63 protein-coding genes, 2 pseudogenes and 3 riboswitches (1 of these 68 cut by a window edge) are annotated in these 56218 nt (G+C 40.0%); of the genes and pseudogenes, 54 read left to right on the top strand and 11 right to left on the bottom strand.

What is annotated here, in order from left to right; translation table 11 throughout:
• From lctO to thiE (HT725_RS07290), 11 genes are all read left to right on the top strand, one after another.
• On the top strand, positions 1-253 hold the end of the coding sequence (gene lctO / locus HT725_RS07340; protein WP_088791092.1) for an L-lactate oxidase. 884 nt of this gene lie to the left of the window's left edge; the window shows 253 of its 1137 coding nt (coding positions 885-1137); its start codon lies off the left edge, out of view; the stop codon is at positions 251-253.
• A 148-nt stretch (positions 254-401) separates the two neighbouring features.
• A riboswitch (TPP riboswitch) is annotated at positions 402-490 on the top strand.
• A gap of 215 nt (positions 491-705) precedes the next feature.
• The gene (locus HT725_RS07335) at positions 706-1374 is read left to right on the top strand and encodes a TenA family protein (RefSeq protein WP_173217691.1); all 669 of its coding nucleotides are present in this window, start codon (positions 706-708) and stop codon (positions 1372-1374) included.
• Between the two features lie 128 nt (positions 1375-1502).
• The gene (gene thiM / locus HT725_RS07330) at positions 1503-2285 is read left to right on the top strand and encodes a hydroxyethylthiazole kinase (protein WP_050262178.1); all 783 of its coding nucleotides are present in this window, start codon (positions 1503-1505) and stop codon (positions 2283-2285) included.
• A 1-nt stretch (position 2286) separates the two neighbouring features.
• Positions 2287-2916 (top strand): thiamine phosphate synthase, encoded by a 630-nt coding sequence (thiE, locus tag HT725_RS07325; protein ID WP_173217690.1) that lies wholly within the window; start codon positions 2287-2289, stop codon positions 2914-2916.
• Between the two features lie 208 nt (positions 2917-3124).
• Positions 3125-3213, top strand: a riboswitch (TPP riboswitch).
• A 157-nt stretch (positions 3214-3370) separates the two neighbouring features.
• Positions 3371-3931, top strand: a complete 561-nt coding sequence (locus HT725_RS07320) for an ECF transporter S component (protein ID WP_173217688.1) — start codon at positions 3371-3373, stop codon at positions 3929-3931.
• On the top strand, positions 3932-5317 hold the full coding sequence (locus tag HT725_RS07315; protein ID WP_173217686.1) for an ABC transporter ATP-binding protein: 1386 nt from the start codon (positions 3932-3934) through the stop codon (positions 5315-5317).
• 1 nt (position 5318) lies between these two features.
• Complete coding sequence (locus tag HT725_RS07310; RefSeq protein ID WP_173217684.1) at positions 5319-5969, top strand: energy-coupling factor transporter transmembrane component T; 651 nt, start codon at positions 5319-5321, stop codon at positions 5967-5969.
• Positions 5970-5979: 10 nt separating this feature from the next.
• Positions 5980-6672, top strand: coding sequence for a thiaminase II (gene tenA / locus HT725_RS07305; protein ID WP_023933983.1), 693 nt, complete (start codon positions 5980-5982; stop codon positions 6670-6672).
• 4 nt (positions 6673-6676) lie between these two features.
• Positions 6677-7201 (top strand): energy coupling factor transporter S component ThiW, encoded by a 525-nt coding sequence (gene thiW / locus HT725_RS07300; protein WP_023933981.1) that lies wholly within the window; start codon positions 6677-6679, stop codon positions 7199-7201.
• A complete protein-coding gene (locus HT725_RS07295; protein ID WP_173217682.1) occupies positions 7201-8004 on the top strand; it encodes a hydroxyethylthiazole kinase in 804 nt (267 codons plus the stop codon). Before thiW ends, HT725_RS07295 begins: the two co-directional genes overlap by 1 nt.
• A complete protein-coding gene (gene thiE, locus HT725_RS07290; RefSeq protein ID WP_172923372.1) occupies positions 7997-8629 on the top strand; it encodes a thiamine phosphate synthase in 633 nt (210 codons plus the stop codon). The genes HT725_RS07295 and thiE (HT725_RS07290) overlap by 8 nt, the downstream gene beginning before the upstream one ends.
• Positions 8630-8792: 163 nt before the next feature.
• On the opposite strand, the gene thiD is transcribed toward thiE (HT725_RS07290), so the two are convergent.
• On the bottom strand, positions 8793-9584 hold the full coding sequence (gene thiD, locus HT725_RS07285) for a bifunctional hydroxymethylpyrimidine kinase/phosphomethylpyrimidine kinase (protein WP_173217680.1): 792 nt from the start codon (positions 9582-9584) through the stop codon (positions 8793-8795).
• Between the two features lie 83 nt (positions 9585-9667).
• Positions 9668-9765, bottom strand: a riboswitch (TPP riboswitch).
• A 184-nt stretch (positions 9766-9949) separates the two neighbouring features.
• On the opposite strand from thiD, the gene HT725_RS07280 reads away from it, so the two are divergent.
• From HT725_RS07280 to manA, 8 genes are all read left to right on the top strand, one after another.
• Positions 9950-10345: a CopY/TcrY family copper transport repressor gene (locus tag HT725_RS07280; RefSeq protein WP_173217778.1), complete on the top strand. Its 396-nt coding sequence runs from the start codon at positions 9950-9952 to the stop codon at positions 10343-10345.
• A 10-nt stretch (positions 10346-10355) separates the two neighbouring features.
• Positions 10356-10727 (top strand): cupredoxin domain-containing protein, encoded by a 372-nt coding sequence (locus HT725_RS07275; RefSeq protein WP_173217678.1) that lies wholly within the window; start codon positions 10356-10358, stop codon positions 10725-10727.
• A gap of 9 nt (positions 10728-10736) precedes the next feature.
• Complete coding sequence (locus HT725_RS07270; protein ID WP_173253331.1) at positions 10737-12980, top strand: heavy metal translocating P-type ATPase; 2244 nt, start codon at positions 10737-10739, stop codon at positions 12978-12980.
• Between the two features lie 206 nt (positions 12981-13186).
• Positions 13187-14962 carry a pyruvate oxidase gene (gene spxB, locus HT725_RS07265; protein ID WP_173217675.1) on the top strand — a complete coding sequence of 592 codons (1776 nt, stop codon included), beginning with the start codon at positions 13187-13189 and terminating at the stop codon, positions 14960-14962.
• A gap of 253 nt (positions 14963-15215) precedes the next feature.
• Entirely contained in the window at positions 15216-15563 is a 348-nt protein-coding gene (locus tag HT725_RS07260) for a VOC family protein (RefSeq protein ID WP_173217673.1), read from the top strand.
• Between the two features lie 282 nt (positions 15564-15845).
• Positions 15846-16013: a hypothetical protein gene (locus tag HT725_RS07255; protein WP_173217671.1), complete on the top strand. Its 168-nt coding sequence runs from the start codon at positions 15846-15848 to the stop codon at positions 16011-16013.
• A gap of 178 nt (positions 16014-16191) precedes the next feature.
• Positions 16192-16452 carry a SemiSWEET family transporter gene (locus HT725_RS07250; RefSeq protein ID WP_004261618.1) on the top strand — a complete coding sequence of 87 codons (261 nt, stop codon included), beginning with the start codon at positions 16192-16194 and terminating at the stop codon, positions 16450-16452.
• A gap of 258 nt (positions 16453-16710) precedes the next feature.
• Positions 16711-17655 (top strand): mannose-6-phosphate isomerase, class I, encoded by a 945-nt coding sequence (manA, locus tag HT725_RS07245; RefSeq protein WP_173217669.1) that lies wholly within the window; start codon positions 16711-16713, stop codon positions 17653-17655.
• 41 nt (positions 17656-17696) lie between these two features.
• On the opposite strand, the gene HT725_RS07240 is transcribed toward manA, so the two are convergent.
• Positions 17697-19037, bottom strand: coding sequence for a sodium-dependent transporter (locus HT725_RS07240; protein WP_173253330.1), 1341 nt, complete (start codon positions 19035-19037; stop codon positions 17697-17699).
• Positions 19038-19386: 349 nt separating this feature from the next.
• Here HT725_RS07240 and HT725_RS07235 point away from each other — a divergent pair, with 349 nt between their 5' ends.
• Entirely contained in the window at positions 19387-20127 is a 741-nt protein-coding gene (locus HT725_RS07235) for a MerR family transcriptional regulator (RefSeq protein ID WP_173253329.1), read from the top strand.
• A 41-nt stretch (positions 20128-20168) separates the two neighbouring features.
• Here the strand turns inward: HT725_RS07235 and HT725_RS07230 are convergent, their stop codons facing one another.
• Genes HT725_RS07230 through HT725_RS07220 form a run of 3 tightly spaced genes read right to left on the bottom strand, consistent with a single transcriptional unit; the run spans position 20169 to position 22815 of the window.
• Positions 20169-20690: a DUF1697 domain-containing protein gene (locus tag HT725_RS07230; protein ID WP_173253328.1), complete on the bottom strand. Its 522-nt coding sequence runs from the start codon at positions 20688-20690 to the stop codon at positions 20169-20171.
• Positions 20691-20738: 48 nt separating this feature from the next.
• The gene (locus HT725_RS07225; protein ID WP_173253327.1) at positions 20739-21911 is read right to left on the bottom strand and encodes an NAD(P)/FAD-dependent oxidoreductase; all 1173 of its coding nucleotides are present in this window, start codon (positions 21909-21911) and stop codon (positions 20739-20741) included.
• A gap of 58 nt (positions 21912-21969) precedes the next feature.
• The gene (locus HT725_RS07220) at positions 21970-22815 is read right to left on the bottom strand and encodes a DegV family protein (protein ID WP_173217664.1); all 846 of its coding nucleotides are present in this window, start codon (positions 22813-22815) and stop codon (positions 21970-21972) included.
• Between the two features lie 124 nt (positions 22816-22939).
• Between HT725_RS07220 and HT725_RS07215 the strand changes: the two genes are divergently transcribed.
• The 25 genes from HT725_RS07215 (at position 22940) to HT725_RS07095 (ending at position 48286) form a co-directional block, all read left to right on the top strand.
• Positions 22940-23497 carry a TetR/AcrR family transcriptional regulator gene (locus HT725_RS07215; RefSeq protein ID WP_173217662.1) on the top strand — a complete coding sequence of 186 codons (558 nt, stop codon included), beginning with the start codon at positions 22940-22942 and terminating at the stop codon, positions 23495-23497.
• An 18-nt stretch (positions 23498-23515) separates the two neighbouring features.
• Positions 23516-23983 (top strand): cytidine/deoxycytidylate deaminase family protein, encoded by a 468-nt coding sequence (locus HT725_RS07210; RefSeq protein WP_000136976.1) that lies wholly within the window; start codon positions 23516-23518, stop codon positions 23981-23983.
• 88 nt (positions 23984-24071) lie between these two features.
• Positions 24072-24701: a uracil phosphoribosyltransferase gene (upp, locus tag HT725_RS07205; RefSeq protein WP_000515974.1), complete on the top strand. Its 630-nt coding sequence runs from the start codon at positions 24072-24074 to the stop codon at positions 24699-24701.
• A gap of 173 nt (positions 24702-24874) precedes the next feature.
• Complete coding sequence (gene clpP, locus HT725_RS07200; protein ID WP_050242379.1) at positions 24875-25465, top strand: ATP-dependent Clp protease proteolytic subunit ClpP; 591 nt, start codon at positions 24875-24877, stop codon at positions 25463-25465.
• Positions 25466-25543: 78 nt separating this feature from the next.
• Complete coding sequence (locus HT725_RS07195; protein ID WP_050223575.1) at positions 25544-25810, top strand: YlbG family protein; 267 nt, start codon at positions 25544-25546, stop codon at positions 25808-25810.
• 84 nt (positions 25811-25894) lie between these two features.
• The gene (locus HT725_RS07190) at positions 25895-27055 is read left to right on the top strand and encodes an ABC transporter substrate-binding protein (protein WP_138700164.1); all 1161 of its coding nucleotides are present in this window, start codon (positions 25895-25897) and stop codon (positions 27053-27055) included.
• A 116-nt stretch (positions 27056-27171) separates the two neighbouring features.
• A complete protein-coding gene (locus tag HT725_RS07185) occupies positions 27172-28041 on the top strand; it encodes a branched-chain amino acid ABC transporter permease (RefSeq protein WP_023933553.1) in 870 nt (289 codons plus the stop codon).
• A gap of 3 nt (positions 28042-28044) precedes the next feature.
• Entirely contained in the window at positions 28045-29001 is a 957-nt protein-coding gene (locus HT725_RS07180; protein WP_173253326.1) for a branched-chain amino acid ABC transporter permease, read from the top strand.
• Positions 29001-29765 carry an ABC transporter ATP-binding protein gene (locus HT725_RS07175; RefSeq protein ID WP_001185997.1) on the top strand — a complete coding sequence of 255 codons (765 nt, stop codon included), beginning with the start codon at positions 29001-29003 and terminating at the stop codon, positions 29763-29765. The genes HT725_RS07180 and HT725_RS07175 overlap by 1 nt, the downstream gene beginning before the upstream one ends.
• The gene (locus HT725_RS07170; RefSeq protein ID WP_173233721.1) at positions 29765-30475 is read left to right on the top strand and encodes an ABC transporter ATP-binding protein; all 711 of its coding nucleotides are present in this window, start codon (positions 29765-29767) and stop codon (positions 30473-30475) included. Before HT725_RS07175 ends, HT725_RS07170 begins: the two co-directional genes overlap by 1 nt.
• Positions 30476-30778: 303 nt before the next feature.
• Positions 30779-31435 carry a CBS domain-containing protein gene (locus HT725_RS07165; protein ID WP_000268665.1) on the top strand — a complete coding sequence of 219 codons (657 nt, stop codon included), beginning with the start codon at positions 30779-30781 and terminating at the stop codon, positions 31433-31435.
• A 122-nt stretch (positions 31436-31557) separates the two neighbouring features.
• A protein-coding gene (prfB, locus tag HT725_RS07160) for a peptide chain release factor 2 (protein ID WP_100127798.1) occupies positions 31558-32653 on the top strand; the annotation gives its coding sequence in 2 pieces (ribosomal slippage) (positions 31558-31629 and positions 31631-32653; 1095 coding nt in all).
• A gap of 17 nt (positions 32654-32670) precedes the next feature.
• A complete protein-coding gene (ftsE, locus tag HT725_RS07155) occupies positions 32671-33363 on the top strand; it encodes a cell division ATP-binding protein FtsE (RefSeq protein ID WP_000022265.1) in 693 nt (230 codons plus the stop codon).
• Complete coding sequence (ftsX, locus tag HT725_RS07150; RefSeq protein WP_172931928.1) at positions 33356-34282, top strand: permease-like cell division protein FtsX; 927 nt, start codon at positions 33356-33358, stop codon at positions 34280-34282. The genes ftsE and ftsX overlap by 8 nt, the downstream gene beginning before the upstream one ends.
• A gap of 407 nt (positions 34283-34689) precedes the next feature.
• A complete protein-coding gene (locus HT725_RS07145; RefSeq protein ID WP_173253325.1) occupies positions 34690-36870 on the top strand; it encodes a PTS transporter subunit IIBC in 2181 nt (726 codons plus the stop codon).
• 51 nt (positions 36871-36921) lie between these two features.
• Positions 36922-37737, top strand: coding sequence for an endonuclease/exonuclease/phosphatase family protein (locus HT725_RS07140; protein WP_173253324.1), 816 nt, complete (start codon positions 36922-36924; stop codon positions 37735-37737).
• A 245-nt stretch (positions 37738-37982) separates the two neighbouring features.
• Positions 37983-39326 (top strand): DEAD/DEAH box helicase, encoded by a 1344-nt coding sequence (locus tag HT725_RS07135; protein WP_173253323.1) that lies wholly within the window; start codon positions 37983-37985, stop codon positions 39324-39326.
• Between the two features lie 369 nt (positions 39327-39695).
• Positions 39696-40886: a methionine adenosyltransferase gene (metK, locus tag HT725_RS07130; protein WP_173253322.1), complete on the top strand. Its 1191-nt coding sequence runs from the start codon at positions 39696-39698 to the stop codon at positions 40884-40886.
• Positions 40887-41333: 447 nt separating this feature from the next.
• Positions 41334-42269, top strand: a complete 936-nt coding sequence (locus HT725_RS07125; protein ID WP_173253321.1) for a dihydroorotate oxidase — start codon at positions 41334-41336, stop codon at positions 42267-42269.
• A 33-nt stretch (positions 42270-42302) separates the two neighbouring features.
• Positions 42303-43340, top strand: coding sequence for a DNA polymerase III subunit delta (gene holA / locus HT725_RS07120; RefSeq protein ID WP_173253320.1), 1038 nt, complete (start codon positions 42303-42305; stop codon positions 43338-43340).
• A 370-nt stretch (positions 43341-43710) separates the two neighbouring features.
• On the top strand, positions 43711-44316 hold the full coding sequence (gene sodA / locus HT725_RS07115; protein WP_000974733.1) for a superoxide dismutase SodA: 606 nt from the start codon (positions 43711-43713) through the stop codon (positions 44314-44316).
• A gap of 156 nt (positions 44317-44472) precedes the next feature.
• Positions 44473-45003: a YutD family protein gene (locus tag HT725_RS07110; protein ID WP_173253319.1), complete on the top strand. Its 531-nt coding sequence runs from the start codon at positions 44473-44475 to the stop codon at positions 45001-45003.
• A 20-nt stretch (positions 45004-45023) separates the two neighbouring features.
• A complete protein-coding gene (gene rlmN / locus HT725_RS07105; protein WP_000804760.1) occupies positions 45024-46109 on the top strand; it encodes a 23S rRNA (adenine(2503)-C(2))-methyltransferase RlmN in 1086 nt (361 codons plus the stop codon).
• On the top strand, positions 46109-46582 hold the full coding sequence (locus HT725_RS07100; RefSeq protein ID WP_173253318.1) for a VanZ family protein: 474 nt from the start codon (positions 46109-46111) through the stop codon (positions 46580-46582). The genes rlmN and HT725_RS07100 overlap by 1 nt, the downstream gene beginning before the upstream one ends.
• A 162-nt stretch (positions 46583-46744) precedes the next feature.
• The gene (locus HT725_RS07095) at positions 46745-48286 is read left to right on the top strand and encodes an ABC-F family ATP-binding cassette domain-containing protein (RefSeq protein WP_173253317.1); all 1542 of its coding nucleotides are present in this window, start codon (positions 46745-46747) and stop codon (positions 48284-48286) included.
• Between the two features lie 55 nt (positions 48287-48341).
• Here HT725_RS07095 and HT725_RS07090 read toward each other — a convergent pair whose 3' ends face one another.
• The 4 genes from HT725_RS07090 to HT725_RS10410 form a co-directional block, all read right to left on the bottom strand.
• Positions 48342-49145 (bottom strand): peptidylprolyl isomerase, encoded by an 804-nt coding sequence (locus HT725_RS07090; protein WP_000731911.1) that lies wholly within the window; start codon positions 49143-49145, stop codon positions 48342-48344.
• Between the two features lie 306 nt (positions 49146-49451).
• Entirely contained in the window at positions 49452-49676 is a 225-nt protein-coding gene (locus HT725_RS07085; RefSeq protein ID WP_173253316.1) for a helix-turn-helix transcriptional regulator, read from the bottom strand.
• 2 nt (positions 49677-49678) lie between these two features.
• Complete coding sequence (locus HT725_RS07080; protein ID WP_173253315.1) at positions 49679-50257, bottom strand: DUF3796 domain-containing protein; 579 nt, start codon at positions 50255-50257, stop codon at positions 49679-49681.
• 380 nt (positions 50258-50637) lie between these two features.
• A complete protein-coding gene (locus HT725_RS10410; protein WP_267240441.1) occupies positions 50638-50769 on the bottom strand; it encodes a hypothetical protein in 132 nt (43 codons plus the stop codon).
• A gap of 177 nt (positions 50770-50946) precedes the next feature.
• Here HT725_RS10410 and rpsP point away from each other — a divergent pair, with 177 nt between their 5' ends.
• The 6 genes and pseudogenes from rpsP (at position 50947) to HT725_RS07050 (ending at position 53509) form a co-directional block, all read left to right on the top strand.
• Positions 50947-51219 (top strand): 30S ribosomal protein S16, encoded by a 273-nt coding sequence (gene rpsP, locus HT725_RS07075; protein ID WP_000268760.1) that lies wholly within the window; start codon positions 50947-50949, stop codon positions 51217-51219.
• 19 nt (positions 51220-51238) lie between these two features.
• Positions 51239-51478, top strand: coding sequence for an RNA-binding protein KphA (kphA, locus tag HT725_RS07070; RefSeq protein WP_173253314.1), 240 nt, complete (start codon positions 51239-51241; stop codon positions 51476-51478).
• Between the two features lie 44 nt (positions 51479-51522).
• Positions 51523-51849 (top strand): annotated as a pseudogene (locus HT725_RS07065) (nucleotide pyrophosphohydrolase).
• Positions 51850-51931: 82 nt separating this feature from the next.
• Entirely contained in the window at positions 51932-52450 is a 519-nt protein-coding gene (rimM, locus tag HT725_RS07060) for a ribosome maturation factor RimM (protein WP_173253313.1), read from the top strand.
• The gene (gene trmD, locus HT725_RS07055; protein WP_173253312.1) at positions 52440-53159 is read left to right on the top strand and encodes a tRNA (guanosine(37)-N1)-methyltransferase TrmD; all 720 of its coding nucleotides are present in this window, start codon (positions 52440-52442) and stop codon (positions 53157-53159) included. The genes rimM and trmD overlap by 11 nt, the downstream gene beginning before the upstream one ends.
• A gap of 11 nt (positions 53160-53170) precedes the next feature.
• A complete protein-coding gene (locus tag HT725_RS07050; RefSeq protein WP_001196041.1) occupies positions 53171-53509 on the top strand; it encodes an ATP cone domain-containing protein in 339 nt (112 codons plus the stop codon).
• 30 nt (positions 53510-53539) lie between these two features.
• Here the strand turns inward: HT725_RS07050 and HT725_RS07045 are convergent, their stop codons facing one another.
• Positions 53540-53860, bottom strand: a complete 321-nt coding sequence (locus tag HT725_RS07045) for a hypothetical protein (protein ID WP_173253311.1) — start codon at positions 53858-53860, stop codon at positions 53540-53542.
• A 97-nt stretch (positions 53861-53957) separates the two neighbouring features.
• Between HT725_RS07045 and HT725_RS07040 the strand changes: the two genes are divergently transcribed.
• On the top strand, positions 53958-54173 hold the full coding sequence (locus HT725_RS07040; protein WP_049542960.1) for a YdbC family protein: 216 nt from the start codon (positions 53958-53960) through the stop codon (positions 54171-54173).
• Between the two features lie 53 nt (positions 54174-54226).
• Here the strand turns inward: HT725_RS07040 and HT725_RS07035 are convergent, their stop codons facing one another.
• Positions 54227-54763, bottom strand: coding sequence for a biotin transporter BioY (locus tag HT725_RS07035; RefSeq protein WP_173253310.1), 537 nt, complete (start codon positions 54761-54763; stop codon positions 54227-54229).
• A 293-nt stretch (positions 54764-55056) separates the two neighbouring features.
• On the opposite strand from HT725_RS07035, the gene HT725_RS10120 reads away from it, so the two are divergent.
• A complete protein-coding gene (locus HT725_RS10120; protein ID WP_240149617.1) occupies positions 55057-55380 on the top strand; it encodes a hypothetical protein in 324 nt (107 codons plus the stop codon).
• Positions 55381-55486: 106 nt separating this feature from the next.
• A pseudogene (locus tag HT725_RS07030) lies at positions 55487-56200 on the top strand (ABC transporter permease); the annotation flags it as partial.
• Positions 56201-56218 lie beyond the last annotated feature (18 nt).

Raw genomic sequence — 56218 nt, 5'->3', positions numbered from 1 at the left:
TGGTCAACATGTCTTTAAAGCCTTGGCTTCAGGAGCAGACTTGGTAGCTATTGGTCGCCCTGTTATCTATGGCTTGGCTCTCGGCGGTAGTGTTGGTGTGCGTCAAGTCTTTGAACACTTGAATGCGGAATTGAAGACAGTTATGCAGTTGTCTGGAACTCAGACCATTGAAGATGTCAAACATTTCAAACTCCGTCACAACCCATACAACCCAACCTTCCCAGTTGACCCACGTGACTTAAAATTGTATTGATAAAAGAGATTGCCTCCACTGAATGTGGAGGTTTTTCTTCGTGTATTGGAAGAATAAATCACCATTAAAAACAATATAAATATATTTTCTAATCAAATATCTTGCTAGGGCTTTCATTTTTTGCTATACTGGTGCAGTAATTAAATAATAAAGACATTTGGGGTGCTTTAGGCTGAGATGATACCCATTGAACCTGATACAGTTAAGACTGTCGAAGGGAAATGTGAAACGTTTTTTCGTATGTCGAAATGAACGGTCTAATCTTGTAAGCTAAACTCTAATTCTTGATTGTAATTGGAGTTTTTTTGTTTATATAAGCTGGATGAAGGTGATACAAAGCATTTAGGTAGCTCTTCTTGAACGCCCTTGATTTTCTTTAAAAAGGTCAAGTAAAACTAGGATTTTCTTGGTGTTTTGTTGATTACGAACGAGTAAAAGGAGGAAAAATAAATATGGAAACACAGGTTTATGCATTTCAGCCAGGTTTGATTGTTGGAGAATTATTAAAAAATAGTCAGAAGGATTGGCAGGCTGCAATCAATCATCGTTTTGTCAAGGAACTTTTTACGGGGACAATTGAGAATAAGGTCTTAAAGGATTACTTGATTCAAGATTATCACTTCTTTGATGCCTTCTTATCCATGCTAGGTGCTTGCGTAGCCCACGCAGACCAGCTTGAATCCAAGCTCCGTTTTGCCAAGCAACTAGGCTTTCTTGAAGCAGATGAAGATGGTTATTTCCAAAAGGCTTTCAAAGACTTAAAAGTATCTGAGAATGACTATCTGGAAGTGACCTTGCACCCTGTAACAAAAGCCTTTCAGGATCTGATGTATTCGGCAGTGGCTTCATCAGACTATGCCCATCTTTTGGTCATGCTGGTCATTGCAGAAGGACTCTATTTAGACTGGGGTTCTAAAGATTTGGCTCTACCTGAAGCCTACATTCATTCGGAATGGATCAATCTCCACAGAGGTCCTTTCTTTGCAGAGTGGGTTCAATTTCTGGTTGACGAACTCAATCGTGTCGGAAAAGGTCGAGAAGATTTGACAGAACTTCAGCAACGCTGGAATCAAGCGGTCGCTTTAGAATTAGCCTTTTTTGATATTGGTTATGATGCCTAGAGAAAGTTCAGGATACTGACAAATTTGACGAGGTAAATCATTCAATGTAACTGAAAAAAATTCTCAACTAAAGATAGAGATAAATCGAAATCAATAGATCGTATAAAGTGAAAAGAAAGGAATTCAATATGACAAGTTTAAAATTATTAAAAGAAAAAGCACCTTTGGTCATTTGCATAACCAATGATGTAGTAAAAAATTTCACAGCAAATGGATTAGTAGCACTGGGTGCCTCACCAGCTATGAGCGAGTACCCAGCAGACTTAGAAGATTTATTAAAATATGCTGGAGGATTATTGATTAACATTGGGACTTTAACGGATGATAATTGGAAATTATACCAAGCTGCTCTGAAAATTGCAGAGAAATATAATGTCCCAGCAGTTTTAGATCCTGTAGCCTGTGGAGCAGGAGAATATAGAAAAAAAGTAGCAGATGATTTAATCAACAATTACAAACTAGCTGCGATTAGGGGGAATGCTGGAGAGATTGCTTCTTTAGTAGGTATAAATGTGGCATCTAAAGGAGTAGATAGTGCTGGTGTGGATAATATTGATGAGATTGCTCTAGCAGCCAACGCTAAGTTTCATATTCCAATAGTAGTGACTGGAGAAGTTGATGCGATTGCTGTTAATGGAGAAGTGGTAACGATTCATAATGGTAGTGCCATGATGCCAAAAGTCATTGGGACAGGATGTTTATTAGGGGCAGTGGTAGCAAGCTTTATCGGACTAGAAAAAGGTCAAGAATTGAAATCATTAGAAACAGCAATGTTGGTTTACAATATCGCTGGAGAAATGGCAGAAAAACGTCCAAATGGACATCTTCCTGGAACATTTAAAGTTGAATTTATGAATGCCTTATACGAGATTTCAGATGAAGATGTAAAGGAATTCAAAAGAGTGAAGTAAAATGTTTCATAAAGAATTACTAAAACTATATTTTATTTGTGGAACGACTACTTGCCAAGGAAAAGATCTATATAGAGTCGTTGAGGAAGCCTTAAAAGGTGGTATAACCTTATTTCAATTTCGTGAAAAAGGGGAGGGAGCCTTAGAAGGTAAAGAAAAAGTCGAATTAGCAATTAAACTACAGGATCTTTGTAAAAAATACAATGTTCCATTTATTGTTAATGATGATATTGAGTTAGCATTGGAAATAGATGCTGATGGCGTACATGTAGGACAAGATGACCTTGGAGTTGATGAAATTAGAAAATTGATGCCAGATAAAATAATTGGTCTTTCTATAAAAAATGAGGAAGAATTTCAACAATCAAAAGTTGAATATGTAGATTATGTCGGTGTTGGTCCTGTATTTGATACCCAGTCAAAGGATGATGCTGGTGGTGCTATAGGTTATGAAGGTCTTAAATTGATAAGAAAACTATTGCCACAAATGCCCTTAGTTGCAATTGGTGGGATACAGACGCAACATATTAAAGACATTATACAGACCAATATAGATGGTGTTTCAATCATTTCAGCAATATCGTATGCAAAAAATATAGAAAAAACTGTTCGAGAAATGAGTGAACAATAGGTATCAATCTATCCTTGGATTCTGAGTAGGATTTTCCTTTTTTAAAAAGCTATGTTCAGATTCAGCTTGAATGGCTAATTCATCAAACAGGTCATTTGTTTTTTGCAAAAGAAAGATCTGCTGTATTTATGAGTGCAAGGCTGTATTTCCAGTTCAATTTCTTGAACTAGTATAAAATGTGTGTTATAATAATCACATAATTAAATAATAAAGACATTTGGGGTGCTTTAGGCTGAGATGATACCCATTGAACCTGATACAGTTAATACTGGCGAAGGGAAATGTGAAATGTTTTTTTCGTATGTCGAAAAGAACGGTCTAATCTTGTAAGCTGAACTCTAATTCGTATCTGTAATTAGAGTTTTTTCTTTTACGAAACTGGATGAAGGTGATATAAATCCTTTTGGTAGCTCACCTTGAGTGCCCCAATTTTCTTTAAAAAAAGGAGTTTTTTATGTTGAAAAAATGGCAGTTAAAAGATGTTATTTTGCTTGCTTTCTTGTCTATCTTTTTTGGTGGCGTTTTCGTTGGTTCAGGATATGTGTATAATATTCTCAGCCTACTCTTAACACCTCTTGGTTTACAGGCTTTTGCCAATGAAATCCTCTTTGGACTCTGGTGTATGGCTGCGCCCATTGCTGCCATCTTTGTTCCGAGAGTCGGAAGTGCAACGATTGGAGAAGTGCTAGCTGCGCTTGCTGAAGTCCTTTATGGTAGCCAATTCGGTCTAGGTGCCCTTTTGTCTGGCTTGGTTCAAGGTTTGGGAAGTGAACTTGGTTTTATCGTAACCAAGAATCGCTATGAAAGTTGGCTCTCTCTAACTGCTAGTAGTATTGGGATTACGCTTGTTAGCTTTGTCTATGAATACATTAAGTTAGGTTACTACGCCTTCTCTCTTCCTTTTGTCCTTTCCTTGCTTGTGGTGCGTTTTATTTCTGTTTATTTCTTCTGTACCATTTTGGTTCGTGCCATTGTCAAACTCTATCATCAGTTTGCAACTGGAGGAAAGGCATAGATGGGGCTGGAATTACGGGAGATTCAGGCCCCAATTTTTTCGGAACCGCTTGATTTTACTTTTCATGAGCAAGCTTTTACCTTGTTAGTTGGGAGTAGTGGGTCTGGAAAATCGAGCCTCTTTCAAGTTATTGCCCAAGTTAGTTCTCTTCCCTATAGCGGTCAAGTCCTGATAGATGAGAGCGAGGTCAGTCAGCTTTCTATCATCGAACGTGTCCAAACGGTTGGTATTCTCTTTCAAAATCCCAATCATCAATTTACCATGGAGAACTTGTTTGAGGAGCTGATTTTTACCTTGGAGAATATCGGCTATCCCGTTCAGGAAATTGATTCTAAAATAGCAGAGGTTGTCCAGCAATGTCGTTGCAAGGACATCTTGCACCGTCCCATCCATCACTTATCAGGTGGAGAAAAGCAAAAGGCTGCTTTGGCTGTTCTCTTTGCTATGAATCCTAGGGTCTATCTATTAGATGAGCCCTTTGCTTCCATTGATCGCAAGAGTAGGATAGAGATATTGGAGATTCTAAAAGAGTTGGTCTCTAATGGGAAGACAGTTATTTTGTGCGACCATGATTTATCTGATTATGAAGCCTATATCGACCATATGGTGGGGCTAAGAGTTGGACAACTAAGGGAAGTGTTTCAAATCCCTGCCTCTGAAATGACACAGGCTGTTTCAAAGGAGGTTGCTTCTAGCCCAGAACTATTCCATATGGATCGAACGACTTGTGAGCTTGGTAACCGCCCCCTCTTTTCGATTGCTGATTTCACATTTTACCAAGGAATTTCCTGTATTTTGGGTGACAATGGTGTCGGGAAATCAACCCTCTTTCGGTCTATTCTTCAATTTCAAAAGTATAAGGGGCGCATTACCTGGAGGGGGACAGTCCTGAAAAAGAAAAAGAGTTTGTATCGTGACCTGACGGGTGTTGTTCAGGAAGCTGAGAAACAGTTTATCCGAGTCAGTCTGCGAGAAGAGCTTCAATTAGATGGACCTGATTCTGAAAGAAATCAACGAATTTTCCAAGCTTTACGATATTTTGATCTGGAGCAGGCTCTTGATAAGAGTCCCTATCAATTAAGTGGTGGTCAGCAAAAAATTCTTCAGCTCTTGACCATCTTGACCAGTAAGGCTTCAGTGATCTTGCTAGATGAACCTTTTGCAGGTTTGGATGATAGAGCTTGCCATTATTTTTGCAAGTGGATTGTGGAGGAGAGAAATCAAGGAAGAAGTTTTCTGATCATTAGCCATCGTTTAGATCCCTTGATCTCTGTGGTTGATTATTGGATTGAGATGACTAGTCAGGGTCTTCGTCATGTGAAATCAGTGACAATTACCAAACCACTTACGTCTCAGAGTAGCAATATCCAAGGGGAGGTGAGATAGTATGGTCAAAGTAGCAACCCAGACACCGATTATCAGTCTCTTCTTGCTGATTTTATCCTTGGAAACATCTTTCATTCCTTCGATTGCTCTGAATCTTTCGGTAGTCGCATTCTGTATTCTCTTTATGCTCTATTACCGTCGATTTAAAGTATTGGCTTGGATGATTCTGCTCGCCATTTTGCCATCCTTTGCCAACTACTGGGCAGTTCAGTTACATGGAGATGCTTCGCAGGCAGTCATGCTTGGAACGAGGGCCTTTGTGACCGTTTGTATTGGTCTTGTTTTTGTTTCCTCTATTTCCCTAAAAGAGCTTCTCTTGTACTTGGCCCAAAAGGGGTTATCACGCTCTTGGGCCTATGCCTTGATTGTGGTATTTAATTCCTTCCCCCTCATTCAGCAAGAAATCAAGTCCCTAAAAGAAGCTTGCCTATTACGTGGTCAAGAACTGCATTTTTGGTCGCCCTTGATTTACAGCAAGGTTCTGATGACAGTCTTTAGGTGGCGCCATCTTTACCTGAGAGCCCTGTCGGCGCATGGATATGACGAACATGCACAGTTGAAGAATAGCTATCGGACTTTTTATATTCCTAAAAAAACAAAATTAATCTACCTGCTTTTCTTTTTATTGCTTCAAACCAGTCTATTTTTATAAAGGAGTTATTATGGAATTTACAGATATTGCGATGGAATTATCCAAGGAAGCTTGGCAGGCTTCCTTTCATCATCCCTTTATTTTACAATTACAAGAGGGGGATTTAGAACCTGCCGTTTTCCGCTATTACCTGATTCAGGATGCCTACTATCTGAAGGCCTTCTCAGAAATCTATCACCTTTTGGCTGATAAGACTTCAAACCAAGAGATGAAAAGACTCTTGAAACAAAATGCTCAGAGTCTAGTGGAGGGTGAGTTATTTATCCGCCAACAATTTTTCAAGGAATTGGAAATCAGCGATCAGGAAATGGAGCAACATCCAATCGCTCCAACCTGCTATCATTACATTTCTCACATTTATCGGCAATTTGCAGAGCCAAACTTGGGCATTGCCTTTGCAAGTTTGCTGCCTTGTCCTTGGTTATACCATGATATAGGCAAATCACTTAATCTTAAACCATCACCAAATCCTCTCTACCAACAATGGATTGAAACTTATATTACGGATGAGTTAGAGCAACAGATCAGAGAGGAGGGAGAGCTAGTCAATCAACTCTATCGCGAAAGTAATGAGACAGACAAGAAAAAAATGCTAGATGCCTTCCACATCAGTGTTCACATGGAAGCTAAGTTTTGGCAAATGGCCTACCAACACCAGACATGGAAGAGTGATTTACACTCTTTAGAAAAAGGAGAAGAATAGAAATATGAGAAAGCACCAATTGCAAGTTCACAAATTAACCATTTTATCCATGATGATTGCCCTTGATGTAGTCCTTACGCCTATCTTTCGGATTGAGGGAATGGCACCGATGTCCAGTGTAGTCAATATTCTAGCAGGAATCATGATGGGACCTGTTTATGCCTTGGCTATGGCTACAGTCACAGCCTTTATCCGTATGACGACTCAAGGGATTCCGCCTTTAGCTCTCACAGGAGCGACTTTTGGAGCCCTCCTTGCAGGTCTCTTTTATAAGTATGGTCGAAAATTTCATTATTCCGCTCTAGGAGAGATTTTGGGAACAGGTATTATTGGTTCTATTGTTTCCTATCCTGTTATGGTACTCTTTACAGGATCGGCCGCTAAGCTTAGTTGGTTTATCTATACTCCTCGATTTTTTGGAGCAACCTTGATTGGTACAGCGATTTCCTTTATTGCCTTTCGATTTTTAATCAAGCAGGAATTCTTTAAAAAAGTGCAAGGATATTTCTTTGGTGAAAGGATAGACTGATGCAGGCATTGACAAATCCTTTTCCTCTGGAAATGACTTCCCTAATTCACTGTATTACCAATGAGATTTCTTGTGAGATGCTAGCAAATGGGATTTTGGCTTTGGGATGTAAACCAGTTATGGCAGATGATTCCCGTGAGGTTCTTGATTTTACTAAGCAAAGCCAGGCACTCTTCATCAATTTGGGGCATTTGTCAGCTGAGAAGGAAAAAGCAATCCGTATGGCAGCTTCTTATGCAGCTCAAGTTTGTCTCCCAATGGTAGTAGATGCGGTTGGCGTAACAGCTTCAGTCATTCGTAAGAGCTTAGTTAAAGACCTTTTAGACAATAGCCCTACGGTCCTTAAAGGAAATATGTCAGAAATCCGAAGTCTTGTTGGCTTAAAACACCACGGCGTTGGGGTCGATGCCAGTGCTAAAGATCAAGAAACGGAGGATTTGCTTCAAGTCTTGAAAGACTGGTGTCAGACCTATCCTGGTATGTCATTCTTAGTTACTGGTCCTAAGGACCTCATCGTTTCGAAGAATCAGGTCGCTGTACTGGGAAATGGCTGTACAGAATTAGACTGGATAACAGGGACAGGAGACTTGGTTGGAGCCTTGACAGCCGTTTTTCTCAGCCAAGGAAAGACTGGATTTGAAGCTTCGTGTTTAGCAGTCTCTTATCTTAATATCTCCGCTGAGAGAATAGTTGTTCAAGGAATGGGATTGGAAGAATTTCGTTACCAAGTACTCAATCAGTTTTCGCTTCTAAGGAGAGATAAAAACTGGTTAGATGCCATCAAAGGAGAGGTTTATGAATAGAGAAGCACTTAGACTATATCTGGTAACCAATCGCTACCAAGATTCCGTGGAAAGATTTCTTGAAAAGGTTGAGACGGCTTGCCGTTCAGGGGTTACCATAGTCCAATTACGAGAAAAAAATCTCACAACCAATCAATATTATCAACTAGCAAAACAAGTCAAGGAAATAACAGATGTTTATCAGGTACCCTTGATAATCGATGATCGTTTGGATGTTTGTCTTGCAGTCGATGCTGCAGGTCTGCATATCGGAGACGATGAATTACCAGTTTCGGTTGCCCGACAAGTCTTGGGACCTGAAAAAATCCTCGGTGTCACCGCTAAAACAATAAAAAGAGCTCTGGAAGCAGAAACATCAGGTGCAGATTACTTGGGGACAGGAGCCATTTTCCCAACCACCACCAAGGAAAATGCGCCCATTACTCTGATATCGACCTTGAAAACAATTTGCCAAACGGTTGACATTCCAGTAGTTGCTATTGGCGGCTTGACTTCAGAGAACATTGACCAGCTTATGGGCACTGGCATAGCTGGAGTAGCTGTAGTGCGTGATTTGATGCAGGCAGAAGATATTGAGGCAAAAACCCAAGCCTTTTTATCAAAGCTGGATGACATTATTTCCTAACTAATACTCAATGAAAATCAAAGAGCAAATTAGGAAGCTAGCTGCAGGTTACTCAAAGCACAGCTTTGAGGTTGCAGATGGAAGCTGACGTAGTTTGAAGAGATTTTCGAAGAGTATAAAAACTCTCTAATTCCCTTAAAGTAGGAACTAGAGAGTTTTTTTCTTAATCTTTAAAAGTTGTATGGTTGACTGGGCCAGAGCCATGACCGAGTTGAGGAGCGTCTTGGATGGCTTTTGTGATAAAGGCCTTGGCCTTATCGACTGCCTGATAGAGAGTCTTGCCCTTGGCTAGTTCAGCCGTAATCACTGCAGCAAAGGTACACCCAGTACCATGGGTGTGACAGGTTTGAATTCGTGGGCTTTCCCAGACAAATTGGTCATCCTTGGTAAAGAGGAAATCCTTGGCACCGCCTTCGAGATGCCCACCTTTGATTACCACAGACTGAGGACCAAATTCTTTTAAAATCAGGCGACCGGCACGCTGCATGTCTTCAGGATCATGGATTGAAAAACCAACAATCTCTTCTGCCTCAGGAAGATTGGGCGTGATAATGGTTGCAAGGGGAAGTAGGTTTGTTTTTAGGTAAGTTCTGGCACTGGTACCAATCAGGGTGTCACCGCTTGTTGCGACCATAACAGGGTCAAGGACGTAGGGACAGTCCAACTTTTTAAGATAGGGTTGGATGATTTCCATGATTTCGGTAGTTGCCAACATCCCAGTTTTTACAGCCTGAGGTGGAATATCAGAAAAGACACTGTCCAATTGGGCTTTCAACATTTGAGGAGAAACGTGCTCGATTAATTGAACACCTCTGGTATTTTGAGCGACAAGACTGGTTACAACAGCCATTCCATAGACATCTCTAGCTTGGAACGACTTTAAATCAGCCATAATGCCAGCACCACCACTGGGGTCAGTACCTGCAATGGTCAAAGCAACGGGTAAATAAGTCATCTAAAACCTCCCAACCAACTGAAGTTTGTATTCTCAAGAACAAGCAAGTCTGTTTTAGGAAGGTAATAGAAGACTGCTAGTCCCCATTATCATTTCCACTTCCATCAGCTAGCATTACCTAGATTGAGTCAAAGGGTCTAACAGTTGTTAATCTCAGCTTTACGCACCCCTAGTGGTTGTTTTCTTTTTTTCTTTAGTATAGCATATTTTTATTGTTTATATAGTAATATTTGACTGCAAATCGTTTTTTAAATGATTAAAATTCTATTTTTTAAAGAAAAGATTGATTTTATAATTGACAAATGTAGATTTTAAGAGTATACTATTTAACATAATTGACAAATGTAGATTTTGGAGGTGTGATGATGCAGATTTCAGATGCAGAATGGCAGGTAATGAAGATTATTTGGATGCAAGGAGAGCAGACTAGTACGGATTTGATTAGGGTTCTGGCGGAGCGGTTCGACTGGTCCAAGTCGACCATTCAGACTCTTTTGGCTCGTTTGGTTGAGAAAGAGTGTCTGACAAGGAAAAAAGAAGGCAAGTTCTTTGTCTATTCAGCCCTTTTAACTTTGGAACAAAGTCGGGATTTACTTGTCCAAGATATCAAGGACAAGGTTTGTTCTCGTAGGATTAAGAACTTGTTGGCTGATTTGATTACTGAATGTGATTTTACTCAGGCTGACTTGGAAGACTTGGAAGCTGTGATTTCTGAGAAGAAATCAAGCGCTGTAACAAAAGTAAAATGTAATTGTATGTAAAGGAGACGTCATGTTAAATAGTATTGTAACCATTATTTGTATTGCCCTTATCGCGTTTATCTTGTTCTGGTTTTTCAAAAAGCCTGAAAAATCTGGACAAAAGGCCCAGCAAAAAAAGGGCTACCAAGAGATTCGAGTGGAGGTCATGGGGGGCTATACGCCTGAGTTGATTATCCTCAAGAAATCAGTGCCAGCCCGCATTATCTTTGACCGCAAGGATCCTTCACCCTGTCTGGATCAAATTGTTTTTCCAGATTTTGGTGTCCATGCGGACCTACCTATGGGGGAAGAGTATGTAGTGGAAATCACGCCTGAGCAGGCTGGAGAGTATGGTTTCTCTTGTGGCATGAATATGATGCACGGTAAGATGATAGTAGAGTAGGAGGAGACTATGACTGAAATTGTAAAAGCAAGTCTTGAAAATGGTGTTCAAAAAATCCGTATCACGGCAGACAAAGGCTATCATCCAGCCCACATTCAACTGCAAAAAGGAGTTCCTGCTGAGATCACCTTTCACCGTGTGACACCTTCAAACTGTTATAAGGAGATTCTTTTTGAAGAAGAAGGCATCTTGGAACCAATCGGCGTAGACGAAGAGAAAACAATTCGTTTTACACCTCAAGAATTAGGCCAACATGAATTTTCTTGTGGTATGAAGATGCAAAAGGGAAGCTATACAGTCGTTGAGAAGACTCGAAAATCTCTGTCACTTTTACAGCGTTTTTGGATTACTAGTATCTTTACTGTGCCTCTTGTGATCCTCATGATTGGGATGTCGACAGGAGGAATTAGTCACCAAGTCATGCGTTGGGGCACCTTTTTAGCCACAACACCGATTATGCTAGTAGCAGGTGGTCCTTATATTCAAAGTGCTTGGGCTAGTTTTAAAAAGCACAATGCCAACATGGATACCTTGGTTGCTCTGGGAACCCTAGTAGCCTATTTCTATAGCTTAGTTGCCCTCTTCGCTGGCCTCCCCGTTTACTTTGAAAGTGCTGCATTTATCTTCTTCTTCGTTCTTATGGGAGCCGTTTTTGAGGAGAAAATGCGGAAAAATACTTCCCAAGCTGTGGAGAAATTACTTGACTTGCAGGCTAAAACTGCAGAAGTCTTGCGTGAGGATAACTATGTTCAAGTCCCTTTGGAGCAAGTCAAGGTAGGTGACCTGATTCGAGTGCGTCCCGGTGAAAAGATTGCGGTTGATGGTGTCGTAGTAGAAGGTATCTCTAGTATTGATGAGTCTATGGTGACAGGTGAGAGTCTACCTGTGGACAAGACAGTTGGAGATACTGTTATTGGCTCAACCATCAATAATAGTGGAACACTTGTTTTTAGAGCAGAAAAAGTTGGTTCAGAGACTGTTTTGGCTCAGATTGTGGATTTTGTGAAGAAAGCTCAGACAAGTCGTGCGCCGATTCAGGACTTGACGGATAAAATTTCAGGCATTTTTGTTCCAGCAGTTGTCATTTTAGGGATTGTGACCTTTTGGGTTTGGTTCGTCTTGCTCAGGGATAGTGTAGTTGTGCTTGGAGCGAGTTTTGTCTCTTCGCTTCTCTATGGAGTAGCAGTTCTGATTATTGCCTGCCCTTGTGCCTTGGGACTTGCAACACCGACAGCCCTTATGGTGGGGACAGGTCGCAGTGCCAAGATGGGAGTTCTCCTCAAAAATGGAACGGTTCTACAGGAAATCCAGAAAGTCCAAACTATTGTTTTTGATAAGACAGGAACTTTGACGGAAGGGAAACCTGTGGTCACAGATATCATCGGCGACGAAGTAGAAGTGCTTGGATTGGCAGCTTCCTTGGAAGAAGCTTCTCAACACCCACTGGCTGAGGCTATTGTTAAGCGAGCGACTGAAACTGGACTTGAGCTTCACACTGTGGAAAATTTCCAAGCCTTGCACGGAAAAGGTGTCTCAGGGCAAATCAATGGAAAACAAGTTCTGCTTGGAAATGCTAAAATGCTGGATGGCATGGATATTTCTAGCACTCATCAAGATAAACTAGAAGAACTGGAAAAAGAAGCTAAGACAGTTGTGTTCTTGGCTGTGGACAATGAAATCAAAGGCTTGCTAGCCTTGCAAGATATCCCCAAGGAAAATGCCAAGCTAGCCATCAGTCAGCTGAAAAAACGAGGTCTTAAAACAGTCATGCTGACAGGAGACAATGCAGGTGTGGCGCGTGCTATTGCCGATCAAATCGGAATCGAAGAGGTCATTGCAGGTGTCTTGCCAGAAGAAAAAGCCCATGAAATCCATAAACTACAAGCGACTGGAAAAGTAGCCTTTGTTGGGGACGGTATCAATGACGCTCCTGCCCTTAGTGTAGCAGATGTGGGGATTGCTATGGGAGCTGGAACAGATATTGCCATCGAGTCAGCAGATTTGGTGTTGACAACTAATAACCTCCTAGGAGTGGTTCGTGCCTTTGACATGAGTAAGAAAACCTTTAATCGAATTCTGCTCAATCTTTTCTGGGCCTTTATCTACAATGTCGCCGGAATTCCGATTGCAGCAGGAGTCTTTTCAGGTGTTGGACTGGCCCTCAATCCAGAACTGGCAGGTCTAGCTATGGCCATTAGTTCTGTATCTGTTCTGACTAGTTCACTCTTACTAAACTTTAGTAAAATAGACTAAAAGTAATGACTGGATTTCTTTGTTATAAAACAGGAGTGACAGCACTTTCAAAACTGTATTAGAATAGAGAATAGAGAGTTTTGAGCAGATTTTTAGAAAAGTCAACATAAATATGATACAGTGGAATAGTAAAAGTTTGGAGAACGTTTCCAATTCTATGTAATCGTATTCTCCAAGTCTAAAAAAATTGAAGGAGAGTTATCACTATGACTCAAGGGAAAATTACTGCATCTGCAGCAATGCTTAACGTATTGAAAACATGGGGCGTAGACACAATCTACGGTATCCCATCAGGAACACTCAGCTCATTGATGGACGCTTTGGCTGAAGAAAAAGATATCCGCTTCTTGCAAGTTCGCCACGAAGAAACAGGTGCTCTTGCAGCGGTTATGCAAGCTAAATTCGGTGGCTCAATCGGGGTTGCAGTTGGTTCAGGTGGTCCAGGTGCGACTCACTTGATTAACGGTGTTTACGATGCAGCTATGGATAACACTCCATTCCTAGCGATCCTTGGATCACGTCCAGTTAACGAACTCAACATGGATGCTTTCCAAGAATTGAACCAAAACCCAATGTACAACGGTATCGCTGTATACAACAAACGTGTAGCTTACGCTGAGCAATTGCCAAAAGTAATCGACGAAGCTTGCCGTGCTGCAGTTTCTAAAAAAGGTCCAGCTGTTGTTGAAATCCCAGTAAACTTCGGTTTCCAAGAAATCGACGAAAACTCATACTACGGTTCAGGTTCATACGAACGTTCATTCATCGCTCCTGCTTTGAACGAAGTTGAAATCGACAAAGCTGTTGAAATCTTGAACAATGCTGAACGTCCAGTTATTTACGCTGGTTACGGTGGTGTGAAAGCTGGTGAAGTGATTACTGAATTGTCACGTAAAATCAAAGCACCAATCATCACAACTGGTAAAAACTTTGAAGCTTTCGAATGGAACTATGAAGGTTTGACAGGTTCTGCTTACCGTGTTGGTTGGAAGCCAGCCAACGAAGTGGTCTTTGAAGCAGACACAGTTCTTTTCCTTGGTTCAAACTTCCCATTTGCTGAAGTTTACGAAGCATTCAAGAACACTGAAAAATTCATCCAAGTCGATATCGACCCTTACAAACTTGGTAAACGTCACGCCCTTGACGCTTCAATCCTTGGTGACGCAGGTCAAGCAGCTAAAGCTATCCTTGACAAAGTAAACCCAGTTGAATCAACTCCATGGTGGCGTGCAAACGTTAAGAACAACCAAAACTGGCGTGATTACATGAACAAAATCGAAGGTAAAACTGAGGGTGAATTGCAATTGTATCAAGTTTACAATGCAATCAACAAACATGCTGATCAAGACGCTATCTATTCAATCGACGTAGGTGACACTACTCAAACATCTACTCGTCACCTTCACATGACACCTAAGAACATGTGGCGTACATCTCCACTCTTTGCGACAATGGGTATTGCCCTTCCTGGTGGTATCGCTGCTAAGAAAGACAATCCAGATCGCCAAGTATGGAACATCATGGGAGACGGTGCATTCAACATGTGCTACCCAGACGTTATCACAAACGTTCAATACGACCTTCCAGTTATCAACGTTGTCTTCTCAAATGGTAAATATGCCTTCATCAAGGACAAATACGAAGACACAAACAAACACTTGTTTGGTTGTGACTTCTCTAATGCTGACTATGCGAAAATCGCTGAAGCTCAAGGAGCTGTTGGATTTACAGTTGACCGTATCGAAGACATCGATGCAGTTGTTGCAGAAGCTGTTAAACTCAACAAAGAAGGTAAAACTGTTGTGATCGATGCTCGCATCACTCCACACCGTCCACTTCCAGTAGAAGTACTTGAGTTGGATCCAAAACAACATTCAGAAGAAGCAATCAAAGCCTTCAAGGAAAAATACGAAGCAGAAGAACTCGTACCATTCCGTCTCTTCTTGGAAGAAGAAGGGTTGCAATCACGCGCAATTAAATAATTCCTCTCGTCGAAATCAAAGATAAATTTATAGACTTCTTTATTAGCTTACTGCCGACGATTCCATCATTGAAACTATAAATTTCAATGATGTAATCTAGTGTGGAGCCTAGAAAAAGTCCCAAAGGATTTTTCGTAGTTTGATGAGCAAATATTTGCCATCAAACTTGGTGTCACCTTGTTTATTCTTTGATTTTCATAGAGCAGAACTTGAAAAGATCGGAGCAATCCGGTCTTTTTATGGAGGATAGTAAATGGATTTAAATCAATTAGATATTATTGTTTCAGATGTTCCCCAAGTCTGTGCTGACTTGGAGCATATCTTGGATAAAAAGGCAGATTATGCTGATGATGGTTTTGCTCAGTTTACGATTGGCAGTCACTGTCTGATGTTGTCCCAAAATCATTTGATTCCTTTGGAAGATTTTCAGTCAGGCATCATTCTTCACCTTGAGGTTGAGAATGTAGACCAGAATTACCAACGTTTAAAAGAGATCGGTGTCGAGATTTTAAACGGTATTTGTGAAACGGATTGGGGAACAGAGTCCTTATTAGTTAAAGGTCCAGCTGGTCTAGTGATTGATTTTTATCGTATGAAATAGGACGCTTAGTCATTTGACGTTAACCTTAACCATTCTTAAAACAGAAATTGAGAATATGAACTATTGAAAGATCGGAGCAATCCGGTCTTTTTATATAAAGAAATTGCATATAAATAGTTGACGGCGCTTTCTTAAAATCTTATAATAAAAATATAACAGCAGAAAATAAGATTGATATGGAAAGGAGAAATATTTTTTAAACAGCAGTTGTAAGTGGATTTTATTATTTCACTGGAACTTGGGATTGAAATATCTCCATGAATAGATAGTAGGAGGAAAGAGATGCAAAAAAAGGATATTTATCTAATCTGTGTGACCATGATTATCTGTTCAATTATTATAGGTTTGATTGTAGGAAATTTTATTTTGCACGGTCTTGAAGATATTGCTGACATCATTAACTACGGCTTGCTGATAATCAATCAAACTATCAATCAATCTATCTATTGATTGACAAGAGCTATTCATTTTTACATTTTATAGATCAAACAGATCGGAGCAATCCGGTCTTTTTCTTATCACAAGACTGTGATAGTTTACATTTTTATAACAAAAATCTTAAACTCTTGCTTGTTTTTGTATTAAATTATAAAATAGAAAGTATAAAAGAATAAAAGAGGTTTTGAAAATGTCTGAAAAACAAATGAAAGTGTTGGGCTGGGCAGCGACATTTATGTCTGTTATGATGTATGTGTCATATTTCCCACAAATCATGAATAATCTTGCCGGTCAAAAAGGCAACTTCATTCAACCCCTAGTCGCAGCTATCAACTGTAGTCTCTGGGTTTACTATGGTCTTTTCAAGAAGGAAAGAGATATTCCACTTGCAGCTGCTAATGCACCAGGTATCGTTTTTGGTTTAGTAACGGCTATCACAGCTTTGATTTAAAAAGAAGACTGCTTTCAGTCTTTTTCTTTTATGAAAATAGATGCTTCATTAAAGTAATTTTTGAATGAGAGTTGAGGGAACAAGTCCAGTTACAGCTAGCTTTACGAGAGTCTTTTATGTTCGTCTCTATCAAAGAAAAAAGTATATCGTTACTATTTTTATAAAATCTTCTCCCTACTTTATAAGATGTTAAAAAGAGTTCAAATGGAACTCTTTTTTTGCTATAATGAAGGAAGAAAAATCAGACAGGAGATCAAGATGTCAGAACCGTTATTTTTACAATCAGTTATGCAAGAAAAGATCTGGGGTGGAACCAAGCTACGTGATGAGTTTGGCTACGATATCCCAAGTGAAAAAATCGGAGAATACTGGGCTATCTCAGCCCATCCAAATGGTGTCTCTAAAGTTGCCAATGGTCGTTTCGAGGGAACAGACCTGGCTACTTTATATGCAGAGCACCGTGAATTGTTTGGCAACCGTCCAGAGCCTGTATTTCCACTTTTGACCAAAATTCTCGATGCCAATGACTGGCTCAGTGTTCAAGTTCATCCAGATAATGCTTATGGACTTGAGCATGAAGGCGAGCTTGGAAAAACAGAGTGCTGGTACATCATCGCTGCGGATGAAGGTTCAGAGATTATCTACGGGCATAATGCCAAGTCAAAAGAAGAACTCCGCCAGCAAATCGAAGATAAAAACTGGGATGCCTTGCTGACAAAAGTACCAGTTAAGGCTGGAGATTTCTTCTATGTGCCAAGTGGAACTATGCACGCTATCGGTGCAGGCATCTTGATTCTTGAAACCCAACAGTCTAGTGATACTACCTATCGCGTTTATGACTTTGACCGCAAGGATGATAATGGTAACTTGCGTGAACTTCACCTTGAAAAATCTATTGATGTATTAAACATTGGTGAGCCAGCAAATAGTCGTCCTGTAACTGTCAAAGCAGATGATTTGCGTTCCACTCTCCTTGTATCCAATGATTTCTTTGCAGTTTACAAGTGGGAAATTACTGGAAAAGTTGACTTCGAAAAGACAGCTGACTACAGCTTATTCAGTGTCTTGGCTGGTCAAGGTCAACTGACTGTTGACGGGAAAAATTATTCAATCCAAAAAGGCAGCCACTTTATCTTACCAAGTGATGTTGAAGCTTGGACTCTGGAAGGGCAAGGTTTGGAATTGATTGTTAGCCATCCATAAAAAAAGAAAGGGCCTGAGTTCACTACTCAAGTCCTTTTTGATTACATAAACTGGGCGATAAAGACCACGATGATGATGATAGGAATGATAAAACGAAGAAGGAAGAGCCAGACTTGGAAAAGTCCTTGTTTCCAGGCTGTTTCATCAAGATGCAGTTCCTCCATTGCAAGAGCCTTTTTAAAGATATAGCCTGTAAAAAGTGAAAGGCAGAGAGCTCCAAATGGCATGAGGAGATTGGAAACCAAGAAGTCCATAGCGTCAAAGAAGGTCTTCCCAAAGATGTGAACATCCGCCATGACACCGTAAGATAGGGCTGAAGGAATTCCAAAGACGAAGGTCAAGATTCCTAAAATGGCACTCCATTTGGCACGTTTGCTGTTGTCCTGATTGGTGATATTGCCCACATTGATTTCCAGCATAACAACGGAAGAAGTGACCGTCGCAAAGAGGAAGAGCAAGAGGAAGAGGATGTAGAAAATGGTTCCAAAAGGCATCTTGTCAAAGAGTTGAGGCAAGACGATAAAGAGCAAGCTCGGTCCCCCTTCAGACTGGATATTGAAGGCTGACATGGCTGGGAAAATGGCGAGACCTGCCATGATGGATACCGAGATATTCATGGCTACAATGGAAATCCCTGACTGGACTAGATTGGTTTTCTTATCCAAATAAGAAGCATAGGTCAGCATGGCTGTAACCCCTAGTGAGAGGGCAAAGAAAGATTGTCCCAGAGCATAGAGGAGACCAGCACTGGTTAGTTTTGAAAAGTCTGGTTTGAGGAAGTAGAGAACGCCTTCCATGGCATTTGGCAAACTGAGGGAACGACCGATGATGACGACAAAGATGATAAAGAGCAGAGGCATCATGACTTTCGAAGCTCTTTCAATCCCTTTTTGAACCCCACGTGATACAATAAAGATATTCAATAAGATAAAGGCAGCTTGAGCTCCTAAGGCAATGGCTGGATTGGAAATAATATCGGTAAAGAGCTGAGCATAGTCATTGGTAATGCCTAGGTGGAGAGCTTTACCGATAGCGATACCTAAATAAATGAAGACCCATCCTCCAATAACACTGTAGAAAGATAAGAGGATAAAGAGGGCAAAGGCACCAATCCAACCGATAAAGTTGTACTTGCTATTCTTGCCTAGTTTTCCAAAGGTTTTGATTGCTGAGACACCAGCGCTTCGGCCAAGGGCAAATTCAGCTAGTAAAAGAGGGAAACCGATTAGAATAGTGGAGATGAGAAAGACTAGTAAAAAGCCTCCTCCACCGTTAGCAGCAGTCATGTAGGGGAATTTCCAAACGGCTCCAAGTCCGATGGCTGAACCAGCAGATGCTAGGATAAAGCCCAGTTTAGAACCCCATTGCGATTTTTCAGACATAGTTAAACTCCTAAAATTAGTATTACAAAAGAAAAAGCTACTGCCCTTGGCAACTAGCCTCATCAGTACTCAAAATGAGCCTTTCTTTTGATTGATAGACTTGACTATCCTATCATGTTTTCTAAGGTCTGTCAAGAAAACCATTTTCATGTTATGATAAAGTAAAAAATTTCGCAAAAATGCTTGACTCTGACCTAGGGGGAGGGGTTATACTATCAATGTAATACTCTTCGAAAATCTCTTCAAACCACGTCAGCGTTCATCTGCAACCTCAAAACGGTGTTTTGAGCAACCTACGGCTAGCTTCCTAGTTTGCTCTTTGATTTTCATTGAGTATAAGGAGGAAATCATGTACCATATAAAAGAAGCTGCCCAGCTTTCGGGTGTCTCTGTCAAGACCCTGCACCACTACGATAAGATAGGACTTTTGGTTCCTTTAAAGTCGGAAAACGGCTATCGAACCTACAGTCAGGAGGATTTGGAACGCCTTCAGGTCATTCTTTACTATAAATATCTAGGTTTTTCTTTAGAAAAAATAGCAGAGCTATTAAAGGAAAAAAGGACAGATTTATTGCCTCATTTGACTAGGCAGTTGGACTATTTGACTCGAGAAAGGCAACATCTGGATAGCTTGATTTCCACCTTGCAAAAAACCATTCAAGAACAAAAAGGAGAAAGAGAAATGAGCATTCAAGAGAAATTTGCTGGATTTAACTACCAAGACCATCAAAAATACCACCAAGAGGCGGTAGAGAAATATGGACAAGAAGTCATGGATCAAGCGCTGGAGCGCCAGAAAGGTCACGAAGACGAGGCTACTACTGCCTTCAACCAAGTTTTTCAAGCCTTGGCACAAAATCTTCAAGCTGGTCTACCGATAACAGCGTCTGAAAACCAAGAAGAAGCAGGCAAACTCTTGCAAGCCATCCGTACTTATGGATTTGACTGCTCTATCGAGGTCTTTGGTTATATTGGAAAAGGCTATGTCTATAATCCAGAGTTTAAGGAAAACATTGACAAATTTGGCCCAGGAACAGCCCAGTACACATCAGATGTCATTGCTCACTATGTCCAAACTCAGACAAAATAAAATCGGAGGAGTGATCTTCCGATTTTTACTAAATTCAAGCACTACTTGCTTAATAATTTTTCTACTACATTTAGTTTTCGCATGGTCAAATCTACATTAAAAAGCTTTTCAAGATAGTTGGTATGGAGTTTCTTTTGTTTTGCAGTTCTAGGGAGATAGAGGTAAAGACAATGGTTACCGACACAAATTTCTTCTTCGCCGTAATCCATTTTTAATTTTTCTAAGGGGAGACTTTGAATAGCTTCTTGATAAAAAATCACGTGTATACGGTCATAAAGATAGTGTTCTCCAAAAGGGTTTTCTTGGACAATTTTTGTAAAATTACTTTTGTTCTTGATAACCATTTTTAAGTCGGCCCCAATTTTTTCTTTTATCAGAGTATGAACACGTTCTCGTATTTTTTCTAAATCTAAGTCACTTTCAAGAATGATATTCCCACTTTGAATATAGGTTCGAACTTGTTGAAAACCAGCTTCTGTCAAGATATCTACTAGATAAGACATTTTAGGGATAGCATTTTTTCCATTAGGAGTAACTCCCCTTAACAAGATAATATGTTCCAAAGGGCTTCCTTTCTTTTGGGGTAGATTGTTCCATTGAGTAATGTATATTTAGATTAGATTTGATCCCGCAACCCAGCCAGTACAGAGGGCAGAAGTGATGTTAAAGCCACCTGTGTGGGCGTTGATATCCATGACCTCGCCAGCAAAGTGGAGGCCAGGTACCAGCTTACTTTCCAGAGTTTTAGGGTTGATTTCCTTAAGACTGACGCCACCCTTGGTAACAAAGGACTTGGCGAGGGACATTTTACCAGTCACAGGGATTTTGAGGGACTTGATAGACTGGAGCAGTTTTTCACGTTCCTTTTCAGTCAGTTGTTTGACTTTGTCAGGATAGCCTTGTACAAAAAATTCTGCCAAGCGTTCTGGTAACAAGGTTTTTAAAGCATTTTTCAAGGATTTTTCCCGATTTTCTTCGAGAAATGCAGCCAAGTCCTTCTCAGAAAGTTGAGGCAAAACGTCCAGTGAGAGAACCTCCCCACCCTTGACAAAACTAGACAAACGTAGGGCAGCAGGGCCAGACAAACCAAAGTGGGTAAAGAGGAGGTCATGAGTGATGACATGTTTGCCATAGCTTAGGGTCACATCATCCAATGAAATTCCCTGCAAGGCCTTGTGTGGAAAATCTGTTAATAAAGGACTTTCAGCGGCTTCAAGTTCGGTAATGGTATGCTTAAAATGACGGGCAATCTCGTGACCAAAACCAGTAGAACCAGTCGAAGGATAAGATTTACCACCAGTTGTGACAATGAGTTTCTCACAAGTGAAGGTTTGGTCAGCTGATTTAAGGACAAACTGGTCATCTATCTTTTTAACCGAAACAATTTCTGTTTGAGTAGCAACTTGACCACCGAGCTCAGTGATTTTCTTTTCCAAGGCTTCGATAATGGTACGAGACTTGTCACTAGTAGGAAAGACGCGGCCGTGGTCTTCGACCTTAAGTTTAACCCCATTTTCTGTAAAAAAGTTAATGATGTCATGATTATCAAACTGGGAGAAGACACTGTATAAAAAGCGTCCATTTCCAGGAATTCCAGCTAGCAGGTCGTCCAAACTACCATTGTTGGTTACATTGCAACGACCACCACCAGTACCAGCTAATTTTTTTCCGAGTTTCCGATTTTTTTCGATGAGGAGGGTTTTCTGTCCATAAAAGCTACTGGAAATCGTAGCCATCATACCAGCAGGTCCTCCACCGATGACAATAGTATCAAAATGTTTCATAGCTCTATTGTACCACAAAAAAACAAGAGATGATGGTCACCTCTTGTCAAGAATGCAATTAATCAATTTCATATCCCATCAGCAAACCACCATCTTCTGCATAGAAACTGCAGAGACCAGATGTCGGGAGAATTTTAATATCCGCCTGTGGGAAGGTTTCGCGAATTCGCTCTGAGAGCTGTTGACAACATTTCTCGTTATTACGTTGGGCCATGACGATACGGCCACCAGTATATCCTGCTTTTACTAACTCTTCATAGGCTGCCTGAATCGCTTTCTTTGCTCCTCTTGCTTTTTGTAGCAATTCAAGGGTTCCAGTTTCACTAGCTTCCCCGACCATACGGATATTGAGAAGGCCAACGACTGTACCGATAAGCTTGCTCAAACGGCCGTTCTTCACCAAGTTGTCGACTTTAGCTAGGACAAAGAGCAACTTGGTTTTTTCTTGATAGGCAGTGATAGCTTCAACCACTTCTTCAAAATATAAGCCCTGGTCAATCAAGTCATTTAACTTTTCTACGAGCAAGTCAACTTCCCCGCCAGCAGACAAACTATCAATTACATGAATCTTAGTGTCAGGATGGTCTTCCAGATAAATATTCTTGGCTAGTTGAGCACTATTGTGACTGCCAGAAAGAGTACCAGTGATGGTTACTAGGAAAATGTTTTTGGCTCCTTCAAATGCTCGCAAATAATCATCTGGGCTTGGACAAGCTGATTTTGAAGCTTCTGCAGTTGCATACATGGTTTCCATCATTTGGTCAATATCAAGACTGGCATCATCAACAAAGACCTGATCAGCTACTTGAATGGTTAAGGGAACACTTACAAAGGTCGTGTCAATAGCTGGTGTCTCCAGCTGACGATAATCACAACCAGAGTCAGCAATAATCTTCCAAGTCATAGAAATTCTCCATCTTTGTCAGTTATACATTGACAAAGGTTCTGTCTTTTTTTACAATTATATCATGAAAGCCCTTGAAACAAAAGCCTCATCCGTCTGTTGTGACAAGTAGAAAGAAAATGTTATGTCTGAACGTAGAATCTCTGAAAAGTCTCTTGAAAATCTCAGAAAATCAAACCAAGAATCCAATTTATTAACTAGAGAAGCCATCGAAACAGCCCTTTTGCAACTCTTGGAAAAAAAGGACTTGACCAAGATTAGTATTTCTGAATTGGTCAAACGTGCAGGCGTTTCGCGTGCAGCCTTTTATCGCAATTATGATTCCAAAGAGGAGATTTTAGAAAGCGTCTTTAAACGAACTGTCCACAATATTATGAAACAGCTGCATCATTACGATTTAAAGACAGACCTTTATCTGGTCTGGATTCACCTTTTCCGTGAGGCAAGAAAGGAAGCCAGAGTGATTCAACTTGCCTTAGATTACCATCTGGAAAAAATCTTTGTCCAAGCCATGCAGGAATTTTTAGAAAAATACCATGGAAAATCAAAAGGTGTCAGCTCTTATCTTCATTCCTTTTGGAGCTCGGCCATCGTCTCTGTCCTTCTAAAATGGATTAAAGATGGCATGAAAGTACCTGCTGAAAAGATTGCGGATTTACGGTTACCATTTTTTAAAAAATAGAGAAAAAGGAGAAAAGAGATGACTGAAAAAAGACTAGCCTGGGATGAGTATTTTGCAGCCCAAGCCCTACTAATTGCCAATCGTTCCACTTGTAAACGCGCTAAAGTGGGTGCAATTTTGGTTAAGGATAATAAAGTTATTTCCACTGGTTACAATGGTTCGGTGTCAGGGACTGAGCATTGTATTGATCACGAATGTTTGGTCATTGAAGGCCACTGTGTTCGCACCCTTCACGCTGAGGTTAATGCCATTCTCCAAGGGGCTGAGCGTGGTGTTCCTAAAGGTTTTACAGCCTATGTAACCCATTTTCCTTGTCTAAACTGTACAAAACAATTGCTGCAGGTCGGTTGCAAGCGCGTGGTTTATATTAACCAGTACCGAATGGACGACTATGCCCAATACCTCTATCAAGAAAAGGGAACAGAATTGACTCATTTACCACTTGAGACCGTACAGACAGCTCTTAAAGAGGCAGATCTAATGTAAAAATTATCAAAAATAAATGGTTTAGAAAGATTTTTAAACCGTTTTTTGGTATAATAAGAAGAATAAATTGAAAGAAGGAATTCCAAAAATGGGAAAAATTGAAGTTATTAATCATCCACTGATTCAACACAAATTGTCAATCTTGCGTCGTACAGATACTTCTACAAAAGCTTTTCGTGAGCTAGTAGATGAGATTGCAATGTTGATGGGGTATGAAGTACTTCGTGATCTTCCACTAGAAGATGTGGAAATCGAAACACCAATTACAAAAACAGTTCAAAAACAATTGGCAGGTAAGAAATTGGCTATCGTTCCAATCTTGCGTGCAGGTATCGGGATGGTTGATGGACTCTTGAGCTTGGTTCCAGCTGCTAAGGTTGGTCACATCGGTATGTACCGTGATGAGGAAACGCTTCAACCAGTTGAGTATTTGGTGAAATTGCCTGAAGATATTGACCAACGTCAAATTTTTGTAGTAGACCCAATGTTGGCAACAGGTGGATCAGCAATCTTGGCTGTTGACTCCCTTAAAAAACGTGGGGCATCAAATATCAAATTTGTCTGCCTTGTATCTGCTCCAGAAGGTGTAAAAGCCCTTCAAGAAGCTCATCCGGATGTAGAAATCTTTACAGCAGCCTTGGATGAACGCTTGAACGAACACGGTTATATCGTTCCAGGTCTTGGAGATGCTGGAGACCGCTTGTTCGGTACGAAATAAGATCAAAAAGAAAATTGACTTGGAAAAGAAGTTCCAGTCACGAAAGGGGGTTGGATTTTTGTTTCTGTCTAATGAAAACAGAGCAAAAATTTGACCTTTTTTGACCAAGATATTATAATAGTCTTATCTTCAGTCATTTGACCAACAAAAATAAAACTCAAAAGGAGAAATAAATGATTCCTGTAGTTATTGAACAAACAAGCCGTGGAGAACGTTCCTACGATATTTACTCACGTCTTTTAAAAGACCGCATCATTATGCTGACAGGTCCAGTTGAAGACAATATGGCTAACTCAGTTATTGCCCAATTGCTTTTCTTGGATGCTCAAGATAGTACAAAAGATATTTACCTTTATGTCAACACACCTGGTGGTTCTGTTTCAGCTGGCTTGGCAATCGTTGATACCATGAACTTTATCAAGGCAGATGTCCAAACCATCGTTATGGGAATGGCTGCATCTATGGGGACGGTCATTGCATCAAGTGGAGCAAAAGGCAAGCGTTTCATGCTTCCAAATGCAGAGTATATGATTCACCAACCAATGGGCGGTACAGGTGGAGGTACTCAACAAACTGATATGGCGATCGCTGCAGAACACTTGCTTAAAACTCGTCATACCTTGGAAAAAATCTTGGCTGAAAATTCAGGTCAGTCAATCGAAAAAGTTCATGCAGATGCAGAACGTGATAACTGGATGAGTGCCCAAGAAACACTTGAATATGGCTTTATTGATGAAATTATGGCCAACAATTCATTGAACTAATGTTGATAGAAGGCAAACTCGACTGGGTTTGCTTTTTTTGGTATAATAGGGAGAGATTTCTTAGAAAGAGGATTTATCATGTTTGAAAAAGTTAATCGATCTGGCTTGATTATCTATCTTTACTATAATCGTGATGCCAAAAAACTGCAGGATTATGGAGATATTACCTATCATTCCAAGAAACATCGTTACTTACAACTTTATGTTCCAACTCAAGAAGTGGAGCAATTGGTCGGGCGCTTGAGCAAGGAAAAATTTATAAAAAAAGTCAGAGTTTGTCATATCCAAGAGCTGGAAACACCCTTTGTGGGCAATCTTTACCGAGAAGAAAACGTTATCAGATAAAAAATTAAAGAAAAGTGTTGACAATTTTCTGATAATTCGGTATATTCTTAACAGACTATTTAAGAAATAAGGAGACAAAAAAAGATGAAGAAAAAATTTGCCCTATCGTTTGTGGCGCTTGCAAGTGTAGCACTTCTTGCAGCCTGTGGAGAAGTGAAGTCTGGAGCAGTCAACACTGCTGGTAACTCAGTAGAGGAAAAGACAATCAAAATCGGATTTAACTTCGAAGAAACTGGTGCCGTAGCAGCCTACGGAACATCTGAACAAAAAGGTGCCCAACTTGCTGTTGATGAAATCAATGCCGCAGGTGGTATCGATGGAAAACAAATCGAAGTAGTCGATAAAGATAACAAGTCTGAAACAGCTGAGGCGGCTTCAGTAACAACTAACCTTGTAACTCAATCTAAAGTATCAGCAATCGTAGGACCTGCGACATCTGGTGCGACTGCAGCTGCGGTAGCGAACGCTACAAAAGCAGGTGTTCCATTGATCTCACCAAGTGCGACGCAAGATGGATTGACTAAAGGTCAAGATTACCTCTTTATCGGAACTTTCCAAGATAGCTTCCAAGGAAAAATTATCTCAAACTATGTTTCTGAAAAATTAAATGCTAAGAAAGTTGTTCTTTACACTGACAATGCCAGTGACTATGCTAAAGGTATTGCTAAATCTTTCCGCGAGTCATACAAGGGTGAAATCGTTGCAGATGAAACTTTCGTAGCAGGTGACACAGACTTCCAAGCAGCCCTTACAAAAATGAAAGGGAAAGACTTTGATGCTATCATCGTCCCAGGTTACTACACTGAAGCTGGTAAAATTGTAAACCAAGCGCGTGGTATGGGAATTGACAAACCAATCGTTGGTGGTGATGGATTCAACGGTGAGGAGTTTGTACAACAAGCAACTGCTGAAAAAGCATCAAACATCTACTTTATCTCAGGCTTCTCAACTACTGTAGAAGTTTCAGCTAAAGCAAAAGCCTTCCTTGACGCATACCGTGCTAAGTACAACGAAGAGCCTTCAACATTTGCAGCCTTGGCTTATGACTCAGTTCACCTTGTAGCAAACGCAGCAAAAGGTGCTAAAAACTCTGGTGAAATCAAGGATAATCTTGCTAAAACAAAAGATTTTGAAGGTGTAACTGGTCAAACAAGCTTCGATGCAGATCACAACACAGTCAAAACTGCTTACATGATGACCATGAACAATGGTAAGGTTGAAGCAGCAGAAGTTGTAAAACCATAATAGAAAAATGTTGAAATAGGGATTGAGCCTCGGACTCACTCCCTGTTTCGATGTTTAAGAACCTATCAAAAAGTGAGGGGCAACCCTCAAAATTATAAATAGAAAGAGTGAATCTTATGCTCCAACAACTAGTAAATGGTTTGATTCTAGGTAGTGTTTATGCGCTGTTAGCCCTAGGATATACCATGGTTTACGGAATTATCAAGCTCATCAACTTCGCCCACGGTGATATTTATATGATGGGAGCCTTTATCGGTTATTTCTTGATTAATTCTTTCCAAATGAATTTCTTTGTAGCGCTTATTGTAGCTATGCTAGCGACAGCTATCCTTGGTGTCGTGATTGAGTTTCTCGCTTACCGACCTTTGCGTCACTCTACTCGTATTGCTGTTTTGATTACAGCTATTGGGGTTTCTTTCCTATTGGAATATGGGATGGTCTATCTGGTTGGTGCCAATACTCGTGCCTTCCCCCAAGCGATTCAAACAGTTCGCTATGATTTGGGAGCAGTTAGCCTAACAAACGTGCAGTTAATGATCTTGGCCATTTCCTTGATTTTGATGATTTTGTTACAGGTCATTGTCCAAAAGACTAAGATGGGGAAAGCCATGCGTGCTGTATCTGTAGATAGCGATGCGGCGCAATTGATGGGGATCAATGTAAACCGTACGATCAGCTTTACCTTCGCTTTGGGTTCAGCTCTTGCGGGTGCGGCTGGTGTTCTGATTGCCCTTTATTATAACTCTCTTGAGCCTTTGATGGGGGTTACTCCAGGTCTTAAGTCTTTCGTTGCCGCAGTACTTGGTGGTATCGGAATCATTCCTGGTGCGGCGCTTGGTGGTTTTGTGATTGGTCTATTGGAAACCTTTGCGACAGCCTTTGGGATGTCAGACTTCCGTGATGCCATTGTTTATGGAATCTTGTTGTTGATCTTGATTGTCCGCCCAGCTGGTATCCTTGGTAAAAATGTGAAAGAGAAGGTGTAAACGATGAAAGAAAATTTAAAAGTTAATATTCTATGGTTACTCCTTTTGTTAGCTGGCTATGGCTTGATTAGTGTACTGGTTTCAGTCGGAGTACTCAATCTATTCTATGTACAGATTTTACAACAAATCGGAATTAATATTATTCTGGCTGTTGGTCTCAACTTAATCGTTGGTTTTTCAGGTCAATTTTCACTTGGTCATGCTGGTTTCATGGCGATTGGTGCCTATGCAGCAGCTATTATTGGTGCTAAATCACCAACCTACGGTGCCTTCTTTGGAGCTATGCTTGTAGGGGCTTTACTTTCTGGGGCAGTTGCCTTGCTTGTCGGAATTCCAACCTTACGCTTGAAGGGGGACTATCTTGCGGTAGCGACTCTTGGTGTTTCTGAAATTATCCGTATCTTTATCATCAATGGTGGAAGCCTTACAAATGGTGCAGCAGGTATCTTGGGAATTCCAAACTTTACAACTTGGCAAATGGTTTACTTCTTTGTCGTGATTACAACCATTGCAACCTTGAACTTTTTGCGTAGTCCAATTGGTCGTTCAACCCTCTCTGTTCGTGAGGATGAAATCGCTGCTGAGTCAGTTGGGGTTAATACGACTAAAATTAAAATCATCGCCTTTGTCTTTGGTGCTATTACTGCAAGTATTGCAGGGTCACTTCAGGCAGGATTTATTGGATCTGTTGTACCGAAAGATTACACTTTCATCAACTCAATCAACGTTTTGATCATTGTTGTCTTTGGTGGACTTGGTTCCATTACAGGTGCCATTGTTTCAGCTATTGTTCTGGGAATTTTGAATATGCTTCTCCAAGATGTTGCTAGCGTGCGTATGATTATCTACGCTTTGGCCTTGGTATTGGTAATGATTTTCAGACCAGGTGGACTTCTTGGAACATGGGAATTGAGCCTATCACGTTTCTTTAAAAAATCTAAAAAGGAGGAACAAAACTAATGGCATTACTTGAAGTAAAACAGTTAACCAAACATTTTGGCGGTTTAACAGCTGTTGGAGATGTGACTCTTGAATTGAACGAAGGGGAACTGGTTGGACTAATCGGTCCAAATGGAGCTGGGAAAACCACCCTTTTCAACCTCTTGACGGGTGTTTATGAACCAAGCGAGGGAACAGTAACCCTAGATGGTCACCTTTTGAATGGGAAATCACCTTATAAGATTGCCTCTTTGGGACTTGGACGTACTTTCCAAAATATCCGTCTCTTTAAAGATTTAACAGTTTTAGATAATGTTTTGATTGCCTTTGGCAACCATCACAAACAACATGTTTTTGCTAGTTTCTTACGCTTACCAGCTTTTTACAAGAGTGAAAAAGAATTAAAGGCTAAAGCCTTGGAATTGCTTAAAATCTTTGATTTAGATGGTGATGCAGAAACTCTCGCTAAAAACCTTGCCTACGGACAACAACGTCGTTTGGAAATTGTTCGTGCCCTCGCTACGGAACCTAAAATTCTCTTCTTAGATGAACCAGCAGCAGGTATGAATCCACAGGAAACAGCGGAATTGACTGAGTTAATTCGTCGCATCAAAGATGAATTTAAGATTACAATCATGCTGATTGAACACGATATGAATCTGGTCATGGAAGTAACAGAACGTATCTACGTACTTGAATATGGCCGTTTGATTGCACAAGGAACTCCTGACGAAATTAAGACCAATAAACGCGTTATCGAAGCTTATCTAGGAGGTGAAGCCTAATGTCTATGTTAAAAGTTGATAATCTTTCTGTGCATTACGGCATGATCCAAGCAGTCCGTGATGTAAGCTTTGAAGTGAATGAAGGAGAGGTTGTTTCCCTTATCGGTGCCAATGGTGCTGGTAAAACAACCATTCTCCGTACCTTGTCTGGTTTGGTTCGACCAAGTTCAGGAAGGATTGAATTTTTAGGTCAAGAAATCCAAAAAATGCCAGCTCAAAAAATCGTGGCAGGTGGTCTTTCACAAGTACCAGAAGGACGCCACGTCTTTCCTGGCTTGACTGTTATGGAAAATCTTGAAATGGGAGCTTTCTTAAAGAAAAACCGTGAAGAAAATCAAGCTAACTTGAAGAAGGTTTTCTCACGTTTCCCACGTCTTGAAGAACGCAAGAACCAGGACGCAGCCACTCTTTCAGGAGGAGAACAACAAATGCTTGCCATGGGACGCGCTCTTATGTCAACGCCAAAACTTCTTCTTTTAGATGAACCATCAATGGGACTTGCCCCAATCTTTATCCAAGAGATTTTTGATATCATTCAAGATATCCAGAAACAAGGAACAACTGTCCTCTTGATTGAACAAAATGCCAATAAAGCACTCGCAATCTCTGACCGAGGATATGTATTGGAAACAGGAAAAATTGTCCTATCAGGAACAGGAAAAGAACTCGCCTCATCAGAAGAAGTCAGAAAAGCATATCTGGGTGGCTAAAAAGGTCTGGGGGACCTTTTTAGTCGGTGGATGAAGATTGCGAAGCAATTATCTTATCCAGTGGATTGTTTTAGTCGGCATATTTAGATTGCAAACAAATCTGCATCTACTTTGAAAGATGAATTTCTAATAATTGAAAAAATGGAATGAAACGTTTCTTACCTTCATTCACAGAGCTCGCTTTCAGAGCTCTTTTTGCTAGCTTATTCATACTTTTCTGAATTTTGAAAAAGAAATGTAAGCGTTTGATAGATTTACAAAAAGATTGTATAATAGGGATAAGAATAGAAAAGGAGAAGTCTCATGGCAGTTAAAGATTTTATGACCCGCAAGGTAGTGTATATTAGTCCAGATACAACAGTATCTCATGCAGCAGATTTGATGAGAGAGCAAGGGTTGCACCGCTTGCCTGTTATCGAAAATGATCAATTGGTTGGTTTGGTAACTGAGGGAACCATTGCGCAAGCTAGTCCATCAAAAGCAACCAGTCTTTCTATCTATGAGATGAATTATCTTCTAAATAAGACAAAAGTAAAAGATGTCATGATTCGCGATGTTGTCACTGTTTCAGGCTATGCGAGTCTAGAGGATGCAACTTATTTGATGTTGAAAAACAAGATTGGTATTCTTCCTGTCGTAGATAATCATCAAGTATACGGAGTTATTACGGACCGTGACGTTTTCCAAGCCTTTCTTGAAATTGCTGGTTATGGTGAAGAAGGAATTCGTGTGCGCTTTGTTACAGAAGATGAAGTCGGTGTCCTTGGTAAGATTGTTTCTCTAATCGTTGAAGAAAATTTGAATATCTCCCATACAGTCAATATTCCGCGTAAGGATGGTAAGGTCATTATCGAAGTGCAAATCGATGGATCAATTGATTTACCAGCCTTGAAAGAAAAATTTGAAGCAAATGGTATTCAAGTGGAAGAAATCACTCGCACTTCAGCAAAAGTCTTGTAAGAAGGGAAGCCCAAAGGCTTCTTTTTTCATAGGTTCTTTTTTCATAAAAAAGGGATTATAGCAAAAGATGGAAAGAAATGATAAAATATGCTATAATGAAATGATGTAAAAAAGGAGTATTTATGGACATTTCAGTAATCCGTCAGAAAATTGACGCAAATCGTGAAAAATTAGCTTCTTTCAGGGGGTCTCTTTGACCTAGAAGGTCTAGAGGAAGAGATTGCCATCTTGGAAAATAAGATGACAGAACCTGATTTTTGGAACGATAATATCGCGGCCCAAAAAACGTCGCAAGAATTAAATGAATTAAAAAACACCTACAACACCTTCCACAAAATGGAAGAATTGCAGGATGAAGTCGAAATTTTATTAGACTTTTTAGCAGAAGACGAGTCGGTTCAAGAAGAACTGGTAGAGCAGTTAGCCGAACTTGATAAGATGATGACCAGCTATGAGATGACGCTTCTCTTGTCGGAACCTTATGACCACAACAATGCCATCTTGGAAATCCATCCAGGTTCTGGTGGTACAGAGGCTCAGGACTGGGGTGATATGTTGCTGCGTATGTATACTCGCTATGGCAATGCCAAAGGCTTTAAAGTGGAAGTATTGGATTACCAAGCAGGGGATGAAGCTGGTATCAAGTCAGTGACCTTATCATTTGAAGGGCCTAATGCCTATGGTCTTCTCAAGTCAGAAATGGGAGTTCACCGTTTGGTGCGAATTTCGCCGTTTGACTCTGCTAAACGTCGCCATACCTCTTTCACATCTGTAGAAGTGATGCCTGAGTTGGACGATACCATTGAAGTGGAAATCAGGGAAGATGACATCAAGATGGATACCTTCCGTTCAGGTGGTGCCGGTGGACAAAACGTCAACAAGGTTTCAACAGGTGTACGTTTAACCCACATTCCAACTGGAATTGTTGTCCAATCAACAGTGGATCGGACCCAGTATGGAAATAGAGATCGAGCTATGAAGATGTTGCAGGCTAAGCTCTATCAAATGGAGCAAGAGAAGAAAGCTGCGGAGGTAGATTCCCTCAAGGGTGAGAAAAAAGAAATCACATGGGGAAGCCAAATCCGTTCTTATGTCTTCACACCTTATACTATGGTAAAAGATCACCGAACTAGCTTTGAGGTTGCTCAGGTAGATAAGGTTATGGATGGGGACCTAGATGGTTTTATCGATGCCTATCTCAAGTGGCGAATTAGCTAATATAGAAAGGAAGTCACATGTCAATCATTGAAATGAGAGATGTCGTCAAAAAATACGACAACGGAACGACTGCTCTACGCGGTGTTTCGGTCAGTGTTCAACCAGGGGAATTTGCTTACATTGTAGGACCTTCAGGAGCAGGGAAGTCAACCTTCATTCGTTCTCTATATCGTGAAGTAAAAATCGATAAAGGAAGCCTATCAGTTGCTGGTTTTAATCTGGTTAAGATTAAAAAGAAAGATGTTCCACTTCTACGTCGTAGTGTTGGGGTTGTCTTCCAGGATTATAAACTCTTGCCAAAGAAAACGGTCTATGAAAATATTGCTTACGCTATGGAAGTAATCGGGGAAAATCGCCGTAATATCAAAAAACGTGTGATGGAAGTTTTAGACTTGGTTGGCTTGAAGCACAAGGTTCGTTCTTTCCCCAATGAGCTCTCAGGTGGAGAGCAACAGCGGATTGCGATTGCACGTGCCATTGTAAATAATCCCAAAGTATTGATAGCCGATGAACCAACAGGAAACTTGGATCCTGATAATTCATGGGAAATTATGAATCTCTTGGAACGGATTAACCTACAAGGGACAACTATTTTGATGGCGACTCATAATAGCCAGATTGTAAATACCTTGCGCCACCGTGTCATTGCCATTGAAAATGGCCGTGTCGTTCGTGACGAATCAAAAGGAGAGTATGGATACGATGATTAGTAGATTTTTTCGCCATTTATTTGAAGCCTTAAAAAGTTTGAAACGAAATGGTTGGATGACAGTAGCTGCTGTCAGTTCAGTCATGATTACTTTGACCTTGGTGGCAATATTTGCTTCTGTTATTTTCAATACAGCGAAACTAGCTACAGATATTGAAAATAATGTCCGTGTAGTAGTTTATATCCGAAAGGATGTGGAAGATAACAGTCAGACAATTGAAAAAGAAGGTCAAACTGTTACAAATAATGACTACCACAAGGTATATGATTCTTTGAAGAACATGTCTACTGTTAAGAGTGTTACCTTTTCAAGTAAAGAAGAACAATATGAAAAGTTAACCGAGACAATGGGAGATAACTGGAAAATCTTTGAAGGAGATGCCAATCCTCTCTATGATGCCTATATTGTAGAGGCAAATACTCCAAATGATGTAAAAACTATAGCCGAAGGTGCTAAAAAAATTGAAGGTGTCTCTGAGGTTCAAGATGGCGGTGCCAATACAGAAAGACTCTTCAAGTTAGCCTCATTTATCCGTGTTTGGGGACTAGGGATTGCAGCTTTGTTAATTTTTGTCGCAGTTTTCTTGATTTCAAATACCATTCGTATTACCATTATTTCCCGCAGTCGCGAAATTCAAATCATGCGCTTGGTCGGAGCTAAAAACAGTTATATCCGTGGACCGTTCTTGTTAGAAGGAGCCTTTATCGGTTTATTGGGAGCTATCGCACCATCTGTTTTAGTCTTTATTGTTTATCAAATGGTTTACCAATCTGTCAATAAATCGTTGGTAGGACAAAATCTATCCATGATTAGTCCAGATTTATTTAGTCCGTTGATGATTGCCCTACTATTTGTGATTGGAATTTTTATTGGTTCACTGGGGTCAGGAATTTCCATGCGCCGATTCTTGAAGATTTAGGTAAAATAATTACTTTTATGAGGAGATTGCAAAATCTCCTTTTTTGCTACAAAAATTTTAGAAAAGGGACTTCTAATACTCAATGAAAATCAAAGAGCAAACTAGGTAGCTCGCCACAGGATGCTCAAAATACTGTTTTGAGGTTGTAGAAAGTCAGTCACATATATACGGTAAGACGACGCTGACGTGGTTTGAAGAGGTTTTCGAAGAGTATCAAGAAGTCGCTCAGAGAAGACTTCTTGATGGCTAATTTGAACTTGAAATTTGGCACTAGAAAATTTTTTGAAAAAAGTGTAATTTTTTTTGTAAAAGCCTTTACAAAAAAAATTAAAGTGGTATAATTAAATCATAAAAGGTGCAAACGTTTTCGTAAAACGTTTGCCTAAATAAAAATAAAGGAGATTTGAATGATGAAAGATACATTCAAAAATGTCTTGTCTTTCGAATTTTGGCAAAAATTCGGTAAGGCTTTGATGGTGGTTATCGCGGTTATGCCGGCTGCTGGTTTGATGATTTCAATCGGTAAGTCTATCGTGATGATTAACCCTAACTTTGCTCCACTCGTTATTACTGGTGGTGTCCTAGAGCAAATCGGTTGGGGGGTTATCGTTAACCTTCATATCTTGTTCGCCCTCGCTATTGGAGGAAGCTGGGCTAAAGAACGTGCTGGTGGTGCTTTCGCCGCTGGTCTTGCCTTCATCTTGATTAACCGTATCACTGGTACAATCTTTGGTGTATCAGGCGATATGTTGAAAAATCCAGATGCTATGGTAACAACTCTCTTTGGTGGATCAATCAAAGTTGCTGATTACTTCATTAGTGTTATGGAAGCCCCAGCATTGAACATGGGTGTATTCGTAGGGATTATTTCTGGTTTTATTGGAGCAACTGCTTACAATAAATACTATAACTTCCGTAAGCTTCCTGATGCACTTTCATTCTTTAACGGAAAACGTTTTGTACCATTTGTAGTTATTCTTCGTTCAATAATTGCTGCAATTGTACTTGCTGCTTTCTGGCCACTTGTGCAAACTGGTATCAATAGCTTTGGTATCTGGATTGCCAACTCACAAGAAACTGCTCCAATCCTTGCACCATTCTTGTATGGTACATTGGAACGTTTGCTCTTGCCATTTGGTCTTCACCACATGTTGACTATCCCAATGAACTACACAGCTCTTGGTGGTACTTATGAAGTCTTAACTGGTGCAGCAAAAGGTAGCCAAGTATTTGGTCAAGATCCACTTTGGCTTGCATGGGTAACAGACCTTGTAAACCTTAAAGGTGCTGATGCTAGTCAATACCAACACTTGTTAGATACTGTTCACCCAGCTCGTTTCAAAGTTGGACAAATGATTGGTTCATTCGGTATCTTGATGGGTGTGGTTGTGGCTATCTACCGTAATGTTGATGCTGACAAGAAACACAAATACAAAGGTATGATGATTGCGACAGCTCTTGCAACATTCTTGACAGGGGTTACTGAACCAATCGAATACATGTTCATGTTCGTCGCAACACCTATGTATCTTGTTTACTCACTTGTTCAAGGTGCTGCCTTCGCTATGGCTGACGTCGTAAACCTACGTATGCACTCATTCGGTTCAATCGAGTTCTTGACTCGTACACCTATTGCAATCAGTGCTGGTATCGGTATGGATATCGTTAACTTCGTTTGGGTAACTGTTCTCTTTGCTGTAATCATGTACTTTATCGCAAACTTCATGATTCAAAAATTCAACTACGCAACTCCAGGGCGTAACGGAAACTACGAAACTGCTGAAGGTTCAGAAGAATCTAGCAGCGAAGTGAAAGTTGCAGCAGGTTCTCAAGCTGTAAACATTATTAACCTTCTTGGTGGACGTGCAAACATCGTTGATGTTGATGCATGTATGACTCGTCTTCGTGTAACTGTTAAAGATGCAGATAAAGTAGGAAATGCAGAGCAATGGAAAGCAGAAGGAGCTATGGGTCTTGTCATGAAAGGACAAGGGGTTCAAGCTATCTACGGTCCAAAAGCTGACGTATTGAAATCTGATATCCAAGATATCCTTGATTCAGGTGAAATCATTCCTGAAACTCTTCCAAGCCAAATGACAGAAGCACAACAAAACACTGTTCACTTCAAAGGTCTTACTGAGGAAGTTTACTCAGTAGCAGACGGCCAAGTTGTTGCTTTGGAACAAGTAAAAGATCCAGTATTTGCTCAAAAAATGATGGGTGATGGATTTGCAGTAGAACCTGCAAATGGAAACATTGTATCTCCAGTTTCAGGTACTGTATCAAGCATCTTCCCAACAAAACATGCTCTTGGTATTGTGACTGAAGCAGGTCTTGAAGTATTGGTTCACATTGGTTTGGACACAGTAAGTCTTGAAGGTAAACCATTTACAGTTCATGTTGCTGAAGGACAAAAAGTTGCAGCAGGTGATCTTCTTGTCACAGCTGACTTGGATGCTATCCGTGCAGCAGGACGTGAGACTTCAACAGTAGTTGTCTTCACAAATGGTGATGCAATTAAATCAGTTAAATTAGAAAAAACAGGTTCTCTTGCAGCTAAAACAGCAGTTGCTAAAGTAGAATTGTAATATACTTGAGGTTGGAAACTGTATTCCAACCTCTTATTTTGGGAGAAAAGAATGAAATTTTTAACACTCAATACTCACAGTTGGATGGAAAAAGAAGCTGAGGAAAAATTCCAGATTTTGCTTGAGGATATTCTTGAAAAGGACTATGATTTGATTTGTTTCCAAGAAATCAATCAGGAGATTACTTCGCCAGAGGTGGACGTTAATGACCTTTATCAAGCTTTGCCAGCAGCTGAGCCTATTCACCAAGACCACTATGTTAGACTCTTGGTTGAAAAGTTGTCTGAGCAAGGGAAAAATTACTACTGGACTTGGGCTTATAATCATATCGGTTATGACCGCTACCATGAAGGTGTGGCTATCTTGTCTAAAACACCTATTGAAGCCAGAGAAATTTTGGTTTCAGATGTGGATGATCCAACAGACTATCATACTCGCCGTGTTGCCTTGGCTGAAACTGTAGTTGATGGTAAGGAGCTTGCAGTTGCCAGTGTCCACCTTTCTTGGTGGGATAAAGGTTTCCAAGAAGAATGGGCACGATTTGAGGCTGTCTTGAAAGAATTGAACAAGCCACTTTTGCTAGCTGGAGATTTCAACAACCCAGCTGGACAGGAAGGCTACCAAGCTATTTTAGCTAGTCCATTAGGCTTACAAGACGCATTTGAAGTTGCTCAAGAGAAAAGTGGTAGCTATACTGTTCCACCAGAAATTGATGGCTGGAAGGGGAATACAGAACCCCTTCGAATCGACTATGTCTTTACTACCAAAGAGTTAGAGGTCGAAAATTTACATGTCGTATTTGATGGTAACAAGAGTCCACAAGTGAGTGATCACTATGGTTTGAATGCTATTTTAAACTGGAAATAATAACTGATACTCTTCGAAAATCTCTTCAAACCACGTCAACGTCGCCTTGCCGTACTCAAGTACAGCCTGCGGCTAGTTTCCTAGTTTGCTCTTTAATTTTCATTGAGTATGAAAAGAGGTTGGAATTATAAAATTCTAGCCTTTTTCTGACTAGAAAAGCTACTGGAAATAGCCTAAATAAGTGAGACTACTGTAATAGAATAAAATATGGTATAATTGGTAAGATAGATAGAATCGAGGGTATTATGTCATTTACGAAATTTCAATTTAAAAACTATATTAGAGAAGCCTTGGAGGAGTTAAAATTTACAACTCCTACAGAGGTGCAAGATAAGTTGATTCCCATTGTCTTGGCAGGTCGAGATTTGGTTGGAGAATCAAAAACAGGTTCAGGTAAGACTCACACTTTCTTGTTACCGATTTTCCAGCAATTAGATGAAGCTAGCGATAGTGTACAAGCAGTGATTACTGCACCGAGTCGTGAGTTGGCTACTCAAATTTACCAAGCAGCCCGTCAGATTGCTGCCCACTCAGATGTCGAAGTTCGTGTGGTTAATTATGTGGGTGGTACGGATAAGGCTCGCCAGATTGAGAAATTGGCAAGCAATCAGCCTCATATTGTTATTGGAACACCTGGCCGTATTTATGACTTAGTTAAGTCTGGTGACCTAGCTATTCACAAGGCTAAGACCTTTGTGGTCGATGAGGCAGACATGACCTTGGATATGGGATTCTTAGAAACTGTTGACAAGATTGCTGGCAGCCTTCCAAAAGACCTGCAATTCATGGTCTTCTCAGCGACTATTCCACAAAAGTTGCAACCATTCTTGAAAAAATATTTGTCAAATCCTGTCATGGAGAAAATCAAGACCAAAACGGTCATTTCTGATACCATTGATAATTGGTTGATTTCTACTAAGGGACGTGACAAGAATGCTCAAATTTACCAGTTGACTCAGTTGATGCAACCCTATTTGGCAATGATTTTTGTTAACACTAAAACGCGTGCTGATGAATTACATTCATATCTGACTACTCAAGGCTTGAAGGTGGCAAAAATCCATGGAGATATTGCCCCTCGTGAACGTAAGCGAATCATGAATCAGGTGAAAAATCTGGATTTTGAGTACATTGTCGCAACAGACTTGGCAGCGCGTGGAATTGATATTGAAGGTGTCAGTCATGTCATCAATGATGCCATTCCGCAAGATTTATCCTTCTTCGTGCACCGTGTTGGTCGTACTGGACGAAACGGCCTGCCAGGTACTGCTATTACCCTTTACCAGCCAAGTAATGACTCGGATATCCGTGAGTTGGAGAAATTAGGAATTAAGTTTACTCCTAAGATGGTCAAAGACGGGGAATTTCAAGGTACTTATGACCGTGATCGTCGTGCCAACCGTGAGAAAAAACAAGATAAACTTGATATCGAAATGATTGGTTTGGTTAAAAAGAAAAAGAAAAAAGTCAAACCGGGTTATAAGAAGAAAATTCAATGGGCGGTTGATGAAAAGCGCCGCAAAACCAAGCGTGCTGAAAATCGCGCTCGCGGTCGTGCAGAGCGTAAAGCTAAACGCCAAACATTTTAATAGAAATTGTTGGAGTACTGAACTCCAACTTTTTGCTTTATGAGAACGAACTATCTAAACCGAAACACTACATTAAAGACTGCAAATTGTGTTGAAAAATGGTATAATGATAAAGTTATATAGTCCCGATAAGATGGTAGGTATTTCTATTTTTTCTTGCGAGTCGCAACTCGCAAAGAATGACGGCTCCAAAGTAGTCGCTCGTCATTCTACGGTTGCCGCTATAATGCGGTCACCCTATGCGCCTTACTAGTTTCAGAAATAAAAAAGTATTGTTTTTATTTCTTTCGCGTCGCAACTCGTAGATGATAGGGATTTCTATCAGTACTTTGTAACTCTATAACACTATTTTTAAGGGGGGACATTTTTATGTCAGAACGTAAATTATTCACGTCTGAGTCTGTATCTGAGGGGCATCCAGATAAGATTGCAGACCAAATTTCAGATGCGATTTTGGATGCTATTTTAGAACAGGATCCAGAGGCGCACGTTGCTGCTGAGACAGCTGTATACACTGGATCTGTCCACGTTTTTGGTGAAATTTCTACAAATGCCTATGTAGATATTAACCGTGTGGTTCGTGATACCATTGCAGAGATTGGCTATACCAATACCGAGTATGGTTTTTCTGCTGAGACTGTAGGAGTACACCCATCTTTGGTGGAACAATCTCCTGACATTGCCCAAGGTGTTAACGAAGCCTTGGAGGTCCGTGGAAATGTTAATCAAGACCCACTTGACTTAATTGGTGCTGGAGACCAAGGGCTCATGTTTGGATTTGCAGTGGATGAAACAGAAGAGCTCATGCCGTTGCCAATTTCACTCAGTCATAAATTGGTTCGTCGTCTGGCAGAACTTCGCAAGTCTGGGGAAATCAGCTATCTTCGCCCAGATGCTAAATCACAAGTTACAGTTGAGTATGATGAAAATGACCGTCCAGTACGTGTGGACACAGTCGTTATTTCAACTCAGCACGATCCAGAAGTCAGCAACGAACAAATTCACAATGATGTCATTAGCAAGGTTATCAAAGAGGTTATTCCAGCCTCTTACTTGGATGAGCAAACAAAATTCTTCATCAATCCTACTGGTCGTTTTGTAATCGGTGGACCTCAAGGAGACTCAGGCTTGACTGGTCGTAAGATTATCGTGGATACCTATGGTGGCTACTCTCGTCACGGTGGTGGTGCCTTCTCTGGTAAGGATGCGACTAAGGTGGACCGTTCTGCGTCATATGCAGCTCGTTATATTGCAAAGAATATCGTTGCAGCAGGTCTTGCTAAGAAAGCAGAAGTGCAATTGGCTTACGCTATCGGTGTTGCCCAGCCTGTTTCTGTCCGTATCGATACCTTTGGTACAGGAACAGTAGCTGAAAGCAAACTTGAAAAAGCGGCTCGTCAAATCTTTGATCTTCGCCCTGCAGGAATTATCCAAATGCTGGATCTCAAGCGCCCAATTTACCGTCAAACAGCGGCTTATGGACACATGGGACGTACAGATATTGATCTTCCGTGGGAACGTTTGGACAAGGTAGAGGTTTTGAAAGAAGCAGTCAAATAAAATATTAAGAGGGGAACTTCCTCTCTTTTTTATAGTTTTTAACTATACTGGGATACTGTTCTGAAAATCCATTTTGTGAAAGTAGAGATTTACATGTATTTCTTTAAAAATGATAAAGGTTGAGATTTCTCCTCGTAATAGATAATCATGGGGATATTTCAATCCAAAGTTTTATTCGTTATCACTTGACTATTGCAAGGTTTTCTAGAGCAACAGAGTCATGGAATGGACTCATGGTTGAGATTTCTCCCTGTTGCTTGGACTTCATTCAAAAGTCTGTTACCCAAGTCTTGTTCAAACTTCCAATACACTAGCTGTTTCCATAGCATGACTTCTGCACTAGACTTTCTTTTCCGAATAAATAGATAGAACCATAGAATCTAGTAAACCTAGAATTAAAACTGTGGTATAATATTAGCAATAAAAGGAATCTGGAGGATCAGAATCATGGTATCAACGAAAACGCAAATTGCTGGTTTTGAGTTTGACAATTGTTTAATGAATGCAGCAGGTGTGGCTTGTATGACGATAGAGGAGCTAGAAGGGGTTAAAAACTCAGTTGCAGGAACCTTTGTCACAAAGACTGCGACCTTGGACTTTCGTCAGGGGAACCCTGAACCACGTTATCAAGATGTTCCACTTGGTTCTATCAACTCTATGGGTCTACCAAATAATGGCTTAGACTATTATTTGGACTATCTTTTGGATTTGCAGGAAAAAGAGCCGAACCGAACTTTCTTCTTATCTCTGGTCGGCATGTCTCCAGAGGAAACTCATACTATCTTGAAAAAAGTCCAGGAGAGTGAGTTTCGTGGCCTGACTGAGCTAAACCTCTCCTGTCCAAATGTTCCAGGAAAACCTCAGATTGCCTATGATTTTGAGACAACAGACCGGATTTTGGCAGAAGTATTTTCCTACTTCACCAAACCTCTTGGAATTAAATTACCACCATATTTTGACATTGTTCACTTTGATCAAGCGGCAGCTATTTTCAATAAGTATCCTCTTAAGTTTGTCAACTGCGTCAACTCAATCGGAAACGGCCTTTATATAGAAGATGAGTCTGTTGTTATCCGTCCTAAAAATGGATTTGGGGGCATTGGTGGGGAGTATATTAAACCAACTGCTTTAGCTAACGTTCACGCCTTCTACCAACGTCTCAATCCTCAAATCCAAATAATCGGAACAGGTGGCGTTCTGACTGGTCGAGATGCCTTTGAACATATCCTCTGTGGAGCAAGTATGGTGCAGGTGGGAACCACCCTTCACAAAGAAGGAGTTGGTGCTTTTGACCGCATTACCAATGAACTAAAAGAAATCATGTCGGAAAAAGGGTACGAGAGCCTAGAAGATTTCCGTGGGAAATTGCGCTATATTGACTAAATTAAATCTAAAAATCAGAAGAAAGGAGAGAAGATGCTAGCCATTGAAGAAAGCCAGAAGTTGACTTTATCAAATTTACCGAGCCTGAGCCTGTTTACAGGCATAGACCAGGGTCAGTTTGAAGTGATGAAGAGTCAAGTATTGAAACAGATTGGCTACGATTCTGCTGACCTCAACTTTGCCTACTTTGATATGAAAGAAGTGGTTTACAAGGATGTTGAACTGGAGTTGGTCAGCCTTCCTTTCTTTGCCGATGAAAAAATCGTGATATTAGACCATTTTGTCGATATGACAACAGGCAAGAAACGCTTTTTAACAGATGATGAACTTAATTCGTTTGAGGAATACCTTGATAACCCTTCACCAACAACCAAGTTGTTGATCTTTGCGGAAGGAAAACTGGATAGCAAAAGACGGTTGGTTAAATTACTTAAGCGTGATGCCAAGGTTTTTGATGCAGTAGAAGCCAAAGAACAAGAATTGCGCCAGTATTTCCAAAAGTGGAGCCAGAAAGAAGGTCTGCAGTTTACCAATCATTCTTTTGAAAATCTCCTTATCAAATCTGGTTTTCAATTTAGCGAAATCCAGAAAAATCTGCTCTTTTTACAGTCCTATAAGGAAGACTATGTTATCGAGGAAGAGGATATTGTTAATGCTATTCCCAAGACCTTGCAGGACAATATTTTTGATTTAACTCAGTTTATTCTGACTAAAAAGATGGATCAGGCGCGAGATTTGGTTAGAGACTTGACCTTGCAAGGGGAAGACGAAATTAAGCTCATAGCTGTCATGCTAGGACAATTTCGGACTTTTACTCAGGTGAAGATTTTGTCGGAGTCTGGGCAAACAGAATCTCAGATTGCAAGTAGTCTAGGAAGTTTTCTCGGACGCAATCCTAATCCCTATCAAATCAAGTTTGCGCTGAGAGATGCGCGAGGACTTTCCTTGAGCTTTTTGAAGCAAGCTATTTCTTATTTGATTGAGACAGACTATCAGATTAAGACAGGTCTTTATGAAAAAGGTTTCCTTTTTGAAAAAGCACTCCTACAGATTGCTAGTCAGGTAAATTGATATTTTTTGAAACTACAACCCACGTCAGGATTATCTTGTCGTGGGTTTCTTGCTGATTTGCTTGTTTTATACTCAATGAAAATCAAAGAGCAAACTAGGAAACTAGCCGCAGGTTGCTCAAAGCACTGCTTTGAGGTTGTAGATAAGACTGACGAAGTCAGCTCAAAACACTGTTTTGAGGTTGTAGATAGAACTGACGAAGTCAGTAACATATATCTACGGCAAGGCGACGTTGACGCGGTTTGAAGAGATTTTCGAAGAGTATTATTAGAAAGTATTTCAGTGATTTCTTCATCTATAAGCAAAAAACTTGAAAAAAGTGAATGTTTGCGTTATCATTTTCATATAGAAAGAAAAAGAGGTATTACAGATGGCTATTATCTTACCAGATCTTCCATATGCATACGACGCTTTGGAACCATACATCGATGCGGAAACAATGCACTTGCACCATGACAAACATCATCAAACTTATGTCAACAATGCTAATGCAGCTCTTGAAAAACACCCTGAAATCGGTGAAGATCTTGAAGCCTTGCTTGCTGATGTAGAATCTATTCCAGCCGATATCCGTCAAGCGCTTATTAACAATGGTGGTGGACACTTGAACCACGCTCTTTTCTGGGAATTGATGACTCCTGAAAAAACAGCTCCATCAGCAGAACTTGCAGCAGCAATCGATGCAACATTTGGTTCATTTGAAGAATTCCAAGCAGCCTTTACTGCAGCCGCAACAACTCGTTTCGGTTCAGGATGGGCATGGTTGGTTGTCAACAAAGAAGGTAAACTTGAAGTGACTTCAACAGCAAACCAAGACACACCAATCTCAGAAGGTAAAAAACCAATCTTGGGCTTGGACGTTTGGGAACATGCTTACTACGTGAAATACCGCAACGTGCGTCCTGACTACATCAAAGCTTTCTTCTCAGTGATCAACTGGAACAAAGTAGATGAATTGTACGCAGCTGCTAAATAATGATAGTTGGAGGGAAGAATTGTTCTTCTCTTTTTAAGGTTATATTATTTTGGTCTGACAAAATCGTCAGACTTTTTTCATTTTTATGAGAAACGTGCTAACTGCTAGAAATTATGGTAGAATAAAGTATTAAGTAATCGTGAAAAAAGGATATCTATGCGAAAAGAAATTGCACCTGAATTATACAACTATAACAAGTTTCCTGGTCCTGAGTTCCATTTACATGGGGACAAGATTGAAACGGAAGGGATAGCTTTTTCCTTGGTGGAAAATATCAAGGATGCCTTTGATGTGACGGCTTTTAATCAGCGTTTTTCAGAAGTCTTAACCAAGTTTGATTATATCGTGGGAGACTGGAGCAACGAACAGCTTCGCCTACGAGGTTTTTACAAGGATGACCGAACAGATGAAAAACTTGAAAAAATCAGTCGTTTACAAGACTATCTTTTAGAGTATTGTAGTTATGGTTGTGCCTATTTTGTCTTAGAAAATGAAGCCCCTAAGCGAGCATCATTTGACAAGAAAATGCGTAAGAAGGAAGAAGAAACACCTTCTAGAAAAGGAAAGAAACCGGCTCAAACAAAACGAAAACCGAATGCAGATAAGAAAAATAGACGTCGTCAGAAAGACCAGCACTCTCAGAAAGAGGACAAGGGGCAACGTCATTTTGTCATTCGTCAGAAGTGAGTAGAGAATAAGGAGTAGAAATGAAACCGTCAATTTATAGTTTAACACGTCAAACCATGCAGGAATGGGTTTTGGAGCAGGGAGAAAAGAAATTCCGTGCAGATCAAATTTGGGAATGGCTATACCGTAAACGTGTCCAGTCATTTGAAGAGATGACCAACCTGTCAAAAGATTTGATTGCTAAGCTTAATGACCAGTTTGTGGTCAATCCCTTGAAACAACGTATCGTTCAAGAGTCTGCTGATGGGACAGTTAAATATCTTTTTGAGTTGCCTGATGGCATGCTGATTGAGACAGTATTGATGAGACAGCACTATGGTTTGTCAGTCTGTGTGACCACTCAGGTTGGCTGTAATATCGGTTGTACCTTCTGTGCTTCTGGTTTGATTAAGAAACAACGTGACCTCAATAACGGTGAAATCGTAGCGCAAATCATGCTGGTTCAGAAATACTTTGATGAGCGTGGTCAGGACGAACGCGTCAGCCATATCGTTGTCATGGGAATTGGTGAACCATTTGATAACTACAACAATGTCTTAAATTTCGTTCGTACTATCAACGATGACAAGGGAATGGCCATCGGTGCTCGTCACATCACAGTTTCAACCTCAGGTTTGGCTCATAAAATTCGTGATTTTGCTAATGAAGGGGTTCAGGTAAATCTTGCTGTTTCTCTTCACGCACCTAACAATGAATTGCGCTCAAGCATCATGAAAATTAACCGTGCCTTTCCGATTGAAAAACTCTTTGCAGCTATTGAGTACTACATTGAGACAACTAATCGTCGTGTGACTTTTGAATATATCATGCTTAATGAAGTTAATGATGGTGTAGAACAAGCCTTGGAATTGGCTGAATTGCTCAAAAACATCAAGAAATTGTCTTATGTAAACTTGATTCCTTATAACCCAGTTAGTGAGCATGATCAATATAGCCGTAGTCCTAAAGAGCGCGTGTTGGCTTTCTATGATACGCTTAAGAAAAAAGGGGTTAACTGTGTGGTTCGTCAAGAGCATGGTACTGATATTGATGCAGCTTGTGGACAATTGCGTTCTAATACAATGAAACGTGACCGCCAGAAAGCAGTCGCAGCAGTCAATCCTTAATGATGAAGAAAACTTATAATCATGTTTTGGTCTGGGGAGTCATTTTCTATAGCATTTGTATCGTCTATTTTTGCTTTACTCCTCAAGAACAATCTCCCGTGGGAGTGGAAACTCCAGGTATTCAGCATCTTGGACGCCTGGTTTTTCTTTTGACTCCTTTCAATTCTTTTTGGAAACTGGGTGAAGTAAGTGACATTGGACAATTATGTTGGATTTTTCTACAAAATATCCTCAATGTCTTCTTGCTTTTTCCTCTGATTTTCCAACTCCTATATCTCCTTCCAAACTTGTGTAAGACAAGAAAAGTAATCTTTTTCAGTTTTCTAGTGAGTCTTGGAATTGAGTGTACGCAGTTGGTCTTAGATTTTTTCTTTGATTTTAATCGCGTCTTTGAGATTGATGATTTGTGGACCAATACCTTGGGTGGTTATCTGGCTTGGCTACTTTATAAACGATTACATAATACTCAATGAAAATCAAAGAGCAAACTAGGAAGCTAGCCGCAGGCTGCTCAAAATACTGTTTTGAGGTTGTAGATAAGACTGACGAAGTCAGTCACATATATACGGCAAGGTGAAGCTGACGTGGTTTGAATTTGATTTTCGAAGAGTATAAAAACAAGATAAGGAATTAAAATGAGTATTTTAGAAGTTAAAAATCTGAGTCACGGTTTTGGTGACCGTGCAATTTTTGAAGATGTGTCTTTCCGTCTTCTCAAGGGAGAACATATCGGTCTGGTCGGTGCTAATGGTGAAGGAAAATCAACCTTTATGAGTATCGTGACTGGTAAAATGCTGCCAGATGAAGGGAAAGTCGAATGGTCTAAATATGTGACTGCTGGTTATTTGGACCAGCACTCCGTCCTTGCTGAAGGGCAGTCGGTGCGCGATGTTCTCCGTACTGCTTTTGATGAGCTTTTCAAAGCAGAAGTCCGTATCAATGACCTTTATATGGAAATGGCTGAAGACGGAGCGGATGTTGATGCTCTTATGGAAGAAGTTGGCGAACTTCAAGACCGTCTGGAGAGTCGTGATTTCTATACCTTAGATGCTAAGATTGACGAAGTGGCGCGTGCCCTTGGTGTTATGGATTTTGGCATGGATACAGATGTAACTTCTTTGTCAGGTGGGCAAAGAACCAAGGTGCTTTTGGCTAAACTTCTCCTTGAAAAGCCTGATATCTTACTTTTGGACGAGCCGACCAACTACTTGGATGCTGAGCATATTGACTGGCTTAAGCGCTATCTCCAAAACTATGAGAATGCCTTTGTCCTCATTTCACATGATATTCCATTCCTGAACGACGTTATAAATATCGTCTATCATGTGGAAAATCAACAGCTGACGCGTTACTCTGGTGACTACTACCAGTTCCAAGAAGTCTATGCTATGAAGAAATCTCAGCTAGAGGCAGCCTACGAACGCCAGCAGAAAGAAATTGCGGATCTCAAGGATTTTGTGGCTCGAAACAAAGCGCGTGTTGCAACACGAAACATGGCCATGTCCCGCCAGAAGAAATTGGATAAGATGGATATTATCGAGCTACAAAGTGAGAAACCAAAACCATCCTTTGATTTCAAACCAGCTCGTACGCCAGGGCGCTTTATCTTCCAAGCCAAGGATTTGCAGATTGGTTACGACCGTCCACTTACCAAGCCATTAAACCTTACTTTTGAACGTAATCAGAAAGTTGCCATTATTGGAGCAAATGGTATCGGGAAAACAACTCTCTTGAAGAGTCTCCTAGGCATTATTCCACCTATTGCTGGGGAAGTTGAACGAGGTGATTACCTAGAACTTGGTTACTTTGAACAGGAAGTAGAGGGAGGTAATCGCCAAACACCACTAGAGGCTGTCTGGAATGCCTTTCCTGCTCTCAACCAAGCAGAAGTCCGTGCAGCCCTTGCCCGTTGTGGTCTGACAACCAAGCATATTGAAAGCCAAATTCAGGTCTTGTCAGGTGGGGAACAAGCCAAGGTTCGTTTCTGTCTCTTGATGAATCGTGAAAACAATGTTTTAGTGCTGGACGAGCCAACCAACCACTTAGATGTGGACGCCAAGGATGAACTCAAACGCGCTCTCAAAGAATACAAGGGATCTATTCTTATGGTCTGCCACGAGCCAGACTTCTATGAAGGCTGGATGGACCAAATCTGGGATTTTAACAAGCTAACTTAAAAATAAGGATAAAAGAAATACAGTACCGAATGTGGATACTGTATTTTTTTGGTTTTTATGATTTAAAATCGTAGTCTTTCACCACTTCGATGCTGTCGATTGTGATAGCAGTAGTTGGCTTGTCTTTTTCATCTTTTTCGGCTTTGGCAATCTTATCTACAACATCCATACCGTCAATCACTTGACCAAAGACTGGGTGTTTGCCATCTAAACTAGGGTTTCCCCCTTCTTTGTAGGCTTCAATGATTTTCTTTGGATACTTGCTTGTAGGGAGTTTAGCAGAGGTATCTGTAGAGTTTTGGTTGATGAAGAACTGACTGCCATTGGTGTTTGGTTGACCAGTATTAGCCATAGCAAGAGCACCACGGATGTTATAGAGATAAGGAGTAATCTCGTTTTTGAAACCAGTTCCCTTATCTTTAGTCTTATCCTTGTCATGCCAGATGGACTGACCACCTGTACCGTCCCCTTTTGGATCTCCAGTTTGGACCATAAAGCCATCGATGACACGGTGGAAGGTAATGCCGTTATAGTAGCCTTCTTTGGCATGAGTGAGGAAGTTTTCAACCGCTAGAGGAGCGAGTTTAGGGAAGAGTTTAATGCGAATATCACCTTGGCTTGTGTGGAGAATCACTTCGGCTTCATCTTCAGCAACTTCCTTAGAAAGTTGTGGGAAATTGGCGTTTTCGTTTGTTAAAGCATCGTTTAACTCCTTGGCAGATTGTGCTGCTGCTTTGGAGCTTTCCTCAGCGGCAAGACTGGAATCAACATAGTCATCACCACGCAAACTGCGTTGGATGCTGCTACATCCAGCTAGGGCTACAGTTGATAGTAAAAGAAGGGTTGCTAGTTTTTTCATTCTGATCCTCTCAAAAATTCATTTCTACCATTGTACCCTAAAAGGAAGGGGATTTCAAATATTAGTGACAATACAGTTTAAGAGGAAGCCAACCAGAAAGTCGCTTGCTTAGGGGCATCAATGCCATAAGTATACTCAAAGTATTTTGGAAACCAGATCTTAAGAAAGCTCGTAAAGCATCACAATTTAGTAAAGGTTAATTCGAAAGAATTACTATATTTTAAAAGAGCACATTTTCAAAGGATTTTTTCTTTTGGCTTCAATTCCTAATCAATCAATGAACTTAATACTAGGTCTCGAAAAGAATTATGCTTCCTCTTTCTGTCTGAGTTCAAAGAGGTCTTCTACTTTCAGATTAAAAACTTGAGCAATTTTAAGAGCCATTTCCAGCGAAGGATTGTAACGGTTATTTTCCAAGTGCAGAATTGTCTCGCGTCGCATGCCGATGCGGTCGGCTAACTCCTGCTGGGTCATGCCTGTGGACTCACGAACAGATTTAAGCTTAGTAATAATATTGCTTTCTTTAGCCATGCTTATCCTCTACGTTCCAAGATAAAATAGACAACCGCAAAGATGCAAATCAAGGCAGCTATGCTAATAAATATCTGGCCTATGTAAAGAGTGAGAGCCCCCATATACCCAATGATAACTGATAGGATCATCAGTGCGCCTAGTATAAAAACAAACATCAAGCTAGCTGCCTTTGCTAAATTAGCATAAAAGCGTTCGTCCGGAGTTTCCTTGACATTTTTCAAAGAGAAAAAACCAAATACAATCACTTCAATAACGAGGCCAATTCCCAAAATCCATTCTTTAATACCAGAACTTACGCTTGGGGTCGCAATCCAAATTCCTACTGTATAAAAAATGCTTGCTGCAAATATAAGTATCGTGTAAAGCTTAGCAGACAAGTCAAAAATAATCTTTCCCTTACCTTTCTGACTCTTATGTAGCCAGCTCCAAATAGCTACAATTTGACCTGGTACTGAAATACCAGTAATAACTAACTTGGGTCCCCAACTAAGATTAGAACCAAATAAAACAATAAAATCAATAAAGAGAGCTACGGCAATCATTGCAATGAGGCCACGCATTTTTTGACTTTTTTTCATGATAGACTCCTTTTTTGTGTTATAAATATATAACACTTAAATTTTATGTTACAAATATATCATATTTGAATTTGGAAAGCAAGAATTTATGTACCAAGGTGGCAATTATTTGAAAAATTTTTTTAATAAAAACCCTCGCTAGTCAAATAACTAAAGAATTCTTTGAAGCAATGCATCGGATTTGGTTTGGATAGTTTCGTTAATAATATTTGATGATAAAGAATTTTTGAAAAATCTAGATACTGTATGAATATCTACTTTTTTTCTTAGACTGTTACAAAGTCTGTCAGAATAGGCGTTGTAGGTGTAGAAGTTAATTTTTATAGAACTAAATTATTCCCCTATTTAGAATCTATTGATTCATATTTTATAAACTAAAATTAGTAGATATCTTTCTTAAAATCCTTGATATTTCGCTTGGGATTTAGGAGCCAAGCATTCAAATCATGTTCAGGTGAGATGAAGGGCTTAACTTGGTGGTCTTTATCACATTTTTCTAAAATAGTATTCACTGATAGCCTCTTTCAAACATTTATTTCCTACTTCTAACAAATTTATAAATGGTTTAAAAATTTTATAGTCTGTCAAGTTTTTTTCTTGACACCTGTCAGAAATCTGCTATAATAGAACATGTGCTAAATAGCTCAGCTATTTCACTCAAATAAAAAATAAGAAAAGAGACTTTAAAAATGGCAGTTAAAATCCGTTTGACTCGTATGGGTTCTAAGAAAAAACCTTTCTACCGTATCAACGTAGCAGATTCACGTTCACCACGTGACGGACGTTTCATCGAAACAGTTGGAACTTACAACCCACTTGTTGCTGAAAACCAAGTAACTTTGAAAGAAGACCGCGTTCTTGCATGGTTGGCTGATGGAGCTCAACCTTCAGATACAGTTCGCAACATCCTTTCAAAAGAAGGTGTATTGAAGAAATTCCACGATTCTAAATTCTCAAAATAAGTTTAAAGTAGGTTGACAGATGGATACGATTGAAAATCTCATTATTGCGATTGTGAAACCCTTAATTTCACAACCAGATGCCTTAACTATCAAGATTGAAGGTACACCAGAATTTTTGGAATATCATTTGAATCTTGATCAAAGCGATGTGGGTCGTGTAATCGGTCGTAAGGGTCGCACTATTTCTGCGATAAGAACGATTGTCTACTCTGTCCCAACTGAATACAAAAAAGTAAGAATCGTTATTGACGAAAAATAAGAAGGGCGGGACGAATGTCTCGCTTTTTTTGCAAGGAGCAGGATATGAAGGATTTAACGTTTAGACAATTACAAGACTATCTACTGGAACATTACTAGCAGTCTCGTACTGAGGAAGGTCTCTTTATGAAGTTAGTGGAGGAAGTCGGAGAAGTAGCTGAGGTTTTGAATGGTCGTTCTGGTAGAAAAGAGGAGGTTCAGGATTCTAACGAGGAACTAGTAAAAGAACTGGCTGCTATCATTCACTACACCGTCGCAATCGCTGTCATCAACCATATTGACCTTACCAAGACTATCTTTGAGAAAGACAAGACTGCAGCCATTAAGTACCAACATGAACGTGATTTGGAAGGATTTTTGAAGGGAAAGTAGAGATGTTGTCCTCTTCCTCCAACTTGAGAAAATCTTTGGAACGTGATAAAATAAAGGATAGAAATAGACTACAGGAGACAAGATGAACTACTTTAATGTTGGGAAAATCGTCAATACTCAAGGGTTGCAGGGTGAGATGCGAGTCTTGTCTGTGACGGATTTTGCAGAAGAACGGTTTAAAAAAGGAGCTGAGCTGGCCTTGTTTGATGAAAAAGATCAGTTTGTTCAAACAGTGACCATTGCTATCCACCGTAAACAGAAGAACTTTGACATTATTAAATTCAAAGATATGTACCATATCAATGCGATTGAAAAGTACAAGGGATACAGTCTCAAGGTCGCTGAGGAAGATTTGAATGACTTAGATGATGGTGAATTTTACTATCACGAGATTATCGGTTTGGAAGTCTATGAGGATGATAACTTGATTGGAACCATCAAAGAAATCCTGCAACCAGGTGCCAACGATGTCTGGGTGGTCAAGCGAAAAGGCAAGCGTGATTTGTTATTACCTTATATCCCACCAGTGATTCTCAATGTTGATATTCCAAATAACCGCGTCGATGTGGAAATCTTAGAAGGGTTAGACGATGAAGATTGATATTTTAACCCTTTTTCCAGAGATGTTTTCTCCGCTAGAGCACTCAATCGTTGGAAAGGCACGTGAAAAAGGGCTCTTGGATATCCAGTATCATAACTTCCGAGAAAATGCTGAAAAGGCCCGCCATGTCGATGATGAACCATATGGAGGCGGTCAGGGGATGTTGCTCCGAGCCCAACCCATTTTCGATGCCTTTGATGCTATTGAAAAGAAAAATCCGCGCGTCATTCTCCTCGATCCTGCTGGAAAGCAGTTTGATCAGGCTTATGCTGAGGATTTAGCTCAAGAGGAAGAGCTAATCTTTATCTGTGGGCACTATGAGGGTTATGATGAGCGAATTAAGACCTTGGTGACAGATGAGATCTCCCTGGGCGACTATGTCTTGACTGGTGGAGAGTTGGCGGCTATGACCATGATTGATGCTACTGTACGCCTGATTCCAGAAGTGATTGGCAAGGAGTCTAGCCACCAAGATGATAGTTTTTCTTCAGGCCTTCTCGAATATCCTCAATACACACGTCCTTATGATTATCGAGGTATGCTTGTGCCAGATGTACTGATGAGCGGGCACCATGAAAAGATTCGTCAGTGGCGCCTGTATGAGAGTTTAAAGAAAACCTACGAGCGCAGACCGGATTTGTTAGAAAATTATCAACTGACAGCAGAAGAAGAAAAAATGCTGGCAGAAATCAAAGAAAACAAAGAATAAAGGAGATACCTATGCAAGTAATCAAACGTGATGGAGAAATTGCTGAATTTAATCCAGATAAGATTTACCAAGCTATCTTAAAGGCAGCCCAGACTGTCTATGTATTGACAGATGATTTACGTCAAAACCTTGCACAAGTCACTAAGAAAGTGGTTTTGGATTTGGAAGAAGCCAAGGTGGAACGTGCTACCATTAGCATGATTCAGTCTATGGTTGAACATCGTTTGCTGGGTGCAGGTTACATTACCATTGCAGAACACTACATTTCCTATCGTCTACAACGTGACTTGGAAAGAAGTGGTTATGGAGATCATATCGCAGTTCATTTACATTTTGAACAAGTTCGCTAAGAAAAAAGAGTGGGATGAAGCAACTACATCTCACTCTTTCTTAAATCTATTTTTTTGGGCTGTTTGGACAGTTGAAGGGACAAATCGCAGGCGTTGAATATCGCTTATACGGATAATACGGGTCACATTTTTGGCAAAATTTTTCACAATAATTTGCTGTCCTTGCTGATCGTATTTGATGATGTCACCTGTAAAACTTGTCTCTGACAAGATAAGGTGAACAGCGGTTTGTTTCTGGATAGCCTCTTCAATAGTGGCTGTAAGGGAGTTGCTTTCAGTCTGATCTGGTTCTTCAAGTCCATTTAAAAAGTCATGTATTTTACCTAGAACTTGCTGGAATTTATGTCTCATATTGGCCTCCCTTCTTTTATATCAATATTATATAAAATTTTCCTAAAATCTACAAGATTTTACGAATAATCAGATGAAAGCTAAAAAGGAGAAGAAAATGGCAGAATTTACATTTGAAATCGAAGAGCACTTGTTGACTCTTTCTGAAAACGAAAAAGGTTGGACCAAGGAAATCAACCGTGTGAGCTTTAATGGAGCCCCTGCAAAGTTTGATATTCGTGCTTGGAGTCCAGATCATACTAAAATGGGCAAAGGGATTACTCTCTCCAATGAAGAATTTCAAACGATGGTGGATGCTTTTAAAGGAAAATAAGTTGTCAAAATGAAAGAAAAGGATATTGAGTTATGACAACTCGATATCCTTTTTTAGTTAGTAAAGTAAGCCTGATTTTTAAGACGTTGAAGTAGTGGACGGCTAATAAAACTAATAGCAATAATTTTACCAAGATCTGGGATGATAAAGGGAATGACCCCCACAACAAGAGCTTTTTCAAATGTCATTCCAGCTAGGAAATGCAAGCTGAGAATCCCTCCGACAAAGACAAGGGCATCACCCAATAGATTTGCAAGAAAAATCTTGACAATCCCGCTCTTGCTGTTAGTTAGGGAAGAAGTAAGTCCAGAGTATACAAGATAAAACCAAAGATAGCCTGCAGTAGGACCAACTAAAGCCTGAAAACCAGCTCCACCTCCTGCAAAAACAGGAAGACCGATAGCACCTAGAAGAAGATAGAGTCCCACAGAAAGTACAGCCTCTCTCGGTCTAAAGACAGTAGCAATCAAGCCGATTGCAAAGTTTTGCAGAGTGAAGGGGACGGGTCCAATTGGAAGACTGATTTGTGCCAAAACAGCAATGAGAGCAGCCCCAATAGCAGGGATAGCATAAACGTGAGCTTTTTTCAAAATAGCTAACCTCTTTTCTGATATATAGTAACTATTATACTCGTAGAGGAATTATTGTCAACCTATTTTTAAAAACAAGGTAACAAAAATTGTAACAGCCGATTTGATTCACAAGAGAAGTTGGATAATTGTTTTTTATCGATTTGTAAATCGCCTTTATAGATAATCTCATTTTATCAATAAAAAATATACTATAAATACTTGACAAACTAAAATATTAGTATTAAATTAATATTATAAACGCTTACAAATAAATGTGTTCAATTTTAAAATAGAGAATTATTACTGAGTTTTTGTCAAATATTATAATTCAAGGAGAAGTAAAATACAAAAAATTTACTAAGAAGAAGTTCATTTTGCTGGCTACAAGTTTTTTCAGTTTTGGATTTGCTACTACAGCTAGTGTTGGTAGTGAAACTACAGCAATCCCAGTTCTATATCCGATTATTGATTTATGGAAGTATGGTGTAAGTGATAGCTATGGTTATTCGAATTACTTTGTTAGTTCTTCAAATAATATTAGTTCAGAGTCATCAGTAACGAATATTTTGGGAACGTTAAAGTTCACGATAAAAAAGATTATAGATGGACATTTTCAAGCAAAAAATTTGAAATGATGTTCGATTAAATGCACATTGGGATTATTATAGATTTTAAAAAATAATTTATGAAAACAAGAGACCCAATTATAAAATAGAGTCTTTTGTCATATGGTAATTGCTTATGAAATTAAAATTATGTATCATTGGATTCTTCTTTTGTTTGATTGCTACAATTGGTCTGGTCACTATTAGTGATACCGAAATCCCCATACCTTTACCAATTGATGGTGCTTTTTCTATCCAAGGAAAAAGTAATCTTTCTAATAACGAAATATACGAAATGGTTCGTGACTTATCAAAAACGGAAAAGGTTACCATTTACAAGCCAATCGTTCAGAGTTCGGGTCAGTTGAAGTATGTAAACTTTGATGATGTAAATAATGAACAATTAAAGTCAGCACCAATAGTAGGGATGTATTACACACTTGGGAAAATAGATGTAGACAGTTTGAAACCACTTACGATGACTGGACTACAAACAGTATATATGGCTTATCCTTGGTATATAGGAGGAATATTACAATTTACTGGAACTTTAAGAATACTGTTAATGGGTTCAATTTACTTAACTTTATTAGTTGTTTTATTTGTTGTTAGGACGAGGCAGATCAAAGAAGGAGTGATACGACGTTCTTTGGGCTTGCCTGTATACGACCTTAGAAGAGAGTATGTCATTTCTCTTATTTTTGAACTGATTATGATGGCTTTATTGATGATTTCTTACAGTTCTTTTTTGGGTAATGGTTTCTTCACCTATAGTTCTAAGTTATTTTTCTCTCTGCTTTTAACGAATTTTATACTATTTCAAATCATTGATCTCATTACCTTTGTTTTATTATGTGACTATTAGTCT

The sequence above is a fragment of the Streptococcus sp. 2579 genome, from assembly GCF_013277195.1.
GTDB lineage: Bacteria > Bacillota > Bacilli > Lactobacillales > Streptococcaceae > Streptococcus.
Note: the sequence above shows the minus strand (reverse complement) of the source record. Positions and strands in the feature narration are given on the sequence as shown.

Coding starts and splice junctions, on each gene's coding strand:
- HT725_RS07335 (WP_173217691.1), top strand. CDS start 706: ATGGAAACACAGGTTTATGCATTTCAGCCAGGTTTGATTGTTGGAGAA.
- thiM (WP_050262178.1), top strand. CDS start 1,503: ATGACAAGTTTAAAATTATTAAAAGAAAAAGCACCTTTGGTCATTTGC.
- thiE (WP_173217690.1), top strand. CDS start 2,287: ATGTTTCATAAAGAATTACTAAAACTATATTTTATTTGTGGAACGACT.
- HT725_RS07320 (WP_173217688.1), top strand. CDS start 3,371: ATGTTGAAAAAATGGCAGTTAAAAGATGTTATTTTGCTTGCTTTCTTG.
- HT725_RS07315 (WP_173217686.1), top strand. CDS start 3,932: ATGGGGCTGGAATTACGGGAGATTCAGGCCCCAATTTTTTCGGAACCG.
- HT725_RS07310 (WP_173217684.1), top strand. CDS start 5,319: ATGGTCAAAGTAGCAACCCAGACACCGATTATCAGTCTCTTCTTGCTG.
- tenA (WP_023933983.1), top strand. CDS start 5,980: ATGGAATTTACAGATATTGCGATGGAATTATCCAAGGAAGCTTGGCAG.
- thiW (WP_023933981.1), top strand. CDS start 6,677: ATGAGAAAGCACCAATTGCAAGTTCACAAATTAACCATTTTATCCATG.
- HT725_RS07295 (WP_173217682.1), top strand. CDS start 7,201: ATGCAGGCATTGACAAATCCTTTTCCTCTGGAAATGACTTCCCTAATT.
- thiE (WP_172923372.1), top strand. CDS start 7,997: ATGAATAGAGAAGCACTTAGACTATATCTGGTAACCAATCGCTACCAA.
- thiD (WP_173217680.1), bottom strand. CDS start 9,584: ATGACTTATTTACCCGTTGCTTTGACCATTGCAGGTACTGACCCCAGT.
- HT725_RS07280 (WP_173217778.1), top strand. CDS start 9,950: ATGCAGATTTCAGATGCAGAATGGCAGGTAATGAAGATTATTTGGATG.
- HT725_RS07275 (WP_173217678.1), top strand. CDS start 10,356: ATGTTAAATAGTATTGTAACCATTATTTGTATTGCCCTTATCGCGTTT.
- HT725_RS07270 (WP_173253331.1), top strand. CDS start 10,737: ATGACTGAAATTGTAAAAGCAAGTCTTGAAAATGGTGTTCAAAAAATC.
- spxB (WP_173217675.1), top strand. CDS start 13,187: ATGACTCAAGGGAAAATTACTGCATCTGCAGCAATGCTTAACGTATTG.
- HT725_RS07260 (WP_173217673.1), top strand. CDS start 15,216: ATGGATTTAAATCAATTAGATATTATTGTTTCAGATGTTCCCCAAGTC.
- HT725_RS07255 (WP_173217671.1), top strand. CDS start 15,846: ATGCAAAAAAAGGATATTTATCTAATCTGTGTGACCATGATTATCTGT.
- HT725_RS07250 (WP_004261618.1), top strand. CDS start 16,192: ATGTCTGAAAAACAAATGAAAGTGTTGGGCTGGGCAGCGACATTTATG.
- manA (WP_173217669.1), top strand. CDS start 16,711: ATGTCAGAACCGTTATTTTTACAATCAGTTATGCAAGAAAAGATCTGG.
- HT725_RS07240 (WP_173253330.1), bottom strand. CDS start 19,037: ATGTCTGAAAAATCGCAATGGGGTTCTAAACTGGGCTTTATCCTAGCA.
- HT725_RS07235 (WP_173253329.1), top strand. CDS start 19,387: ATGTACCATATAAAAGAAGCTGCCCAGCTTTCGGGTGTCTCTGTCAAG.
- HT725_RS07225 (WP_173253327.1), bottom strand. CDS start 21,911: ATGAAACATTTTGATACTATTGTCATCGGTGGAGGACCTGCTGGTATG.
- HT725_RS07220 (WP_173217664.1), bottom strand. CDS start 22,815: ATGACTTGGAAGATTATTGCTGACTCTGGTTGTGATTATCGTCAGCTG.
- HT725_RS07215 (WP_173217662.1), top strand. CDS start 22,940: ATGTCTGAACGTAGAATCTCTGAAAAGTCTCTTGAAAATCTCAGAAAA.
- HT725_RS07210 (WP_000136976.1), top strand. CDS start 23,516: ATGACTGAAAAAAGACTAGCCTGGGATGAGTATTTTGCAGCCCAAGCC.
- upp (WP_000515974.1), top strand. CDS start 24,072: ATGGGAAAAATTGAAGTTATTAATCATCCACTGATTCAACACAAATTG.
- clpP (WP_050242379.1), top strand. CDS start 24,875: ATGATTCCTGTAGTTATTGAACAAACAAGCCGTGGAGAACGTTCCTAC.
- HT725_RS07195 (WP_050223575.1), top strand. CDS start 25,544: ATGTTTGAAAAAGTTAATCGATCTGGCTTGATTATCTATCTTTACTAT.
- HT725_RS07190 (WP_138700164.1), top strand. CDS start 25,895: ATGAAGAAAAAATTTGCCCTATCGTTTGTGGCGCTTGCAAGTGTAGCA.
- HT725_RS07185 (WP_023933553.1), top strand. CDS start 27,172: ATGCTCCAACAACTAGTAAATGGTTTGATTCTAGGTAGTGTTTATGCG.
- HT725_RS07180 (WP_173253326.1), top strand. CDS start 28,045: ATGAAAGAAAATTTAAAAGTTAATATTCTATGGTTACTCCTTTTGTTA.
- HT725_RS07175 (WP_001185997.1), top strand. CDS start 29,001: ATGGCATTACTTGAAGTAAAACAGTTAACCAAACATTTTGGCGGTTTA.
- HT725_RS07170 (WP_173233721.1), top strand. CDS start 29,765: ATGTCTATGTTAAAAGTTGATAATCTTTCTGTGCATTACGGCATGATC.
- HT725_RS07165 (WP_000268665.1), top strand. CDS start 30,779: ATGGCAGTTAAAGATTTTATGACCCGCAAGGTAGTGTATATTAGTCCA.
- ftsE (WP_000022265.1), top strand. CDS start 32,671: ATGTCAATCATTGAAATGAGAGATGTCGTCAAAAAATACGACAACGGA.
- ftsX (WP_172931928.1), top strand. CDS start 33,356: ATGATTAGTAGATTTTTTCGCCATTTATTTGAAGCCTTAAAAAGTTTG.
- HT725_RS07145 (WP_173253325.1), top strand. CDS start 34,690: ATGATGAAAGATACATTCAAAAATGTCTTGTCTTTCGAATTTTGGCAA.
- HT725_RS07140 (WP_173253324.1), top strand. CDS start 36,922: ATGAAATTTTTAACACTCAATACTCACAGTTGGATGGAAAAAGAAGCT.
- HT725_RS07135 (WP_173253323.1), top strand. CDS start 37,983: ATGTCATTTACGAAATTTCAATTTAAAAACTATATTAGAGAAGCCTTG.
- metK (WP_173253322.1), top strand. CDS start 39,696: ATGTCAGAACGTAAATTATTCACGTCTGAGTCTGTATCTGAGGGGCAT.
- HT725_RS07125 (WP_173253321.1), top strand. CDS start 41,334: ATGGTATCAACGAAAACGCAAATTGCTGGTTTTGAGTTTGACAATTGT.
- holA (WP_173253320.1), top strand. CDS start 42,303: ATGCTAGCCATTGAAGAAAGCCAGAAGTTGACTTTATCAAATTTACCG.
- sodA (WP_000974733.1), top strand. CDS start 43,711: ATGGCTATTATCTTACCAGATCTTCCATATGCATACGACGCTTTGGAA.
- HT725_RS07110 (WP_173253319.1), top strand. CDS start 44,473: ATGCGAAAAGAAATTGCACCTGAATTATACAACTATAACAAGTTTCCT.
- rlmN (WP_000804760.1), top strand. CDS start 45,024: ATGAAACCGTCAATTTATAGTTTAACACGTCAAACCATGCAGGAATGG.
- HT725_RS07100 (WP_173253318.1), top strand. CDS start 46,109: ATGATGAAGAAAACTTATAATCATGTTTTGGTCTGGGGAGTCATTTTC.
- HT725_RS07095 (WP_173253317.1), top strand. CDS start 46,745: ATGAGTATTTTAGAAGTTAAAAATCTGAGTCACGGTTTTGGTGACCGT.
- HT725_RS07090 (WP_000731911.1), bottom strand. CDS start 49,145: ATGAAAAAACTAGCAACCCTTCTTTTACTATCAACTGTAGCCCTAGCT.
- HT725_RS07085 (WP_173253316.1), bottom strand. CDS start 49,676: ATGGCTAAAGAAAGCAATATTATTACTAAGCTTAAATCTGTTCGTGAG.
- HT725_RS07080 (WP_173253315.1), bottom strand. CDS start 50,257: ATGAAAAAAAGTCAAAAAATGCGTGGCCTCATTGCAATGATTGCCGTA.
- rpsP (WP_000268760.1), top strand. CDS start 50,947: ATGGCAGTTAAAATCCGTTTGACTCGTATGGGTTCTAAGAAAAAACCT.
- kphA (WP_173253314.1), top strand. CDS start 51,239: ATGGATACGATTGAAAATCTCATTATTGCGATTGTGAAACCCTTAATT.
- rimM (WP_173253313.1), top strand. CDS start 51,932: ATGAACTACTTTAATGTTGGGAAAATCGTCAATACTCAAGGGTTGCAG.
- trmD (WP_173253312.1), top strand. CDS start 52,440: ATGAAGATTGATATTTTAACCCTTTTTCCAGAGATGTTTTCTCCGCTA.
- HT725_RS07050 (WP_001196041.1), top strand. CDS start 53,171: ATGCAAGTAATCAAACGTGATGGAGAAATTGCTGAATTTAATCCAGAT.
- HT725_RS07045 (WP_173253311.1), bottom strand. CDS start 53,860: ATGAGACATAAATTCCAGCAAGTTCTAGGTAAAATACATGACTTTTTA.
- HT725_RS07040 (WP_049542960.1), top strand. CDS start 53,958: ATGGCAGAATTTACATTTGAAATCGAAGAGCACTTGTTGACTCTTTCT.